Source organism: Rhodococcus sp. LW-XY12, from assembly GCF_019317345.1.
GTDB classification, from domain to species: Bacteria; Actinomycetota; Actinomycetes; order Mycobacteriales; family Mycobacteriaceae; genus Rhodococcus; species Rhodococcus pyridinivorans.
Genome location: NZ_CP079225.1, coordinates 1892786 through 1950456 on the forward strand (window position 1 = coordinate 1892786; position 57671 = coordinate 1950456).

54 protein-coding genes and 2 pseudogenes (2 of these 56 running past the window's edge) are annotated in these 57671 nt (G+C 69.0%); 36 read left to right on the top strand and 20 right to left on the bottom strand.

Going from position 1 to position 57671, the window contains the following annotated elements; translation table 11 throughout:
• The 7 genes from KXC42_RS08920 to proB all read left to right on the top strand — a co-directional run.
• Positions 1–14 carry the final stretch of a DUF4233 domain-containing protein gene (locus KXC42_RS08920; RefSeq protein WP_006551180.1) on the top strand. It extends 397 nt beyond the left edge of the window, so the window shows 14 of its 411 coding nt (coding positions 398–411); the start codon falls outside the window, past its left edge; its stop codon occupies positions 12–14.
• Between the two features lie 9 nt (positions 15–23).
• A complete protein-coding gene (gene ndk / locus KXC42_RS08925; RefSeq protein ID WP_006551181.1) occupies positions 24–443 on the top strand; it encodes a nucleoside-diphosphate kinase in 420 nt (139 codons plus the stop codon).
• Between the two features lie 445 nt (positions 444–888).
• Positions 889–4236: a translation initiation factor IF-2 N-terminal domain-containing protein gene (locus tag KXC42_RS08930; protein WP_373922186.1), complete on the top strand. Its 3348-nt coding sequence runs from the start codon at positions 889–891 to the stop codon at positions 4234–4236.
• Positions 4237–4470: 234 nt separating this feature from the next.
• Complete coding sequence (rplU, locus tag KXC42_RS08935) at positions 4471–4782, top strand: 50S ribosomal protein L21 (protein WP_006551183.1); 312 nt, start codon at positions 4471–4473, stop codon at positions 4780–4782.
• Between the two features lie 36 nt (positions 4783–4818).
• Complete coding sequence (rpmA, locus tag KXC42_RS08940; protein WP_006551184.1) at positions 4819–5082, top strand: 50S ribosomal protein L27; 264 nt, start codon at positions 4819–4821, stop codon at positions 5080–5082.
• A 140-nt stretch (positions 5083–5222) separates the two neighbouring features.
• Positions 5223–6680, top strand: coding sequence for a GTPase ObgE (obgE, locus tag KXC42_RS08945; protein ID WP_019289071.1), 1458 nt, complete (start codon positions 5223–5225; stop codon positions 6678–6680).
• Between the two features lie 51 nt (positions 6681–6731).
• Positions 6732–7835 carry a glutamate 5-kinase gene (gene proB / locus KXC42_RS08950; RefSeq protein WP_006551186.1) on the top strand — a complete coding sequence of 368 codons (1104 nt, stop codon included), beginning with the start codon at positions 6732–6734 and terminating at the stop codon, positions 7833–7835.
• Positions 7836–7840: 5 nt separating this feature from the next.
• Here the strand turns inward: proB and KXC42_RS08955 are convergent, their stop codons facing one another.
• Complete coding sequence (locus KXC42_RS08955) at positions 7841–8686, bottom strand: NAD-dependent protein deacetylase (protein ID WP_006551187.1); 846 nt, start codon at positions 8684–8686, stop codon at positions 7841–7843.
• A 5-nt stretch (positions 8687–8691) separates the two neighbouring features.
• Complete coding sequence (locus tag KXC42_RS08960; RefSeq protein WP_033096701.1) at positions 8692–10230, bottom strand: ATP-dependent DNA ligase; 1539 nt, start codon at positions 10228–10230, stop codon at positions 8692–8694.
• A gap of 134 nt (positions 10231–10364) precedes the next feature.
• On the opposite strand from KXC42_RS08960, the gene ligD reads away from it, so the two are divergent.
• Positions 10365–11312 carry a non-homologous end-joining DNA ligase gene (ligD, locus tag KXC42_RS08965; protein ID WP_219130219.1) on the top strand — a complete coding sequence of 316 codons (948 nt, stop codon included), beginning with the start codon at positions 10365–10367 and terminating at the stop codon, positions 11310–11312.
• Between the two features lie 38 nt (positions 11313–11350).
• Here ligD and KXC42_RS08970 read toward each other — a convergent pair whose 3' ends face one another.
• The 5 genes from KXC42_RS08970 to KXC42_RS08990 form a co-directional block, all read right to left on the bottom strand.
• Positions 11351–12286 carry a D-isomer specific 2-hydroxyacid dehydrogenase family protein gene (locus tag KXC42_RS08970; protein WP_024100603.1) on the bottom strand — a complete coding sequence of 312 codons (936 nt, stop codon included), beginning with the start codon at positions 12284–12286 and terminating at the stop codon, positions 11351–11353.
• Between the two features lie 49 nt (positions 12287–12335).
• Positions 12336–12734 (bottom strand): ectoine synthase, encoded by a 399-nt coding sequence (locus KXC42_RS08975; RefSeq protein ID WP_006551191.1) that lies wholly within the window; start codon positions 12732–12734, stop codon positions 12336–12338.
• Positions 12735–12792: 58 nt separating this feature from the next.
• Positions 12793–14082, bottom strand: a complete 1290-nt coding sequence (gene ectB, locus KXC42_RS08980; protein WP_060651094.1) for a diaminobutyrate--2-oxoglutarate transaminase — start codon at positions 14080–14082, stop codon at positions 12793–12795.
• 60 nt (positions 14083–14142) lie between these two features.
• On the bottom strand, positions 14143–14649 hold the full coding sequence (gene ectA, locus KXC42_RS08985; protein ID WP_006551193.1) for a diaminobutyrate acetyltransferase: 507 nt from the start codon (positions 14647–14649) through the stop codon (positions 14143–14145).
• 216 nt (positions 14650–14865) lie between these two features.
• Complete coding sequence (locus KXC42_RS08990) at positions 14866–16998, bottom strand: ATP-dependent DNA helicase RecQ (RefSeq protein ID WP_219130220.1); 2133 nt, start codon at positions 16996–16998, stop codon at positions 14866–14868.
• A 349-nt stretch (positions 16999–17347) separates the two neighbouring features.
• On the opposite strand from KXC42_RS08990, the gene KXC42_RS08995 reads away from it, so the two are divergent.
• Entirely contained in the window at positions 17348–18889 is a 1542-nt protein-coding gene (locus KXC42_RS08995) for an acetyl-CoA hydrolase/transferase family protein (protein WP_039587366.1), read from the top strand.
• A 75-nt stretch (positions 18890–18964) separates the two neighbouring features.
• Here KXC42_RS08995 and KXC42_RS09000 read toward each other — a convergent pair whose 3' ends face one another.
• Complete coding sequence (locus KXC42_RS09000) at positions 18965–19579, bottom strand: DUF3515 domain-containing protein (protein WP_219130221.1); 615 nt, start codon at positions 19577–19579, stop codon at positions 18965–18967.
• Between the two features lie 96 nt (positions 19580–19675).
• On the opposite strand from KXC42_RS09000, the gene KXC42_RS09005 reads away from it, so the two are divergent.
• The 3 genes from KXC42_RS09005 to KXC42_RS09015 are packed head-to-tail and all read left to right on the top strand — an operon-like array spanning position 19676 to position 21952.
• On the top strand, positions 19676–20647 hold the full coding sequence (locus KXC42_RS09005; protein WP_052227379.1) for a thiamine-phosphate kinase: 972 nt from the start codon (positions 19676–19678) through the stop codon (positions 20645–20647).
• Positions 20648–20692: 45 nt separating this feature from the next.
• A complete protein-coding gene (locus KXC42_RS09010; RefSeq protein ID WP_033096479.1) occupies positions 20693–21220 on the top strand; it encodes a gamma carbonic anhydrase family protein in 528 nt (175 codons plus the stop codon).
• 3 nt (positions 21221–21223) lie between these two features.
• Positions 21224–21952: a uracil-DNA glycosylase gene (locus tag KXC42_RS09015; RefSeq protein ID WP_219130222.1), complete on the top strand. Its 729-nt coding sequence runs from the start codon at positions 21224–21226 to the stop codon at positions 21950–21952.
• Between the two features lie 22 nt (positions 21953–21974).
• Here KXC42_RS09015 and KXC42_RS09020 read toward each other — a convergent pair whose 3' ends face one another.
• Positions 21975–22790, bottom strand: a complete 816-nt coding sequence (locus KXC42_RS09020; protein WP_219130223.1) for an enoyl-CoA hydratase/isomerase family protein — start codon at positions 22788–22790, stop codon at positions 21975–21977.
• 88 nt (positions 22791–22878) lie between these two features.
• Positions 22879–23070, bottom strand: coding sequence for a 50S ribosomal protein L28 (gene rpmB / locus KXC42_RS09025; protein WP_006551201.1), 192 nt, complete (start codon positions 23068–23070; stop codon positions 22879–22881).
• Positions 23071–23303: 233 nt separating this feature from the next.
• Between rpmB and KXC42_RS09030 the strand changes: the two genes are divergently transcribed.
• From KXC42_RS09030 to mutM, 10 genes are all read left to right on the top strand, one after another.
• Positions 23304–24992, top strand: a complete 1689-nt coding sequence (locus KXC42_RS09030; RefSeq protein WP_219130224.1) for a DAK2 domain-containing protein — start codon at positions 23304–23306, stop codon at positions 24990–24992.
• A 45-nt stretch (positions 24993–25037) separates the two neighbouring features.
• Complete coding sequence (gene recG, locus KXC42_RS09035) at positions 25038–27329, top strand: ATP-dependent DNA helicase RecG (RefSeq protein ID WP_219130225.1); 2292 nt, start codon at positions 25038–25040, stop codon at positions 27327–27329.
• A 182-nt stretch (positions 27330–27511) separates the two neighbouring features.
• Positions 27512–30913, top strand: a complete 3402-nt coding sequence (locus KXC42_RS09040; protein WP_006551203.1) for a pyruvate carboxylase — start codon at positions 27512–27514, stop codon at positions 30911–30913.
• Positions 30910–31476, top strand: a complete 567-nt coding sequence (gene rsmD, locus KXC42_RS09045) for a 16S rRNA (guanine(966)-N(2))-methyltransferase RsmD (protein ID WP_006551204.1) — start codon at positions 30910–30912, stop codon at positions 31474–31476. Before KXC42_RS09040 ends, rsmD begins: the two co-directional genes overlap by 4 nt.
• Positions 31473–31964: a pantetheine-phosphate adenylyltransferase gene (gene coaD / locus KXC42_RS09050; RefSeq protein WP_006551205.1), complete on the top strand. Its 492-nt coding sequence runs from the start codon at positions 31473–31475 to the stop codon at positions 31962–31964. Before rsmD ends, coaD begins: the two co-directional genes overlap by 4 nt.
• Before the next feature lie 138 nt (positions 31965–32102).
• Entirely contained in the window at positions 32103–32861 is a 759-nt protein-coding gene (locus KXC42_RS09055) for a DivIVA domain-containing protein (protein ID WP_006551206.1), read from the top strand.
• Positions 32862–32962: 101 nt separating this feature from the next.
• Positions 32963–33577 carry a DUF177 domain-containing protein gene (locus tag KXC42_RS09060; protein ID WP_006551207.1) on the top strand — a complete coding sequence of 205 codons (615 nt, stop codon included), beginning with the start codon at positions 32963–32965 and terminating at the stop codon, positions 33575–33577.
• A 2-nt stretch (positions 33578–33579) separates the two neighbouring features.
• Positions 33580–33762 (top strand): 50S ribosomal protein L32, encoded by a 183-nt coding sequence (gene rpmF / locus KXC42_RS09065; RefSeq protein WP_006551208.1) that lies wholly within the window; start codon positions 33580–33582, stop codon positions 33760–33762.
• A gap of 11 nt (positions 33763–33773) precedes the next feature.
• Entirely contained in the window at positions 33774–34577 is an 804-nt protein-coding gene (gene rnc / locus KXC42_RS09070) for a ribonuclease III (protein WP_006551209.1), read from the top strand.
• A 6-nt stretch (positions 34578–34583) separates the two neighbouring features.
• On the top strand, positions 34584–35447 hold the full coding sequence (mutM, locus tag KXC42_RS09075) for a bifunctional DNA-formamidopyrimidine glycosylase/DNA-(apurinic or apyrimidinic site) lyase (RefSeq protein WP_219130226.1): 864 nt from the start codon (positions 34584–34586) through the stop codon (positions 35445–35447).
• 37 nt (positions 35448–35484) lie between these two features.
• Here mutM and pcaG read toward each other — a convergent pair whose 3' ends face one another.
• Both pcaG and pcaH read right to left on the bottom strand, forming a co-directional pair.
• A complete protein-coding gene (gene pcaG, locus KXC42_RS09080; RefSeq protein ID WP_219130227.1) occupies positions 35485–36168 on the bottom strand; it encodes a protocatechuate 3,4-dioxygenase subunit alpha in 684 nt (227 codons plus the stop codon).
• A complete protein-coding gene (gene pcaH / locus KXC42_RS09085; protein ID WP_006551212.1) occupies positions 36165–36896 on the bottom strand; it encodes a protocatechuate 3,4-dioxygenase subunit beta in 732 nt (243 codons plus the stop codon). Before pcaH ends, pcaG begins: the two co-directional genes overlap by 4 nt.
• A 94-nt stretch (positions 36897–36990) precedes the next feature.
• On the opposite strand from pcaH, the gene KXC42_RS09090 reads away from it, so the two are divergent.
• From KXC42_RS09090 to KXC42_RS09140, 11 genes and pseudogenes are all read left to right on the top strand, one after another.
• Positions 36991–37962: a LysR substrate-binding domain-containing protein gene (locus KXC42_RS09090; RefSeq protein ID WP_219130228.1), complete on the top strand. Its 972-nt coding sequence runs from the start codon at positions 36991–36993 to the stop codon at positions 37960–37962.
• Positions 37955–38392, top strand: coding sequence for an OsmC family protein (locus KXC42_RS09095; protein ID WP_006551214.1), 438 nt, complete (start codon positions 37955–37957; stop codon positions 38390–38392). The genes KXC42_RS09090 and KXC42_RS09095 overlap by 8 nt, the downstream gene beginning before the upstream one ends.
• A 3-nt stretch (positions 38393–38395) precedes the next feature.
• A complete protein-coding gene (locus KXC42_RS09100) occupies positions 38396–38683 on the top strand; it encodes an acylphosphatase (RefSeq protein WP_006551215.1) in 288 nt (95 codons plus the stop codon).
• An 86-nt stretch (positions 38684–38769) separates the two neighbouring features.
• Entirely contained in the window at positions 38770–39744 is a 975-nt protein-coding gene (locus KXC42_RS09105; protein ID WP_219130229.1) for an SMP-30/gluconolactonase/LRE family protein, read from the top strand.
• Positions 39745–39780: 36 nt separating this feature from the next.
• Positions 39781–43407, top strand: coding sequence for a chromosome segregation protein SMC (gene smc / locus KXC42_RS09110; RefSeq protein ID WP_219130230.1), 3627 nt, complete (start codon positions 39781–39783; stop codon positions 43405–43407).
• Positions 43408–43419: 12 nt separating this feature from the next.
• Positions 43420–45027 (top strand): signal recognition particle-docking protein FtsY, encoded by a 1608-nt coding sequence (gene ftsY / locus KXC42_RS09115; RefSeq protein WP_219130231.1) that lies wholly within the window; start codon positions 43420–43422, stop codon positions 45025–45027.
• 221 nt (positions 45028–45248) lie between these two features.
• On the top strand, positions 45249–46556 hold the full coding sequence (locus KXC42_RS09120; RefSeq protein WP_006551219.1) for an ammonium transporter: 1308 nt from the start codon (positions 45249–45251) through the stop codon (positions 46554–46556).
• Positions 46557–46619: 63 nt separating this feature from the next.
• Positions 46620–46958, top strand: a complete 339-nt coding sequence (locus KXC42_RS09125; protein ID WP_006551220.1) for a P-II family nitrogen regulator — start codon at positions 46620–46622, stop codon at positions 46956–46958.
• The gene (locus tag KXC42_RS09130) at positions 46948–49461 is read left to right on the top strand and encodes a [protein-PII] uridylyltransferase (RefSeq protein ID WP_219130232.1); all 2514 of its coding nucleotides are present in this window, start codon (positions 46948–46950) and stop codon (positions 49459–49461) included. Before KXC42_RS09125 ends, KXC42_RS09130 begins: the two co-directional genes overlap by 11 nt.
• Before the next feature lie 128 nt (positions 49462–49589).
• Positions 49590–51158, top strand: a complete 1569-nt coding sequence (gene ffh, locus KXC42_RS09135; protein WP_024100624.1) for a signal recognition particle protein — start codon at positions 49590–49592, stop codon at positions 51156–51158.
• An 87-nt stretch (positions 51159–51245) separates the two neighbouring features.
• A pseudogene (locus tag KXC42_RS09140) lies at positions 51246–51536 on the top strand (amidohydrolase family protein); the annotation flags it as partial.
• Positions 51537–51871: 335 nt separating this feature from the next.
• On the opposite strand, the gene KXC42_RS09145 reads toward KXC42_RS09140, so the two are convergent.
• Entirely contained in the window at positions 51872–52162 is a 291-nt protein-coding gene (locus tag KXC42_RS09145) for a hypothetical protein (RefSeq protein WP_219130233.1), read from the bottom strand.
• A 196-nt stretch (positions 52163–52358) separates the two neighbouring features.
• On the opposite strand from KXC42_RS09145, the gene KXC42_RS09150 reads away from it, so the two are divergent.
• The gene (locus tag KXC42_RS09150) at positions 52359–52514 is read left to right on the top strand and encodes a hypothetical protein (RefSeq protein ID WP_024100467.1); all 156 of its coding nucleotides are present in this window, start codon (positions 52359–52361) and stop codon (positions 52512–52514) included.
• Between the two features lie 76 nt (positions 52515–52590).
• Here KXC42_RS09150 and KXC42_RS27600 read toward each other — a convergent pair whose 3' ends face one another.
• On the bottom strand, positions 52591–52824 hold the full coding sequence (locus KXC42_RS27600) for a hypothetical protein (RefSeq protein WP_052039964.1): 234 nt from the start codon (positions 52822–52824) through the stop codon (positions 52591–52593).
• 297 nt (positions 52825–53121) lie between these two features.
• Entirely contained in the window at positions 53122–53379 is a 258-nt protein-coding gene (locus KXC42_RS27605; RefSeq protein ID WP_264721985.1) for a hypothetical protein, read from the bottom strand.
• 248 nt (positions 53380–53627) lie between these two features.
• Between KXC42_RS27605 and KXC42_RS09160 the strand changes: the two genes are divergently transcribed.
• Positions 53628–53933, top strand: coding sequence for a hypothetical protein (locus KXC42_RS09160; protein ID WP_230826426.1), 306 nt, complete (start codon positions 53628–53630; stop codon positions 53931–53933).
• A 146-nt stretch (positions 53934–54079) separates the two neighbouring features.
• Here KXC42_RS09160 and KXC42_RS27145 read toward each other — a convergent pair whose 3' ends face one another.
• From KXC42_RS27145 to KXC42_RS09185, 5 genes and pseudogenes are all read right to left on the bottom strand, one after another.
• Complete coding sequence (locus tag KXC42_RS27145) at positions 54080–54382, bottom strand: hypothetical protein (RefSeq protein WP_247848868.1); 303 nt, start codon at positions 54380–54382, stop codon at positions 54080–54082.
• A pseudogene (locus tag KXC42_RS09170) lies at positions 54379–54948 on the bottom strand (MFS transporter); the annotation flags it as partial. The pseudogene KXC42_RS09170 and the gene KXC42_RS27145, both read right to left, overlap by 4 nt.
• A 30-nt stretch (positions 54949–54978) precedes the next feature.
• Positions 54979–56025, bottom strand: a complete 1047-nt coding sequence (locus KXC42_RS09175; RefSeq protein WP_219129769.1) for a DDE-type integrase/transposase/recombinase — start codon at positions 56023–56025, stop codon at positions 54979–54981.
• Complete coding sequence (locus KXC42_RS09180) at positions 55998–56453, bottom strand: hypothetical protein (RefSeq protein ID WP_039583527.1); 456 nt, start codon at positions 56451–56453, stop codon at positions 55998–56000. The genes KXC42_RS09175 and KXC42_RS09180 overlap by 28 nt, the downstream gene beginning before the upstream one ends.
• A complete protein-coding gene (locus KXC42_RS09185) occupies positions 56450–57328 on the bottom strand; it encodes an MFS transporter (protein WP_257606090.1) in 879 nt (292 codons plus the stop codon). Before KXC42_RS09185 ends, KXC42_RS09180 begins: the two co-directional genes overlap by 4 nt.
• An 85-nt stretch (positions 57329–57413) precedes the next feature.
• Here KXC42_RS09185 and istA point away from each other — a divergent pair, with 85 nt between their 5' ends.
• Positions 57414–57671, top strand: the 5' portion of a protein-coding gene (gene istA / locus KXC42_RS09190) for an IS21 family transposase (RefSeq protein ID WP_257605819.1). 1401 nt of this gene lie beyond the right edge of the window; only the first 258 of its 1659 coding nucleotides appear in the window; its start codon is at positions 57414–57416; its stop codon lies beyond the right edge, outside the window.

The following is a 57671-nucleotide window of genomic DNA, read 5'->3' on the forward strand; positions in this document are numbered from 1 at the left end:
GGGACGACCTCTAGGCTTGTCGCGTGACTGAGCGGACCCTGGTACTGATCAAGCCCGACGGCGTCGCACGCCGTCACGTCGGAGAGATCCTCTCGCGCATCGAGCGCAAGGGGCTGGACATCGTGGCTCTCGAGCTGCGCACTGCGACGGAGGAGGTCGCCGGAGCGCACTACGCCGAGCACGAGGGCAAACCCTTCTATCCCTCGCTGATCGAGTTCATTACCGGCGGCCCCCTCGTGGCCGCGGTCCTCGAAGGCCCGCGCGCGATCGCGGCGTTCCGTCAACTCGCCGGTGGCACCGATCCGGTCGAGAAGGCCGTGCCCGGCTCGATCCGCGGCGACCTCGGCCTGGACCCGGGCGAGAACCTGGTCCACGGCTCCGACTCGGTGGAGTCCGCCGAGCGCGAGATCGCTCTCTGGTTCCCCGCCCTGGCTGCGAAGTAACAGCCCCGCACGAGCGGCGCCTGGCGTGTCGCTCACGAAACCTCTCGGGGCGTCGCGCTTCGCGCCTCCCGACACCGCCGACGGCGCCCTCCGGGGCGCCGTTGGCGTATCCGTGCATCTCCGTGTGGGATACTGGCAGAGGTTGCTCCGCACACACCGCGTGCGGAGCGGCCGAACGACATCACGGATCGATGCCCGACATCGCTGTGGCCGAGGACGAAGGAGACACCTCGCTCGGCGGCACGCTGGATGTTCCGGCGCTCGACCCGCGATCAAGCCAGGCATTGCTCGGCCGTGCAGTGAAAACGGGCACCGGACGACCGCGCGATGCGAGACCGGAAGGACTCGCGCCCACCCGGCGCGAGTACACAAGCTGCGCCCCCGCGTGGCCGCTCACATCGCTGTTGTCGGTGGTGGACGCGCCCGGGGGCCTTAGGAGACCTACGTGGCCGATCAAGAGCCGCCGGAGAACAACTCGATCGAAGCGTCGGACGCAGGGGGACGGAACCTCCTCGGTCTGCCTGCCAAGATCCGCGTCCATGCCCTCGCCAAGCTGCTGGGGCTGACCAGTAAGCAGGTGATTGCGAAAGCCGCCGAGCGCGGCACCGAGCTGCGCAGTGCGCACTCGACCCTCCCACGCGACGTCGCGGAGGACCTGCACGCTGCGTTGAGCGACGACACGGGCACGGCCGAGCCCGCCGTGCAGGAAGCCGAGACGGCTCCCGAAGCTGCAGCCGAGACAGCTCCCGAAGCTGTGGCGGAGACGGCTCCCGAGGCCGAGACCGCCGCCCCCGAGCCTGCCGCGGAGACGACTCCCGAGCCTGCGGCCGAGGCTGCGGAGACCGCCGAGGCCGAGCCGGTCGAGAGCGACGAGCTGCGACCCGCCGAGAAGACCGCGGACGAGACCGCACCGCAGGCCGTCGAGATCCCCTCCGTCGGAGGACCCACCGGGTTGTTCACGTCGGTGGAGCAGAGCACGCCGCTGTTCGAGATGCCCGAGCCGTCCACCACGGCCGAGCCGATCGTCGCTGCACCGCTGTTCCTCCAGCCCGAGGTACCCTCGCCTGCCGAGGGAGAGGAGGAGACCCGCCCGCGTCGCCGGCGCGCACGCCGCGGAAAGGACACCGAGCAGGCACCGGCCGAGGACGAGCAGCAGACCGCCGAGCCGGCCGCCGAGTCCACCGAGGAAGCGCCGTCGCACCAGGCGGACGAAGACCAGGACGACCAGCCGCGTCGCCGCCGACGCGGACGTCGCGGTCGTGGACGTGGACGCGGGGACGGCACCGACACCGACCAGCAGGACGAGACGACCGCGACCGGCGAGGACTCCGAGTCCGCCGCCGCGGAGACGGAGAAGTCCGCCGAAGCGGAGTCCACCGCAGCGGAGACTCCCGCCGAGGAGACCGCCGGCACCGAGGAAGGCACCTCCGACGAGGCCGCCTCGGGTGACGAACAGAGCAGCGACGAGCACGACACCGACGACGAGCAGGGCGGGGGGACGTCCCGTCGCCGCCGCCGTCGCCGTCGTCGTCGCGGTTCCGACACCGACACCGCGAGCACCGACGACGACTCGGTTCCCACGGTCGTCCACGAGCGGGAGCCGCGTCCGAAGAGCCGCGCCAAGGACGAGGTCCAGGGCATCAGCGGTTCGACGCGTCTCGAGGCGAAGCGTCAGCGTCGTCGCGACGGTCGCGAGGCCGGTCGCCGCCGGCCCCCGATCCTCACCGAATCCGAGTTCCTCGCCCGCCGCGAGGCCGTCGACCGGGTCATGGTCGTCCGCGAACGCACGGGCGGTTCCCACGCGGGCATGACGCAGGTCGCGGTGCTCGAGGACGGCATCCTCGTCGAGCACTTCGTCACGACCTCCGGTTCGGCGTCGATGGTCGGCAACATCTACCTCGGTCGCGTGCAGAACGTCCTCCCGTCCATGGAGGCGGCGTTCATCGACATCGGCCGTGGCCGCAACGGCGTGCTCTACGCGGGTGAGGTGAACTGGGAGGCCGCCGGCCTCGGAGGCAACTCCCGCAAGATCGAGCAGGCCCTCAAGCCCGGCGACCAGGTGGTCGTGCAGGTCAGCAAGGACCCGGTCGGTCACAAGGGCGCGCGTCTGACCACCCAGATCAGCCTCGCCGGACGCTTCCTGGTCTACGTGCCGGGAGGTTCGTCCACGGGCATCAGCCGCAAGCTCCCCGACACCGAGCGCAAGCGTCTGAAGGACATCCTCCGCGAGATCGTCCCCTCAGAGGCGGGCGTGATCATCCGTACCGCCGCCGAGGGCGTGAGCGAGGAGGAACTCTCGCGCGACGTCACCCGCCTGCAGACGCAGTGGGAGTCGATCCGCGAGCAGTCCGAGAAGCTGCAGGCCGACGCCTCGGGCCAGCCGAAGACGCTCTACGAGGAGCCGGATCTGCTCGTGAAGGTCGTGCGAGACCTGTTCAACGAGGACTTCTCCAAGCTCGTCATCGAGGGCGACTCGGCGTGGAACACCGTCGAGAGCTACATCCGGACGGTCGCACCCGACCTGCTGCCGCGCGTCGAGCGCTACCGTTCGGAGAACTCGGTGGACGTCTTCGGTGCGCACCGCATCGACGAGCAGCTCGCGAAGGCTCTCGACCGCAAGGTGTGGCTGCCGTCCGGCGGCACGCTCGTCATCGACCGCACCGAGGCGATGACCGTCATCGATGTCAACACCGGCAAGTTCACCGGTTCCGGCGGCAACCTCGAGGAGACGGTCACCCGCAACAACCTCGAGGCGGCCGAGGAGATCGTCCGCCAGATGCGCCTGCGCGACATCGGCGGCATGATCGTCGTCGACTTCATCGACATGGTCCTCGAGTCGAACCGCGACCTCGTACTGCGTCGCCTGACCGAGGCCCTCGGCCGGGACCGCACCCGCCACCAGGTCTCGGAGGTCACCTCGCTCGGCCTGGTCCAGATGACGCGCAAGCGGCTCGGGACCGGTCTCGTCGAGGCGTTCTCCACCACCTGTGAGCACTGCAGCGGCCGCGGCCTCATCGTGCACTCGGAGCCGATCGAGTCGAAGTCCTCGGACGACTCCGGTCGTTCGTCCGGCGGTGGTTCGCGGCGTAAGCGTGGACGCGACAAGAGTTCGCAGGAGCCCGCCGCCGAGACGCACACGACGTCGTCGCCCGAAGAGGTCGTCAAGCGTGCCGCGCACCCCGTCGCGCTCGCGATGGCCGCGCACAACTCGACACCGGCCGCGGACGCTCCGGCCGCAGAGCCGGCAGCGACCGAGACCGCATCCGAGGCGGCGTCCGCACCTGCGGGCGACGTCGACCCGGTCAAGGTCACCGAGCCGCTGCGGGCCGTCGAGCCCGAGAAGGGCGCCGCACCGACGAAGGAGCCCGTCGCAGGGGAGGACGCCACCACGGTGACGACCGCCTCCGACGAGCCCGCCGAGATCGAGGCAGAGGTCGCAGCAGCCGAAGCCGCGGTCGCGGAGACCGCTGTTCCCGAGGCTGCCGTGTCCGAGACGGCCGTCTCCGGCGCAGGGGAGAGCACCGACGGAGCGGCTTCCGTCGAGGCCGCAGGACCGGCTCCGCGTCGCCGTCGGGCACGCAGGGTCGCCCGGGCGGCCGCAGCGCCCGCCGGGGACGGTGGGCCTACAGCCAAGGTGTTCGTCGTCCCCGCGACGACCGGGTCGTCCACGGGGGCCGAGTCGGACTCCCGGCCGAGCACACCGGTCGAGACGCCGGTGGAGATCGTGCGGCGACCGCGTTCGCGGCGTGCCGCAGGGCGCCCCGCCGGACCTCCGGTGGACGCCGAAGCGTGACCCTCCGCTTCCGGGCCGGTCACGACCGGCCCGGAAGCGGGCACTACCGTGCCACCCGGTTTGACCCTGGGAGTCACCTTCCCGTAATCTTGTTCAGTCGCTACTCGGCGATAGTGCCCAGCCGCGTCCGGATTCAGGATGCCGGCGGGACCCGAGTCAGCAACCACACCAGACCAGTCGCGTCCGCAGCACTGTGGCGCGAGCACGTTCGAAGAAGCAAGGGGTAGCCGTCCGATGGCAACGTACGCGATCGTCAAGACCGGCGGTAAGCAGTACAAGGTCGCTGAAGGCGACCTCGTCAAGGTCGAGAAGATCGAGGGTGAGCCCGGCGCTGCTGTCTCGCTTGCCCCGGTCCTCGTCGTCGACGGATCCGAACTGACCACCGACGCCGACAAGCTGGCCAAGGTCTCGGTCACCGGCGAGATCGTCGAGCACACCAAGGGCCCGAAGATCCGCATCCACAAGTTCAAGAACAAGACCGGGTACCACAAGCGCCAGGGCCACCGTCAGAAGCTGACGGTCGTCAAGGTCACCGGCATCAAGTAAACCGAGCTTCGAGCTTCAACCCCAGGAGGGTTCGTCATGGCACACAAGAAGGGCGCATCCAGCTCCCGTAACGGTCGCGATTCGAACGCACAGCGACTCGGCGTCAAGCGCTTCGGTGGCCAGGCCGTCAACGCCGGCGAGATCATCGTGCGCCAGCGCGGCACCCACTTCCACCCCGGCGTGAACGTGGGACGCGGCGGCGACGACACGCTGTTCGCCCTCGCGGCCGGTGCCGTCGAGTTCGGTACCAAGCGCGGTCGCAAGACCGTCAACATCGTTCCGGCTGCGGCAGACGCCTGATCTGCCGTCCGGTAACGGACACCGCGGGACCAGCTCCCGCGACATACTCCCAATAGGGGCGGGCCAGGGTCGCACACCCTGACCCGCCCTTGTTGCGTTGATCACCAGGTTTGTTTTTTAGGACGAGAGAAGGTCCACCCATGTCCCGCTTCATCGACCGGGTGGTGCTGCACGTCAGCGCCGGCAAGGGCGGCAACGGCTGCGCCTCCGTCCACCGCGAGAAGTTCAAGCCGCTCGGCGGCCCCGACGGCGGTAACGGAGGAAACGGCGGCGATGTCGTCCTCGAAGTCGACCGGAACGTCCACACCCTGCTCGACTTCCACTTCCACCAGCACGCCAAGGCGACCAACGGTGCCCAGGGCGCCGGCGGCCACCGCAACGGTGCCAACGGCGGCGACCTCGTCCTGAAGGTTCCCGACGGCACCGTCGTACTCGACCGCGACGGCCGCATCCTCGCCGACCTCGTGGGCACCGGCACGCGTTTCGTCGCCGCGCACGGCGGTCGCGGTGGTCTCGGCAATGCCGCACTCGCGTCGAAGGCACGCAAGGCCCCCGGCTTCGCGCTCCTCGGTGAGGAAGGCGAGGAACTCGACCTCGTCCTCGAACTGAAGTCCGTCGCCGACGTCGGCCTCGTGGGCTTCCCCTCGGCCGGCAAGTCGTCGCTCGTGTCGGTGCTGTCGGCCGCCAAGCCGAAGATCGCCGACTACCCGTTCACCACCCTCGTGCCGAATCTCGGTGTGGTGCAGTCGGGCGACACGACCTTCACCGTCGCCGACGTGCCCGGCCTGATCCCCGGCGCCAGTGAGGGTCGCGGCCTCGGCCTCGACTTCCTCCGTCATCTCGAGCGCTGCGCCGTGCTCGCGCACGTTGTCGACTGCGCGACCCTCGAACCCGGCCGCGACCCGATCTCCGACATCGACGCGCTCGAGGCCGAACTCGCCGCCTACCAGCCTGCGCTGTCGGGCGACAGCGGACTCGGCGACCTCGCCGAGCGCCCCCGCATCGTCATCCTCAACAAGGCCGACGTGCCCGACGCGAAAGAACTCGCCGAGTTCGTCACCCCCGAACTCGAGGCCCGTGGCTGGCCGGTCTTCACGATCTCGGCCGTGAGCCGCGACGGCCTGCGTCCGCTGACGTTCGCCCTCGCGAGGATGGTCGACGAGTACCGGGCGGCGCATCCGCCGGCCGCGCCCACCCGCCCGGTGATCCGTCCCGTCGCCCGCGACGAGGAGGCCTTCACCGTGGTCCGCGATCCCGAGGTGCCCGGCGGATTCATCGTGCGGGGCACCCGTCCCGAGCGGTGGGTGCGCCAGACGGCCTTCGACAACGACGAGGCCGTGGGTTACCTCGCCGACCGACTCGCCCGTCTCGGCGTCGAGGACAAGCTCGTCAAGCTCGGCGCGGAACCCGGATGCTGGGTCACCATCGGCGAGGTCGGCTTCGAGTGGGAACCGCAGACGCAGGCCGGCGTGGACGTCGTGCCCACCGGTCGCGGCACCGATGCCCGTCTCGACCAGGTCGACCGCGTCGGCGCTGCCGAGCGTCGCCACGCGAAGAAGGTGCGCCGCGGCCTGGCCACCGACGACGAGTTCGAGTAACCGTCCGCGCGCCCCCACCGTTCAGGAAACCCGAAGCGTACCGAGGAGAACATGAGCGACACCCGGGAGGTCGTCTCCCACGCCCGCAGCGTAGTGGTCAAGATCGGCTCGTCGGCGATCACGAGCCTGGTGGGTGGACTCGACCGTGGCCGGCTCGATCGTCTCGTCGATGCCATCGAGGCCCGCATCCGCACGGGTTCGAGTGTCATCGTGGTCTCCTCGGGTGCGGTCGGTGCCGGGCTCGCACCGCTCGGTCTCACGAGTCGGCCGCGTGATCTCGCGACGAAGCAGGCCGCGGCCAGCGTCGGGCAGCTCACCCTCGCCCACGCCTGGGGCACCTCCTTCGCCCGCTACGACCGCACGGTGGGCCAGGTGCTCCTCACCGCCGACGACATCGGCCGGCGCACTCAGCACCGCAACGCGCAACGCACCCTCGACCGGCTGCGTTCGCTCGGGGCGGTGCCGGTGGTCAACGAGAACGACACCGTCGCGACCGTCGAACTGCGCTTCGGCGACAACGACCGGCTCGCTGCACTCGTCGCGCATCTCATCGGCGCCGACGCGCTGATCCTGCTGTCCGACGTCGACGGCTTGTACGACGGGGATCCCCGCAAGGGCTCCGCGAACCTCATCCCCGAGGTCCGCACCCCCGAGGATCTCGACGGTGTGGTCGCTGGGTCGGGCGGCGCGCTGGGCACCGGTGGCATGGCGTCGAAACTGTCCGCGGCCCGTCTCGCGGCGGACTCCGGCGTGCCGGTGCTGCTCGCCGCGGCCTCCCAGGCCGATCGTGCGCTGGGCGCCGCCGACGTCGGCACGGCCTTCGCGGCCCGCCCACAGCGTCTGTCGGCGCGGCGTTTCTGGGTGCGGCACGCCGCCGACGTCCACGGTTCGCTGTATCTCGACGAGGGTGCCGTGCGGGCCGTGATGGAGCGGCGACGCTCGTTGCTCGCCGCCGGAATCACCGGCACCAGTGGCGGTTTCCACGCCGGCGACGTCGTCGGCATCGTCGCGCCCGACGGCCGCACGGTCGCGCGCGGGGTGGTGGCCTACGACGCGTCCGAACTCGATTTCATGATCGGCTTCTCGACCGGTCAGCTGCCGCCGGATCTCCAGCGACCCGTCGTGCACGCCGACGACCTCGTCCGGGTGGTCTGAGAACCTCACGAAGTCGGTGCGGTCACCGCGTCGGCCAGGAAGGCGAGGGTCTCCGAGGTACCCGCCTCGAGCTTGAGGGTCGCCAGCGCATCCCCGCGGGTGGGGCCACGATTGATCACCACCACCGGGATGTTCCGCTGCACGGCGCGACGTACGAACCGCAACCCCGACTGCACCGTCAGTGAACTCCCGGCGACCAGCAGGGCGTCGGCACCGTCCACCACCGAGAAGGCGAGATCGACGCGCGGGCGCGGCACCGTCTCCCCGAAGTACACGATGTCGGGTTTGAGCATCCCGTCGCAGCGCTCGCAGTCGACGACGACGAAGTCCTCGGTGTCGGTGACCACCGCGTCCGCATCGGGGGCGACCTCGAGACCGGTCGTCGCGCGCATCCGATCGTCGAATCCCGGATTGGCCGCGCACAGCCGTTCGTGCAGCGTGAACCGCGAGATGCGGTGTTCGCACGACAGGCATCGGACCTGCGCGTAGGTGCCGTGCAGGTCGATGACCTGCCGGCTGCCGGCCTTCGTGTGCAGCAGGTCGACGTTCTGGGTGATCACGCCGACGACGGAACCGGCGCGTTCGAGGGCCGCGAGCGCCCGGTGCCCGGGATTCGGGCGGGCGGCGTCCATGTGCTTCCAGCCGACGTGGTTGCGGGCCCAGTAGCGTTGCCGGAACTCCGCGTCGCCGACGAACTGCTGGTAGGTCATCGGGTTGCGGGGCGGCGAGTCCGGTCCGCGATAGTCGGGGATACCGGAGTCCGTCGACAGCCCGGCGCCGGTGAGAACAGCGATCCGACGGCCGTGCAGGAGAGTGGGCAGGTCGTCGGAACGGAGTGGAACGTCGATCACTCCTTCTACGGTAGGCGGCTTCCGGGAACCGGTGCCGCGGGCAGCAGCGCGCGGACCGCATCGATGGTGTCGGCGTCGGCGGCCGACTTGTCGGGCCGGTACCGCAGCACCCGTGCGAAGCGCAGCGCCACCCCGCCCGGATAGCGGCTGCTCGTCTGCACTCCGTCGAGTTCGATCTCGACGACGATCGCGGGTCGCAGGTGGACGGTGTGCTCGTCGCGGTGTGTCTCGTGGCGTGGGAATTCCTCTGTCTGCCACTGCAGCAGCGCGTCGCTGAGTCCCTTGAACGTCTTCCCGACCATGATCGGCGGACCACCGTCGGGGTCGCGGGCACCGAGGTGCAGGTTGGACAGGAAGCCGGTGCGGCGCCCGTAACCCCATTCGGCGGCGAGCACCACGAGATCCAGGGTGTGCTCGGGTTTGACCTTCTGCCAGGCTCGGCCCCGGCGGCCGGCGGTGTAGGTCGATGTGAGCGACTTCACCATGACGCCCTCGTGGCCGTTGCCGAGCGAGTCACCGAGGTGCGCCTCGGCGCTGTCGGCGTCCGGAGCGACGAGCGCGGGGATGCGGTGCTCACCCGCGACGCGGGCGAGATGGTCGCGACGCACCGACAGCGGCTCGTCGAGCAGGTCGGCGCCGTCGAGGTGCAGGCAGTCGAAGAAGTACGGGTGGAGAAGCAGTTCGCGTTCGGAGCGGGCACCGAACCGGCTCATGGTCTCCTGGAACGGTCGGGGACGGCCGGCATCGGTGAGCGCGAGTGTCTCGCCGTCGAGCACGACACTGCGGCACGGCAACGCCCGGACGAGTTCGACCAGTTCGGGGACCGATGCGGTGATGTCGCGCAGCGTGCGGGTGAAGATCCACACCGCGTCCTCGTGGCGGTGCACCTGGATGCGTGCACCGTCGAGTTTGTACTCCACGCTCACCGCCCCGTCGAACTCGATGAGTGCCGCCTCGAGCGACTCGGCGGGTGAGGCTAGCATCGGCCGGACCGGTCGGCCGAGCTCCAGGCCGAACTCCGCCAGCGCGTCGACACCACCCTCGAAGGCCGCCGCTGCGGCCTGCGCGAGTCGGCCCGACAACATCACCGCCCGACGGACCGGTTCGACGGGGAGACCGGCTGCCGCTGCGACCGCATCGGTCATCACCCCTTCGAGCGCGCCCTGCCGCAGCTCACCGCCGAGGAGCACGACGAGGAAACGCTGCTCGGCCTCGGTGGCCCGTCCGAACAGATCCAGGAGCAGTTGCTGCCGCGCGGCGGTGGATCCGGAACCGGAGATGCCGGCGAGGCGGTCGAGGAAGCCGGACACCTCGTCGACGTCGAGCACGGGATCGTCGGCGACCGGTGCGGAGAGGCCGGCGAGGGTGCGGAAACCGACACCCAGGCGACCCTGGGTCATCTCTCCGGACAACCATGAGACCACCGCTTCGACCTCGTGAGGTTCGGCGCGCCCGAGTAATTCCCGCAGCAGATCGATCTTGGTGCGTCGTGACCGTGTGGCGGCGACGGCGACGGAGGTGTCGACAACCGAGTGCAGCAACATCGCTTCGACGTTAGCGCCCGGACGTGCCACGCGGAGGAAATCGTGCGCCGGGGTGTATTTCCGCACGGGGTGGGAATCGAGAGGCCAGGATGGTGCACAGGACGCCTCCACGCAGGGAGGGACGGGAGACGCGGATGAGCAAGGACGCCGATGCAGTCGAACTCGACGTGGACGGTCGCACGGTGCGCATCTCGCACCCCGAGCGCGTGTACTTCCCCGAGATCGGGGCGACCAAGCTCGACCTCGCGAACTACTACCTGAGCGTGGGGGAGGGGATCGTCCGGGCACTCCGCGAACGGCCCTGCATGCTGCACCGGTTCCCCGACGGGCTCGAAGGGCGGAAGGTACACCAGAAGCGTTTGCCGCGCGGGGCTCCGGACTGGGTCGAGACCGTTCGGGTGCACTTCCCGCGCTACGACCGCGATGCCGACGAACTGTGCGTGACCCATCTCGCCGACGTCGTGTGGGCCGTGCAGATGTCCACCGTGGAGTTCCATCCGTGGAACTCGCGGCGCAGCGACGTGGAGCGACCCGACGAGTGGAGGATCGACCTCGATCCGATGCCCGACTGCGATTTCGACCGGGTCCGGCGTGTCGCGAAGGTGGCGCACGAGGTGCTCGACGAACTCGGTGCCGTGGGCTGGCCGAAGACCTCGGGCGGCGACGGCCTGCACGTCTACGTCCGGATCGCGCCGGAATGGGAGTTCGACGACGTCCGAAGGGCCGCATGGGCTTTCGCGCGGGAGGTGGAACGACGCGCGCCCGGCGACGTGACGACGGCATGGTGGCGCAAGGAACGCGACCCGTCGGCGGTCTTCGTCGACTACAACCAGAACTCGCGCGACCACACGATCGCCAGTGCCTATTCGGTCCGCGGTGTGTCGGAGGCGACGATCTCCACTCCGGTGCGGTGGGAGGAGATCGACGACCTCGAACCACGGGACTTCACGATCCGGACCGTGCCGAAGCGGTTCGAGGAACTCGGCGACCTGCACTCGGGTATCGACGACGCTGTCTTCTCCCTCGATCCGCTCCTGGAATGGGCGGAACGCGACGAGAAGCAGGAGAAGGAGTCGGAGTGAGCGCTGTGGCCCGGTAACGGTGGCCCGGTAGACGTGGCCTAGTAGCCGGCGCTGGGATCGACGACCCCGATCGGCACGAGGCCGGATGCGAAGCGTGTGACGTTCTCGATCACGTGCTCGAGATAGGCCGGGATGCGCAGTGGGGGTGGATTGGCGTCGTGGGGAGTGATCACGGCGTTGGGGAGCGTCCACAACGGATGATCCTCGGGGAGCGGTTCGGGATCGGTGACGTCGAGCCCTGCACCACCGATCGCGCCGGATCGGAGAGCGGCGACGAGGGCGTCGGTGTCGACGAGATCGCCCCGGGCGACGTTGACGACCCACGCCGTGGACTTCATCGCTGCGAGCTCGGTTGCGCCGACGAGCTGCTCGACGTCGAGAGTGGCCGTCGCGGAGATGACGAAATGATCTGCCAGAGGCCATATCTCGTCGATGCGTTCGACGGGGAACGTCTCGATGGCTCCCGGCACGGGACGACCGCTGCGGGTGACGGCGAGCGCGCGCGCCCCCAGCGCGGCCAGCATCGGGATCAGCGCCCGGCCGACACCCCCGGCGCCGATGATCCCGACCGTCGCGCCGCGGAGGGTGCCGACGACCGGCGCGAGACTCTCGGGTGTCCACGAGGTGGCCGCCAGATGGGCCGGCAGGGCCCGGACCCCGGCGAGCAGGAGCAGGAGCGCGTGCTCGGCGACGGTCGTGGAGTAGGCCGCGGCCGCCGACGTCCAGGTGACGCGAGGATGGGCCTTGACGACGCCCTGCGACAGCCAGTACTCGACACCGGCGGACGGTAGCTGCACCCAGCGGACGGAGGCGGGGAGGACCTCGGGGAAGTCCTGCGGCCCGGCCGTCCAGACGAGCGCGTCGGGGGTCTCCTCGAGTCCGCAGGGCACGCCGCCCCCGCCCGTGACCGCCCGTTCGAAACGGGGGTCGCGCTCGGGGCCGACAGCGATGCGGGGCGCACGCTCGGGAGTCATGGTCTCGACTCTAAGCGTCCGCCCCGCATCGGTCACGTGGTTACCGCGCTCAGGCGGGTTCGACGATCAACGGGTACACACCGTTCTCGTCGTGCACCTCACGGCCGGTGACCGGGGGATTGAAGACGCACAGCATGCGCATGCGCGTTTCGGGGAGCACGCGGTGACGCTCGTGTCCGTTGAGCAGGTACATCGTGCCCGGAGCGAGGTCGTACTCCACGTCGTTGTCGAGGTCCTGGAGCTTGCCGGTGCCCTCGACGAGCCACACGGCCTCGACGTGGTTGGCGTAGTGGAACTCGTTGACGGTGCCGGGTTCGATGGTGGTCTCGTGGAATGAGAAGCCCACCTTGTCGCCGGCGAGGACGATGCGCTTGCTGCGCCACTGGCCGTCCTCCGAGACGACGTCGCGCTCGGTGCCGGTGATCTCTTCTGTCGTACGAACGATCATGGGTGTCGAAAGTCCTTCTTCTGCAAGTCGGTTCGGAACGGGCGGAGCGGGGGACCGCTCAGGAACGGACCTTGGCGGTCGCTTCCGCCAGGATGTTCAGCCCGAACTCGAGTTCGTCGTCGGTGATGGTCAGCGGCGGCAGCAGCTTGACGACCTCGTCCGACGGACCGGAGGTCTCGGCGAGCAGACCCTCTTCGAAGGCCAGGGCGCAAACCTTGTCGGCGTCCTCCGGCTTGTCGAAGACCAGGCCCTGGACCAGGCCGCGGCCGCGGGTCGAGACGCCGTCGAACATGTCCGACAGGTTCATGAAGGTCTGGCGGATGCGCTCACCCTTGCGCAGGGTGTCGCGCTCGAGCTTGTCGTCGGCCCAGTAGTGCTCGAGGGCGGCAGCCGCCGTCACGAAAGCCGGGTTGTTGCCGCGGAAGGTGCCGTTGTGCTCGCCCGGGCCCCACACGTCGAGCTCACGCTTGAACAGGGTGAGCGCCAGCGGCATTCCGTATCCGCCGATCGACTTCGACAGGGTCACGATGTCGGGCGTGATGCCGGCGATCTCGAACGAGAAGAACGGGCCGGTGCGGCCGCAGCCCATCTGCACGTCGTCGACGATCAGCAGGATGTCGCGTTCCTTGCACAGGTCGGCCAGAGCGCGAAGCCACTCGGGGCGAGCAACATTCACGCCGCCTTCACCCTGCACGGTCTCGACGATGACCGCGGCCGGACGGTTCAGGCCGCTGCCCGCGTCGTCGAGGACGCGCGAGAACCACTGGAAGTCCTCGGTGACACCGTTGAAGTAGTTGTCGAACGGCATCGGCGTCGCGTGGACGAGAGGCACACCCGCGCCGGCGCGCTTCATCGAGTTGCCGGTCACCGACAGCGCACCCAGGGTCATGCCGTGGAAAGCGTTGGTGAAGTTGATGATCGACTCGCGACCGGTCACCTTACGGGCGAGCTTCAGAGCCGCCTCGACGGCGTTCGTGCCGGTCGGGCCGGGGAACTGGACCTTGTAGTCCAGGCCACGCGGCGCGAGCACGTGCGACTCGAAGGTCTCGAGCAGCTTGCGCTTGGCGACGGTGTACATGTCGAGGCCGTGGGTGACGCCGTCGCTCATGATGTAGTCGACCAGGGCCGACTTGAGCACCGGGTTGTTGTGGCCGTAGTTCAGGGCTCCGGCGCCGGCGAAGAAGTCGAGGTAGTCCTTGCCGTCCTCGCTGCGCAGCCAGGATCCCGATGCCTTGTCGAAAACGGCGGGCCAGCCGCGGCTGTAACTCCGAACCTCGGATTCGAGGTGCGAGAAAATCGAGGTATCGGGCTTACCGGTGGTCTCGGGCTTGTTTTCCAGGATGGTCATGTCGTGGTCCTCCTGTGATTATTCGAGAATTATGAGATGTCGCGCGCACATGCGCTGCGATCATTCGCCGATGGTGTAGAGATCCTCGGCCAGATGTGAATCGGGGAAATCGTCGGGCGCGAACAACTCGGTGCGAGTGATATGCGTTCCGCGGCGACGCGCGAGAGCGGTGAACATTGCGATCGACGCTTCGTTGTCGGGACTCACCGTCGTTTCCAGACGGGTCACGCCGAGCGGCTCGAGTCGGTCGAGCAGAGCGTCGAGCATACGGCCGGCCACTCCACGTCCACGCTGGTCTGCGTCGACTGCCACCTGCCAGACGAACAGGGTGTTCGGGGAGTCGGGACGGCGGTAGCCGGTCACGAATCCCACGGGGCGATCGGTGTCATCCGTTGCGACGACCGATGTGTCGGCGAAATCGCGACACCACAACACATATGCGTAACCGGAATTGACGTCGAGAACCTGCGAATCACGCGCGATCTGCCAGAGTCGTCTACCGTCGGCGATACGCGGACGCCGGAATTCGATTGCAGCCGGCTCACTACCGGACTCGGTTGCGGCCACCTCCGAAGGGGTGGTCGCGGTATTCGATTCAGCCGAGTCGGGGGTCGGGGTACTTCTTTCCTTGACGGGCCTCATATGTCCTTTCAACCTAACAACTTCCGGTGTCGAGATCACGCCCGTGTCCGGAATCGGGATCGGAACCCTGTGGTCCGTGCAGGTCGAGCGCATGTTGTGATGCCGGTCACAAACATGTTACGTCGGTCCTCCTCGTGGCGATTACTTCGGGCTCGCGAGTGCGTACGGCAACACCGCGTCGGCTCCCGCAGCGACGAGAGTTCTCGCCGCCATCGTGAACGTCCAGCCGGTGTCGGTCACCGCATCGACGAGAAGGATCGGACCATTCGACCCGAGGTTGTCGGGTCGCTCCCACGCATCGATCAGTGCGGCGACCCGATATGCCGAGTTCGCTGCCGTCGGCTCCGTATTCCCGCTTCGGCGTCGCAATACACCTAGATCTCGTAATCGTCCGATTTGTGCCAATCGGAACGCGAGTGACTCGACGAGCAGGGGATGCGTGGGGGAGTCCATGGCCATGACGGCGGTGGGCCGCTCCTCCCAGTCCCACGCGGCGAGCACCGCGATCGACGCGTCGACCACCGCCTTCGGCACCTCGCGGTCCGGCCCGTCGAGCAGTTCGCGCAGTCGCGGTCCCCATCCCAGATCCGACAGCCTGCCCAGTACGCGCCCCGGGCGCGGACCGTCCGTGATCCGGCCCGACAGCGCGATCCCGAGGGTCGACATCCCCGTGGGCCACTGCCGGCGCGGCGGCAGATCGACGCCGGGGCGTTCGAGGCGGGCGCGGGTCCGGGCGACCTCGTCGTCGCCGACGGACGTCTCCCACCGGGACCCGATGCAGTTGTCGCACCGGCCGCAGCCGGTGCCTGCAGCGTCGAGATCGGGGTCGTCGAGCTGCCGGCGGAGGAAGACCATGCGGCACTCGGTGGTGCGCTCGTATTCGAGCATCGCCTCCTGTTCCGCGGCGCGGGCCTCCTCGAGGCGCCCGTAGCGCTCCTCGTCGTACACCCAGGGCTGCCCGGTGGCGATCCAGCCGCCCTTGACCCTCTTCACCGCTCCGTCGACGTCGAGGACCTTGAGGACCATCTCCAGGCGGGAGCGCGTGAGGTCGACCCGCGGTTCGAGCGCGGGTGTCGATACAGGCCGTTCGGTATCGAGCGCTGCGATCACACGGCGTACGAGTGCCTCGTCCGGGAAGGCGACCGAGGCGAACCACTGCCAGATCCGGCGGTCCTCCGGGCCGGGCAGCAGAACCACCTCGGCGCGTTCGGTGGAGCGACCCGCACGCCCGACCTGCTGGTAGTAGGAGATCGGGGACGAGGGAGCGCCGAGGTGCACCACGAAGCCGAGGTCGGGTTTGTCGAAGCCCATGCCGAGCGCCGAGGTCGCGACGAGCGCCTTGACCTTGTTGTCGACCAGATCGGCCTCGAGCTGTTCGCGCTCGGTCGGTTCGGTCTGTCCGGTGTACGCGGCCACCGCGTAACCGTGGTCGGCGAGCAGCGCGGCGAGGTCGCGGGCGGCGGAGACCGTCAGCGCGTACACGATGCCCGAGCCCGGCAGATCCTTCAGATGCTGCGCGAGCCACGCCGCGCGTCGCGCCGGCTCGTCGATCCGCACCACCGACAGGTGCAGCGACGGACGGTCGAGGCCACCGCGCAGCACGAGCGTGCCACCGGAGGCGGCATCGTTGCTCCCGCCGACATCGCTGTTGCCGCCGACACCGAGCTGGGCGGCGATGTCGGCGACCACCCGGTCGTTGGCGGTCGCCGTCGTCGCCAGCACGGGGATGTCGTCGCCGAGTTCGGCGACGAGGGTGCGGATGCGGCGGTAGTCGGGCCGGAAGTCGTGACCCCAGTCCGACACGCAGTGCGCCTCGTCGACGACCACCAATCCGGCGTCGCGGGCGAGGGAGGGCAAGACCTGGTCGCGGAAGTCGGGGTTGTTGAGGCGTTCGGGGCTGACGAGGAGGACGTCGACCTCGCCCGCCGCGATCCGCTCGTGGATCGCCGCCCATTCGGTGACGTTGCCGGAGTTGATGGTCGCGGCGTGGACCCCGGCCCGCTCGGCGGCCGCGACCTGGTTGCGCATCAGGGCGAGCAGCGGCGAGACGATCACCGTGGGACCGCGGCCCTGCCGGCGCAGCAGTTTGGCGGAGATGAAGTAGACGGCCGACTTTCCCCAGCCTGTGCGCTGGACGACGAGGGCGCGGCGACGGTGTACCACGAGCGCCTCGATCGCGACCCATTGGTCGTCGCGGAGCCGGGCATCGGGGCCTGCCAGCTCGCGGAGGAGGTGCTCGGCGTCGTCGCGCAACAGGTCGGTGGAGTTCGTCATGCTGCAATCGTGCCCGACGACGTTCCGTCACGGCGGCGGTGAACGGTTCTCCGGGGGCGGCGAACGGTACTGATGCGGCGGCGAACGGGGATACCCTAGAGATGGCGGCGGAGCGGCTCTCACGAAAGGCGGTGGCACCCAGTGTCAATCCGCGTGGCGGAAATCATCGTGTAAAAGCTTGCGAAACAACAACTTCCGATGGCATCGATCTTGGAGTGCGACTCGTGGCACTCTGTGTCCGAATTGGTGACGGCGATCGCTGATCCGGACCGAGTGTGATGAGCGGATCATCCGCGTCGCTATGGTCGTCGTCATGTACGCAGCCCTTTCATCCCCCGCAGCGCCGTCTGTGGAGTCGGTCGTCGTGACCCCGGCCGAGGCTCGGGTACGTCATGAGACCTACCGCAAGAAGATCGTGTCGGCTCAGGACGCCGTCCAGTGGATTCGCCCCGGCGACACGGTCGCCATCAGCGGCTTCGCCAGCGCAGGCACCCCGAAGGCAGTGACCCCGGCCCTCGCCGAACACATCCGGCGCACGCGGGCGACCGGCGGCGACTTCCGGATCAACCTGCTCACCGGAGCGTCGGTGGCCTCCGACACCGAGCGCATGCTCGCCGACGTCGACGGAATCGCGCTGCGTATGCCGTACCAGGCAGAGCCCACCGCCCGAGGGCGGATCAACGAAGGCCGGATGGACTACGTCGACATACACCTGTCGCACGTCGCCCAGCAGGTCTGGGAGGGCTACTACGGACACATCGACGTCGCCGTCGTCGAGATCTCCGGCATCACGGAGACGGGCGAGCTGATCCCCGCCACGTCCATCGGAAACAACAAGACCTGGCTCGACGTCGCCGAGAAGGTGATCCTCGAGGTCAACTCGTGGATCCCCGCCGCCATGGACGGCGTGCACGACGTCTACTACGGCACCGCGCTTCCCCCGAACCGTCGTCCGATCGACCTCACCGACGTCGAGGACCGCATCGGCCAGCCCTACTTCCGGATCGATCCGGAACGCGTCGTCGCGGTCGTCGAGACCGACCGTTCCGACAGCGCCACCGCGCTCACGGCGCCCGACGCCACCAGCCGGGCCATCGCCGACCACGTCCTCGACTTCTTCGCGCACGAGGTCGCCGCGGGACGGCTGCCCGCCGACACGCTGCTTCCGCTGCAGTCGGGTGTCGGCAACGTCGCCAACGCCGTTCTCGCCGGTCTCGACAGCGGACCGTACCGGGGGCTGACCTGCTACTCGGAGGTCATCCAGGACGGCATGCTCGACCTCGTCAAACACGGCACCGTCCGGTTCGCCTCGGCGACTTCCCTCGCACTGTCCGAAGCGGGGCTGAACGACTTCGTCGAGAACATCGACTTCTACCGCGACCACATCATGTTGCGGCCGCAGGAGATCAGCAACCACCCCGAGATCGTCCGCCGACTCGGCATCATCGCCATGAACGGCATGCTCGAAGCCGACGTGTACGGCAACGTCAACTCCACCCACGTGATGGGCACCCGCATCATGAACGGCATCGGTGGCTCCGGCGACTTCGCGCGCAACGGCTACCTGTCGATGTTCCTGAGCCCGTCGACGGCCCGCGACGGCGCGATCTCGTCGATCGTCCCGATGGTGCCGCACGTCGACCACACCGAGCACGACGTGCAGGTCATCGTGACCGAACAGGGTCTCGCCGATCTGCGCGCACTGTCCCCCCGCCGTCGGTCGCGGGTCGTCGTGGAGCGCTGCGCGCATCCCGACTACCGCGCCGAACTGCTCGACTACATCGAGCGCGCAGAAGCCACCCCCGGAGCAGGTCACACCCCGCACCTGCTCGGTGAGGCGTTCTCCTTCCACGAGCGCTACCAGCGCACGGGGACCATGCACGCGTCCTGATCGACGCGGCGACGAACACGGTCGGCCCCGGCACCACATCACGGTGCCGGGGCCGACCTTTCTCGTTCGTCCGGCTCAGCGGATCGGCGCCGGATCGATCCCCTGCTGCGGGAGCGTCGCGGAGATCGTCGCCGTGATGTCCTGCAGCGGGGTCGGCCCGGATCCGTCGGGCACGGTCAAGGCCACGTAGACCGGACGGTCGACGGCGAACCACGTACTCGCCGGGATGCCCTGCTCGGCGCCCGACACCTCGAACCACTGCACGTCGTCGATCACCTGCAGCGCCGCCGCTCGGTCGAACTGGTCGGGCCGGTCGAGACCGCAACGCAGGACGACCTCCTCGCCGTCGTCCGACTGCCAGGCCGCAGCACCCACCGGTGCCGGATCGGCCAGTTCGGCGCGCGTGTAGTCGCCGAGCTCCTCCGGCAGCGCGTCGAGCAACTGCGAGCAGGATTCGGATTCCGCCTCCGGAGCGGGCACGGGACCGAGACCCACGGGTGTATTCACCGGTGACTGCGACACGATCACGGCCGCCACCACCACTCCGACCAGCAGGGCGACGGGCAGTGCGATCGCCGTGGCGATCAGAGCGGGACTGCGTCGCATCCCGTCCGATCCGGGTGCCTCGACGGGGGCGTCGTCGGAAGGTTCGCGATCGGAAGCAGAGGTGTCGTTCATCGTGTCCAGCATCCGGGCTCGGGGACAGGGGGCGGTAGCGTGATCGAACGTAGCAGGGCACGTGCCGGCTCTCTCCCACCGCCGACCGAGAAAGAGGCGACCGTCACCGTGACGAACCCGAGCGGACCCACCGTCGCCGACATCGGCGAATTCCCAGTGATCGAGCGCGCGGTGAGAGCACGGCGGCAACCCGACAGCACACTCGTCGGGCCGGGCCACGACGCAGCGGTCGTGACAGCATCCGACGGGCGCATCGCGATCTCGACCGACATGCTGGTCGAAGGACGTCACTTCCGGTTCGACTGGTCGAGCCCGGAAGAGGTCGGACGCAAGGCGGTCGCCCAGAACGGAGCCGATGTCGCCGCGGTCGGCGCCCGCCCCACGGCCTTCGTCGTCGGCCTCGGTTGTCCGCCCGAGACTCCCGTCGCCGTGCTCGACGGCATCTCGGCGGGCATCGGGGAGGCTGCGGAGGAGATCGGCGCCGGAGTCGTGGGAGGCGATCTCGTGCAAGCGGGTCAGGTGATTGTCTCGGTCACCGTGCTCGGTGAACTCGACGGACGGCCACCGCTGCTCCGCTCCACCGCCTGCCCCGGCGACGTCGTCGCCCTCGCCGGTCGCATCGGTCGTTCCGCGGCGGGTCTGGCCCTGCTGCTGGCCGGCAACCGGGACTTCCCCGAACTCGTCGCGGCGCATCGTGTGCCCACTCCGCCCTACGCCGCAGGTCCTGCAGCGGCCGCAGCAGGCGCCCACGCATGCACCGACATCTCCGACGGTCTCGTCGCCGATCTCGAGCACATCTGCACGGCTTCGGAGGTCGCGATCGACCTCGACTCCGGTGCGCTCGCTCCCGACACGCAACTCCGCGAGACCGGTCGGGTGCTGGCGGCCGACCCGTGGGAGTGGATCCTCACCGGCGGCGAGGACCATGCCCTCGCAGCGTGCTTCCCTCGCGAGGTCGCACTGCCGGACGGATGGCGGCCGATCGGCGTGGTCCTGGAAGGCTTCGGCGTCACCGTCGACGGGCAGCGCCGCGACGGATCCGGAGGCTGGGAGAGCTTTGCGGCGGGCGCTGGTCACTAGGGCGACCACTTCGGGTGGGGTTCGCTCGAGATAGGTTCTGCAGTCATGGCTGTCTACGCACTCGGCGAGCGTGTCCCCGATATCCATCCCGACGCGTGGGTTCACCCCGACGCGGTCGTGATCGGCAACGTCACCCTCGGTGCCGGTGCCTCCGTGTGGCCCTCGGCGGTGCTGCGCGGGGACTACGGCACGATCACCGTGGGGGAGAAGACCAACATCCAGGACGGCACGATCATCCACTGCACCGCGATCGAGGCCACCGTCATCGGCGCGCGGTGCGTCGTCGGGCACAACGCGCACATCGAGGGCTCCACGATCGGTGACGGCGCGCTGATCGGCTCGGGTTCGCTCGTCCTCAACGGATCGGTCATCGGCGCCGGAGCGCAGGTCGCCGCCGGCGCCCTGATCCCACCGCGCTTCGAACTTCCGCCCCGCCGCATGGCGATGGGCATCCCCGCGAAGGTCCGCGAGGGCTACGAGATCCCCGAGAACGAATTCGACCCCAACGCCGAGATGTATGCGGCGAACGCCGCCTACTACCGGACCGCTCTCCGCCGCATCGACCAGGAGTGACAGGTGGCCGACACCATCGACACACAGTCCGCGGACGGGGGAGCGGACGAGCCCCGTGCCGGTCGGCCCCTGTCCGAACTCGTCGACCCGGGCTGGGCGCGAGCACTCGAACCCGTCGCAGGTGACATCACCGCGATGGGGCAGTTCCTCCGCGCCGAACTCGCCGCGGGCCGCAGTTACCTGCCGTCCGGTCCGAACGTGCTGCGTGCCTTCACACAGCCGTTCGAGTCCGTCCGCGTCCTGATCGTCGGGCAGGATCCCTATCCCACTCCGGGTCACGCTGTGGGACTGAGCTTCTCGGTGGCTCCGGCCGTCCGGCCGATCCCGCGCAGTCTCGCCAACATCTACCGCGAGTACACCGACGATCTCGGTCTGCCGCAGCCCTCCACGGGCGACCTGTCGCCGTGGACCGAGCACGGTGTCCTGTTGCTCAACCGGGTCCTCACCGTCGCGCCGGGCCAGCCGGCCTCGCATCGCGGCAAGGGCTGGGAGGCCGTCACCGAGCAGGCGATCCGCGCGCTGGTCGCGCGCGGTACCCCGCTCGTCGCGATCCTGTGGGGCCGCGACGCGGCGACCCTCGAACCCATGCTCGGTGGTGTGCCCACCGTGAAGTCGGCGCACCCGTCCCCGCTGTCGGCCTCACGCGGATTCTTCGGGTCGCGTCCGTTCAGCCGCGCGAACGCCCTGCTCGTCGAACAGGGCGGCGAACCGGTGGACTGGCGACTGCCCTGACCACCGATCCGCCGCCCGGATGTCAGGCGCGGGCCGAATCCCAGTCCGGACGCCGCTTGGCGACGAAGGCGTCGACACCCTCGATACCTGTGGGCGTCGTCGCGGCCGCGGAGATCGAGGCGGCTTCGGCATCGAGGTGGTCGGACAGCGATCGTCCGGCCGAGCCCGCCACGAGCGAGCGGATGGCGGCGTAGGACTGCGTGGGGCCGTGCGCGAGGGTTCGTGCGAGTCGCAACCCTTCGCTTTGGATCTCGCCGTCGGCGACGAGCCGGCTGAGCAGACCCAGGCGCACGGCTTCGTCGGCGCCGATCACGGCGTCGGTCATGATGATCTCCCGTGCCCGCGACGGGCCGACGATCCGCGGCGGTGTCCACGACATGCCGCCGTCGGGGGAGAAGCCGATCGACGGGTACGCGGCGCGCATCTTCGTGCCGGGGCCGGCGAGCGCGATGTCGGCGAGCAGCGCCAGGCTCATGCCGGCGCCGGCGGCCCAGCCGTGCACGGCGGCGACGACCGGCACGGCCGCCTTCTCCAGTGCGCGCACGAAGTCATGGAAGAGGTTCGCGATCTCGAGCAGGTGGGCGCCACGGTCCTCGGCCGCGGCGAATCCGTGGACGTTGCCGCCCGCGCAGAAGTTCGCACCCTCACCGACGAGCAGCACGGCGCCGATCTCCGGGCCTGCCGCACGCAGGGCTGCGATGCCCTGCTCCATACCTGCGGGGGACAGGGAGGTGCCGTGCTCGGAGGTCGCCACGGCGATCCGCAGGACGCGGTCCTCCACGCTCACCAGTGAACGGAGAGAGTCGCTGTCGGGGAAGGAAACTTGGTTCTCGGTCATTCCCGCACGATATCGGGCCGCAGGATCGAACGGCGAAGGCCCCCTGCGCAATCAGCGCAGGGGGCCTTCGCGACGACTCGACCGGGAATCAGCCGCGGACGACCTTGCCGGCCTTGAGGCAGGAGGTGCACACGTTCATCTTGCGGGTGTTGCCCGGTGCAACCTGAGCGCGCACGCTCTGGATGTTCGGGTTCCAGCGACGGTTGGTACGCCGGTGCGAGTGCGAGACCGACTTCCCGAAGCCGGGGCCCTTGGCGCATACGTCGCAGACGGCAGCCATGTCGCGAACTCCTTGTGTCTAGTGGATAGATCTTCTGTCTGTTGTTTCGCCTTGCGAACACGGGGAACGAGCCGCCCGTGCGAGGCAACCCGGCAAGCTTAGCGAACTCGAGGGCGGTTGGCCAAACCGGACGGTGCGACGACTCGCGGCTAACCTGTTCGCCAGGGCTCGGCACCGTGCGCAACGGTACCGATCGCAGAGGTGGACGATGCTCGCAGGACGAGGCGAAGGGGGTGGAATCGTTGCTCGGAGCCGAGGACACGGTGGACGGGCGGGCGCTGCGCCGGTGGGTCGAGTTCGGTGTGGAAGCGCTCGAACAGCGCCGAGCGGAGATCAACTCGCTCAACGTCTTCCCGGTGCCCGACGGGGACACCGGAAACAATCTGCTGATCACCCTGCAGGCCGCGGCGGCCCGGATCGGCGGGCCCGTGGACGGCGCGCTCACCGCATCCGACGTCGCCGAAGGGCTCGCGCGTGGTGCCTTCGCCGGGGCGCGGGGCAATTCCGGGATCATCCTGGCACAGGCACTGCGCGGTCTCGCCGACGCGATCGCGGGACTGACGACGGTCGGCGCCCGGGACCTCGCCGCCGCCTTCTCCAACGCCGCGACGCTCGTGACCGGAGCGCTCAGCGCACCCGCGAAGGGCACCATCGTCAGCGTCCTCGAAGCTGCGGCCGAGGGCGCGACCCGCGTCGCCTCGGAGACGGATGCGACCGTGTGCGATGTCGCCGTCGCGAGTGCCGACGCCGCCGCCGACGCGCTGCAGCGCACCACCACCCAGCTCGACGTCCTCGCCGAGGCAGGGGTCGTCGACGCCGGCGGCCTCGGCCTGCTCGTGCTGCTCGACTGCCTGGTGGAGGTCACCACCGGAATACGGCCCGATCGCCGGATGGTGCTCGCCGGCACCTCGCGGCCTGTCGTCGAACCCGAGATCGTCGACGAACGTCACGACAGCGACCAGCAGGAGTACGAAGTGATGTATCTCGTCGGGAATTCCGACGACGCGCGCATGGATGCCTTGAGGTCCTCCCTCGACGCGCTCGGCGACTCGGTCGCGATCGTTTCCGGGGGATCGGGGTGCTGGTCCGTTCACGTGCACTGCTGCGAGCCCGGAGCTGCCGTGGAGGCCGGTCTCGCGGCGGGTTCGCTGAGCCGCATCGACATCACGTGCTTCGCGCTCGAGTCCGCGCGTCGCGGCTGCGGCGACGGTCCCGTGGCGCTGGGCACGGCTCCCGCCCGGGTCCGTGCCGAGTCGGCGGAGGAACAGTCCCGGGCGGTCCTCGCAGTGGTGGGCGGCGAGGGCGCGGCCGAACTGTTCGAGGCGGAGGGTGCCCGGGTGCTGCGGGCCGAGGAGATCTCAGCCCCGGACGAACTGCTCGAGGCGATCCGGGCACTGCCGAGCCGGGACGTCCTGGTGCTGCCCAACGGTGCGCTCTCCGCGCAGGACGTCGTCGCCGTGGGCGCCCGGGCGCGGCGGGACGACCGTGACGTGATGTTCCTGCCGTCCTCCTCCGTCGTCCAGGGGCTGGCCTCGTTGGCCGTGCACGATCCGATGCGCGCGACGGTCGACGACGCCTTCGCGATGTCGGAGGCGGCGTCGTGTGTGCGGTGGGGGTCGCTGCGGTACGCGAACGAACGTGCGCTGACCTGGGTCGGAACGTGCGAACCCGGCGACAGTCTCGGACTGGCCGGCCATGATGTCGTAGTGATCGAGCATGATCTGGTGACAGCGGGAGCGTCACTGCTCGACAGGATTCTCGCCGCGGGCGGTGAGCTCGTGACGATGCTGGTCGGTGCCGACGCCCCCGACGGACTCGTCGAGCAGCTGGTCGCTCATCTCGATCACCGTCACCCGGAGATCGACGTGGCGGTCTACCAGGGCGGTCAGCGCAGCGACCTGCTGCAGCTCGGCGTCGAGTAGCCGGTGCGCCGCGAGGCCACCGCAGGAGTAGCGGAAGGGACGGCAGTGGCGACACTCGCGGACCGGCTCGATCATGTCCTCGGCCGCAAGACGGCGGACGCCTTGCACGACGCGTTCGGGATGACCACCGTCGAGGATCTGCTGAGGCACTATCCGCACCGCTACGCCACCCAGGGCGCCGAGCTCGGCGAGAGTCAGCCCACCGAGGGCCAGCACATCACGATCATCGCGCGGGTCGAGTCGGCGCAGGAGGTGCCGATGAAGTCCCGCGCCGGCAAACGCCTCGCGGTGCGGCTGCGCTCCGATCGTCACAGCATCGACGTCACCTTCTTCAACCCGCACCGGGTCAAGCACAACATCAAGCCCGGCGTGCGTGCGATGTTCTCCGGCACCGTGAAGTACTTCCGCGACAAGTGGAGCCTGACCCACCCGAGCTATCTCGTGTTGCCCGAACCGCGCGACGCCGAGGACCTGGTCTCGGCGACACCGGCGCGGGTGCGGGGCGCCGGAGCCCTGGCGGGTCTCGCACGCACCGCGCAGGACGGCTCGGGGGTCGACATGTCGGTCTTCGACCGTGCGCTGATCCCGATGTACCGCGCGACCCGCGAGGTCGAGTCGTGGACCGTCATGCGGTGTGTGCGGCAGGTGCTCGACCAGCTCGACCACGTCGACGACCCGCTGCCCGAGTGGGTGCGCGACGAGCACGGCTTCGTGGGGCTCGACGAAGCGTTGCGCTCGATCCACCTGCCCGACACGAAGCAGGAGATCGACCGGGCACGCGACCGTCTGCGGTTCGACGAGGCCGCCGCGGTGCAGCTCGTGCTCGCCGGACGCCGGCACGACGTCGAGGTGCGGTCGGCGCCGTCCTGCCCGCGCCGCGAGGGCGGGATCGCCGACGAGTTCGACCGGCGGCTGCCCTTCGAACTGACGGCCGGGCAGCTCTCGGTGGCCGACGAGATCGCGGCCGATCTCGCACGCGAACACCCCATGAACCGGCTGCTCCAGGGCGAGGTCGGTTCCGGCAAGACCATCGTGGCGCTACGGGCGATGCTGCAGGTGATCGACTCCGGTCGGCAGTGCGCGTTGCTCGCACCCACCGAGGTGCTCGCGGCGCAGCACGCGCGCTCGCTCACGAAGATGCTGGGCGATCTCGCCGCGGCGGGCGAACTCGGCGCTCACGAACTCGCGACCCGCGTGACCCTGCTGACCGGCTCGATGGGGGTCGCACGCAAGCGGGCCGCGCTCAACGAGGCGGTGACGGGCGATGCCGGCATCGTCATCGGCACGCACGCGCTGATCGAGGACACGGTGCAGTTCTTCGACCTCGGCCTGGTGGTGATCGACGAGCAGCACCGCTTCGGTGTCGAACAGCGCGACGCACTGCGCTCGCGGGGTCGCGACGGCGCGTCCCCGCACGTGCTGGTGATGACCGCAACACCCATCCCGCGCACCATCGCGATGACGGTGCTCGGCGACCTCGAGGTCTCGACCCTGCGCGAACTCCCCAGAGGACGGTCGCCGATCGTCAGCCGCGTGGTGCCGGCGAAGGTGCATCCGAAGTGGGTCGACCGCGCGTGGGAACGCATCCGCGAGGAGGTCGCCGAGGGGCGGCAGGCCTACGTGGTGTGTTCCCGCATCGGCGACGGCGATTCCGACGACGACGCGCTCTTCGATCCGGACGGGCCCCAGCCGTCGGGATCGGGGAAGGGTAAGCAGGCCCCGCCCGAAACCGTCTCTGTGCTCGAGCAGTTCGAGTTCCTCACTTCCGGTCCGCTGCGGGATCTGAGGGTGGGGCTGCTGCACGGTCGCCTCCCCGGCGACGAGAAGGACGCGGTGATGCAGGCCTTCAACGCCGCGGAGCTCGACGTGCTCGTGTGCACGACCGTCGTCGAGGTCGGTGTCGACGTGCCGAACGCGACCGTGATGGTGATCGTCGATGCCGACCGGTTCGGTGTCAGCCAGTTGCACCAGCTGCGGGGTCGCGTCGGTCGTGGCGGCCATCAGGGCCTGTGCCTGCTCGTGACCGACGCGAAGCCCGCGACCCCGACGATGATGCGGCTCGAGGCCGTCGCCGGCACCACCGACGGTTTCGAACTCGCCCAGCTCGACCTGCAGTTGCGCCGGGAGGGCGACGTCCTCGGCGTCGCCCAGTCCGGCACCGTGTCGACGCTGCGGTTACTCTCGCTCGTCGACGACGCCGACGTCATCGAGGCGGCTCGCGACTTCTCCCGGACGGTGACGGAGAAGGATCCTGGCCTCGAACACCACCCGGGGCTCGCAAGCATGGTGCGGGCCGCGCTCGACGCCGAGCGCGTGGCCTATCTCGACAAGTCCTGAGTTACGTTCCGTACACCGTGCCGCAGAACCCGCGGTGAGGTTTCGGTGGCCGTGCCCGGCATGTTGACGCCGTGTTACGACGGGGCCGACTGCATCGTTCCAGTCGTGCCATCCGGGCGCCTTGTCCCACGATGTGGAACGCGCGTCGAAGGCGGCATGTTACGTCGCGGTACCGTCGACCAATGTTCTCGAAAGTGCTTGTCGCCAACCGTGGCGAGATCGCGATCCGCGCATTCCGTGCCGCCTACGAACTGGGCGCCGGGACGGTCGCGGTGTTCCCGTACGAAGACCGGAACTCCCTGCACCGGTTGAAGGCCGACGAGGCCTATCAGATCGGTGAGGAGGGGCACCCGGTCCGCGCATATCTGTCGGTCGAGAAGATCGTCGAAGCGGCCGTGTCGGCCGGTGCCGACGCGATCTACCCCGGCTACGGCTTCCTCTCCGAGAATCCGGACCTCGCCGCGGCGTGCGCCGAAGCGGGCATCACCTTCGTCGGTCCGTCGGCGGAGATCCTCGAACTGACGGGCAACAAGGCCCGCGCGATCGCCTCGGCGAAGGCCGCCGGCCTCCCGGTGCTGGCGTCGTCGGAGCCGTCGTCGGACGTCGACGAGCTGGTCGCCGCCTCGGAAACGATGAACTTCCCGGTCTTCGTCAAGGCTGTCGCCGGCGGTGGCGGACGCGGCATGCGCCGGGTCGCCGAGCCCTCCCAACTGCGCGAGGCCATCGAAGCCGCCTCCCGCGAGGCCGACGCGGCCTTCGGTGATCCCACCGTCTTCCTGGAGCAGGCCGTGGTCAACCCGCGGCACATCGAGGTGCAGATCCTCGCCGACAAGCACGGCAACGTCATCCACCTGTACGAGCGCGACTGCTCGGTGCAGCGCCGCCACCAGAAGGTCATCGAGCTCGCCCCCGCCCCGAATCTCGATCCCGAGCTTCGCGACCGCATCTGCGCCGACGCCGTCGCCTTCGCCAAGGAGATCGGCTACCAGTGCGCGGGCACCGTCGAGTTCCTCGTCGACGAACGCGGCAACCACGTGTTCATCGAGATGAACCCGCGTATCCAGGTCGAGCACACGGTCACCGAGGAGATCACCGACGTCGACCTTGTGCAGTCCCAGCTGCGTATCGCCGCAGGCGAGTCGCTCGAGGAACTGGGCCTGTCGCAGGAGGGCATCACCATCCGCGGCGCGGCGCTGCAGTGCCGCATCACCACCGAGGACCCGGCCAACGGGTTCCGTCCGGACACCGGCCGCATCACCGGCTACCGCACTCCGGGCGGTGCCGGTATCCGTCTCGACGGCGGCACCTCGGTCGGCGCGGAGATCTCCGCCCACTTCGACTCGATGCTCGTCAAGCTCACCTGCCGCGGCCGCAACTTCGAGACCGCCGTCGCCCGCGCGCGCCGCGCGGTCGCCGAGTTCCGTATCCGCGGTGTCGCCACGAACATCCCGTTCCTGCAGGCGGTGCTCGACGACGAGGACTTCCGCGGCGGCAACGTCAACACCTCGTTCATCGAGGAGCGCCCGCACCTGCTGACTCTGCGCTCGTCCGCCGACCGCGGCACCAAGATCCTGCGGTACCTCGCCGACGTGACGGTGAACAAGCCGCACGGCGAGCGCACCACGACGGTCTACCCGCACGACAAGCTGCCCGCGATCGACCTGAACGCCGAGCCGCCGGCCGGTTCGCGTCAGCGTCTGCTCGAGCTCGGACCCGAGGGCTTCGCCCGTGCGCTGCGTGACCAGAAGGCGATCGGCGTCACCGACACCACCTTCCGCGACGCCCACCAGTCGCTGCTCGCGACCCGCGTGCGCAGCAAGGACCTGCTGACGGTGGCCGGGCACGTGGCCCGGATGACGCCGCAACTGCTGTCGATCGAGGCGTGGGGCGGCGCGACCTACGACGTCGCACTGCGCTTCCTGCACGAGGATCCGTGGGAGCGGCTCGCGGCGCTGCGCGAGGCGATCCCGAACATCAACCTGCAGATGTTGCTGCGCGGACGCAACACCGTCGGCTACACCCCCTACCCGGAGGCCGTCACCCGCGCCTTCGTGCAGGAGGCCACCGACACCGGCATCGACATCTTCCGTATCTTCGACGCGCTGAACAACGTCGACCAGATGCGTCCGGCAATCGACGCGGTGCGCGAGACCGGCACCACCCTCGCCGAGGTCGCGATGTCCTACACCGGCGACCTGTCGAACCCGAACGAGTCGATCTACACGCTCGACTACTACCTGCGTCTGGCCGAGGAGATCGTCGAGGCCGGTGCGCACGTCCTGGCCATCAAGGACATGGCGGGTCTGCTGCGCGCCCCGGCCGCCGCGACGCTCGTGTCGGCGCTGCGGAGCAACTTCGATCTGCCGGTGCACGTGCACACGCACGACACCCCGGGCGGTCAGCTCGCCACCTACCTTGCGGCCTGGCACGCCGGTGCCGACGCCGTCGACGGTGCGTCCGCGGCGCTGGCAGGTACGACGAGCCAGCCCGCCCTGTCGGCGATCGTCGCCGCCGCGGCGAACAGCGAGTTCGACACCGGTCTCGACCTGCAGGCCGTGTGCGATCTCGAGCCGTACTGGGAGGCGCTGCGCAAGGTGTACGCACCGTTCGAGTCGGGGCTGCCCGCACCGACCGGCCGCGTCTACACCCACGAGATCCCCGGCGGTCAGCTGTCGAACCTGCGCCAGCAGGCCATCGCGCTGGGCCTCGGCGACCGATTCGAAGAAGTCGAGGCCGCCTACGCCGGCGCCGACCGCCTCCTGGGCCGCCTGATCAAGGTCACGCCGTCGAGCAAGGTCGTCGGCGACCTCGCGCTGCACCTCGTGGGCGCGGGCGTCTCGGTCGACGACTTCGCCGCCGAGCCCGGCAAGTACGACATCCCCGATTCGGTGATCGGCTTCCTGCGCGGCGATCTCGGGACCCCGGCCGGCGGCTGGCCGGAGCCCTTCCGCAGCAAGGCGCTGTCGGGCCGCGCCGAGCCCAAGCCGATCACCCCGCTCGCGCCGGAGGAGGAGAAGGCCCTCGGCGGTTCGTCCGACGAGCGTCGCCGCATGCTCAACCGCCTGCTCTTCCCGGGCCCCGCGAAGGAGTTCGAGCAGCACCGCGAGACCTACGGCGACACCACCGAGCTGTCGGCCAACCAGTTCTTCTACGGTCTGCGGCACGGCGACGAGCACCGGGTGCGCCTGGACAAGGGTGTCGAACTGCTCATCGGCCTCGAGGCGATCTCCGATGCCGACGAGAAGGGTTACCGCACGGTCATGTGCATCCTCAACGGGCAGCTGCGCCCGGTGTCGGTGCGCGACCGCTCGGTGGCCGCGGAGACCCCTGCCGCCGAGAAGGCCGACCGCAACCATCCCGGTCACGTCGCGGCGCCGTTCGCCGGCATGGTCACCCTCGTCGTGTCCGAGGGCGACAGCGTCTCGGCGGGCGACACCGTCGCCACGATCGAGGCCATGAAGATGGAGGCCGCGATCACCGCGCCGCGCGGCGGCCGCATCACGCGCGTCGCGATCGGGCCGGTGCAACAGGTCGAAGGTGGCGACTTGCTCGTCGAGGTGTCCACGGGAGACAGCGCCGAGTGACACGGATCGTCGCCGGCCGGGCAGGGGGGCGGCGCCTGAAGGTGCCGCCCCGCGGAACCCGGCCCACCTCCGAACGGGTGCGCGAAGCCCTGTTCAGTTCGCTCGACGCACGCATGGACATCGACGGGGCCGCCGTCCTCGACCTCTACGCGGGGTCGGGGGCGCTCGGCCTCGAGGCGCTGTCCCGCGGCGCCGAGCACGCGATGCTCGTCGAGTCCGACGCGAAGGCGGCGGGCGTGATCCGCGAGAACATCGCGACGGTCGGACTGTCCGGTGCGGTGCTGCGCACCGCACCGGTATCCGCGGTGCTTGCGGGCACCCCCGACCGCGTCTACGACCTCGTCCTGGCCGACCCGCCCTACGCCGTGACCGAGGAGGCCGTCACCGGCGTGCTCGGGACGCTGGTGTCCGGAGGTTGGGTCGAGGACGGCTCGATCGTCGTGGTCGAACGGTCGTCGCGATCACCGGAAACGGTGTGGCCGCAGGGATTCGAGGTCGGCAGGTCGAAGCGCTACGGCGAGACGAGAGTGGAAATCGCCACCTGCTACGGTGCTGGGTCATGAGCCGCGCGGTCTGCCCAGGATCCTTCGACCCGGTCACCAACGGACACCTCGACGTCATCGGCAGGGTCTCGGCCCAGTTCGACGAGGTCGTCGTGACCGTCACGATCAATCCCAACAAGCAGGGGATGTTCACGATCGACGAACGCCTCGAGATGCTCACCGAGGCCACGTCGCACCTGCCGAACGTCACGGTCGACGCCTGGCAGGGCCTGCTCGTCGACTACGCCCGCGAGCGGGGGATCACCGCGATCGTCAAGGGCCTGCGCGGCGCCAACGATTTCGACTACGAGCTGCAGATGGCGCAGATGAACCACAAGCTCACCGGCGTCGACACGCTGTTCGTCGCCACCAACCCGGTCTACAGCTACCTTTCGAGCTCGCTCGTCAAGGAGGTCGCGACCTACGGTGGCGACGTCTCCGAGATGCTGCCGGGCTCCGTGCACGATCGTCTGCTCACGCGCCTGGCCGAGCGGGCCGCCGCGAAATAGACCGGACCCTCCGCACGGCCTGTGACGGCCGTATCCCGACACACCGAGCGCAGGGCACACGAGCGTGCCCTGCGCTGCGGCAGACTGGACGGCGGCGCGGCCGCACCGGTCGTGTCGAGCGAGTGATTGGGGTTGGGCGTGTACCGGGTATTCGAGGCACTCGACGAGCTGGTCGCAATCGTCGAAGAGGCACGTAGCGTTCCGATGACGGCGAGCTGCGTGGTACCGCGCGGCGATGTCCTCGAATTGCTCGACGATGTGCGCGATGCGCTGCCGCCCGAACTCGACGACGCGCAGGACGTCCTCGATCACCGTGACAAGCTGATCAACGACGCGCGGGCTCAGGCCGACAAGACGGTCGGGGACGCCGACGAGGAGGCACGCACCCTCCTCGAGGACGCGCGCGCCGACGCCGACCGCATGCTCGCGGACGCGAAGGCCCAAGCGGACCGGATGGTCAAGGAGGCCCGCGCCCACGCCGAGGAACTGGTGCGCGATGCGCAGGCCGAGGCCGACGATCTCGTCGCCGAGGGCAACAAGCAGTACGAGAGCGTGACCGGGCGTGCCCGCGTCGAGGCCGACCGTCTGGTCGAGTCCGGGCAGGCGTCCTACGAGCGTTCCGTGGCCGAGGGCGAGGCCGAGAAGGCACGTCTGGTGTCGCAGACCGAGGTCGTGCAGGCCGCACACGCCGAGTCGGCGCGTGTCATCGATTCGGCCCACGCCGAGTCCGACCGTCTCCGGACGGAGTGCGACGAGTACATCGACGGCAAGCTGGGAGAGTTCGAGGAACTGCTCGGCACCACGCTGCGGTCCGTCGGCCGCGGCCGGCAGCAGCTGCGGCTGTCGGGTGCTCCCGACTTCGCGGAGGCCGACCACCGGGCGAGCCGTCGCCGCTGACCCGCCGGATTTTCGCTCCTGCCGCCCATCGCGTATCATGGAGCGGTTGCCCTATCACGACCGAGTCGTGTCCTGCGTCGTCCGAAGAAGGTGAGTTCCCCGTGTCCACCCGTGATTCCAGCACGTCCCGTTCCGGCCGGGACTCGGGGCTGGTGTTCGACACGCTCTCCCTGGGCCGCCGGCCCGGTTCGATGCGTACGGTCGAGCGGAAGGTGCCGTCACCCTCGCGCATCGGGCTCGATCTGATCGCGATCGAGGAAGGCTCCGAGATCGATCTCGATCTCCGCCTGGAGTCGGTGTCCGAGGGCGTCCTGGTCACCGGTAGTGTTCGTGTCGACGCCCTCGGCGAGTGCTCTCGATGCCTCGAGTCGTTCACCGAGCCGGTGGACGTGTACCTCACCGAGCTGTTCGCCTACCCGAACAGCGTCACTGAGCAGACCACCGAGGACGACGAGGTGTACCGCGTCGAGAACGATCTGATCGATCTCGAACCGGTCCTCGTGAACGCGGTTGGTCTGGAACTTCCGCTGCAGCCGTTGTGTAGTGACGACTGTGCGGGATTGTGCCCCGAATGCGGCATTCGCCTGGCGATTGCAGAATCCGGGCACCGTCATGAGACAATGGATCCTCGCTGGGCTGGGTTGGCAGCCAAGTTCGGCGCGGGCTCCGAAGAACCCAGCAGTCAAATCGACAGCTCGAACAACGAGGAGAAGTAGACGTGGCCGTCCCCAAGCGCAGAATGTCGCGTTCCAACACCCGGTCGCGGCGCAGCCAGTGGAACACCACTGCGCCGACGCTCGTCACCTGCCCGAACCGGGGTTGCGGAGAGAAGAAGCTGCCCCACGTGGCGTGCCCGTCGTGCGGCACCTACAACGGCCGTCAGGTGACCGCGCCCGTCTAATCGGTATTCACGTGACGAGCAAGTCCTCCGAAACAGCTACCGAGGGCGGCGAAGAGAGCCACGAGTCTCTCCTCGCCGCCCTCGGCGTGCCTCTGGACGCAGAACTCCTGTCCTTGGCGCTCACCCACCGCTCGTACGCCTACGAGAACGGCGGATTGCCCACCAACGAACGTCTCGAGTTCCTCGGCGATGCCGTCCTCGGGCTCGCGGTGACCGAAAAGCTCTACCTCACCCACCCGGACAAGTCCGAGGGCGAACTCGCCAAGATCCGCGCGAGCGTTGTCAACATGCACGCGCTCGCCGAGGTGGCGCGCGGCCTCGGAGAAGGCGGGCTCGGAGTGCATCTCCTGCTCGGCAAGGGCGAGGAACTGACGGGCGGACGCGACAAGGCCAGCATCCTGGCCGACGGAATGGAATCGCTCCTCGGCGCCGTCCATCTCGCGCACGGCATCGACGTCGCGCGCGAAGTGGTTCTGCGCCTGTTCGCCGCACTGCTCGAACGCGGCCCGCGCCTCGGTGCCGGTCTGGACTGGAAGACGAGTCTGCAGGAACTCACCGCCGAGCGCGGTCTCGGTGTTCCCGCCTACGAGATCACCGCCACCGGTCCGGATCACGACAAGGAATTCACCGCCACCGCCCTCATCGGTGGCAATCCCTACGGCACCGGTGTCGGACGCACCAAGAAGGAAGCCGAGCAGAAGGCCGCGTCGGCCGCATGGAACGCGCTGACCGAGGGCACTGCTGCCGAGACCGGTGATGCCGGGGCTTCCGACCAGCAGTCCGGATCCGCCGACACGCCCACCGAGGACAACTGACCGCAGGTGCCCGAACTTCCCGAGGTCGAGGTGGTCCGTCGCGGACTCGACGCGCACGTCGTCGGCGCGACTGTGGACTCGGTGCAGGTGCTGCATCCGCGTGCCGTCCGACGGCACGAGCCCGGTCCGCGCGATCTCGCACTGCAGGTGACCGGTCAGAAGGTCGCTTCGGTCGAGCGCCGCGGCAAGTACATGTGGCTCGTGCTCGAACCGGCCGATCTGGCTCTCGTGGTGCATCTGGGGATGAGCGGGCAGATGCTCGTGCAGCCTCCGACCGTGCCGGACGAGAAGCATCTGCGTATCCGCGCCGTCCTCGACAACGGTGCCGATCTGCGTTTCGTCGACCAGCGCACCTTCGGAGGCTGGGCCCTGGCCCCGCTCGTGGGGGTGGACGGTGATCGTCTGCCGCTGCCGGTCGCGCACATCGCCCGCGACCCGATGGATCCCCGGTTCGACCCGGATGCGGTCGTGGCCGTGCTGCGCACCAAGCACACGGAGATCAAGCGTGCGCTGCTCGACCAAACCGTCGTCTCCGGAATCGGCAACATCTACGCCGACGAAGCGCTGTGGCGCGCAAGGATTCACGGCAACCGGCCCACCGACGCGCTGTCGCGTCCGAAGCTCCGGTCGGCTCTCGATGCGGCCACCGAGGTGATGGCGGAGGCCCTCGGGCAGGGTGGTACGTCGTTCGACGCCCTGTATGTCAACGTCAACGGGGAGTCCGGCTACTTCGAGCGTTCCCTGAACGTCTACGGACGCGAGAACGAGCCGTGCCGACGCTGCGGCGCGCCGATCCGCCGCGAGAAGTTCATGAACCGCTCGTCGTACAGCTGCCCGAAGTGTCAGCCACGACCGCGAACGACCCGGTAGCGCACGCGCATACCGGGCCGTTCGGAAAGGTGGTGGTTCAGATGTCGAAGAAGACCGTCTCGGCGCCACCGTCCGGAGTGTCCTGCAGCCGGATGTCGATCGTGTAGACGGTGCGTCCGTCGCGCTCGGAACGCGACGCGATCAGGGTGTTGCGCCGCACCTCCCATTCGATGCCCTTCAGGACGGGATCCTCGGCGTTGAGCCCGGCCTCGTCCTCGAAGTAGACCCGCGTGTGCAGCCCGAGGTTGATTCCGCGCGCGAAGATCACCAGCAGGATGTGGGGTGCCGAGACGGAGCCGTCGGGGTTGGTGACGGCCCCGGGCTTGATCGTCTCGATCGTGAACACGCCCGTCTCGAAGTCGCCGCCGGTGCGTCCCCAGCCGCGGAAGTTCGGATCGAGATCCTTGTCCTGTGCGTCGTCCGGATGTGTGTACCGGCCGTGCGCGTTCGCCTGCCAGCTCTCGAGCAGGGCGTCGCGCACCGGGGTGCCGGTGCCGTCGATGACGCGGCCCTCCAACACGATTCGCTCGCCCTCGGTCTCGTCGGTGACGAGGACGTTGCCGAAGTTGTTGTCGAAGATGTCGAAGCCGGCCTGCTGCGGCGCGAGCCCGATGTGGACGTACGGGCCGCCGGTCTGCGAGGGCGTTTCCGGGAAACGCGTGACCATCGCGCGGGGGAGCAGCGGGGACACGGGCCGGTAGGGATCGGTGGGCAGGCTCATCGCGGGGCTCCCGGGAGGTCGGTGTTCTCGAAGAAGGTGGCGCGGCGACCGCGCAGGGTGATGTCCCAGCGGTAGGCGCGGGCGTCGAACGGCGCGTTGGAGGCGGGGTCCTCCTGGGCGATCAGGCTGCGGAGCTGATCCACGGTCGGGATCGTCCGCGCGATCGGGCACTTCTCGATGAGCGGGTCGCCCTCGAAGTACAGCTGGGTGATCAGGCGCTGGGCCCACCCACGGCCGAGGATCGACACGTGGATGTGCGCCGGGCGCCAGGCGTTGCGGCTGTTGCCCCACGGATATGCGCCGGGTTTGATCGTCCGGAACTGGTAGTAGCCGTTCGCGTCCGTGAGCATCCGCCCGCAACCGCCGAAGTTCGGATCGATGGGAGCGAGATAGGTGTCCTTCTTGTGGCGGTACCGGCCACCGGCGTTGGCCTGCCACACCTCGACGAGTGCGCCCTCGACCGGATTGCCGAACTCGTCCTTGACGAAGCCGTGGACGATGATGCGCTCACCGATCGGCAGGCCGTCCTTCGAGAAGTTCAGGATCAGGTCGTTGTCGAGGGCGCCGAGCTCGTCGCTGCGGAAGACAGGTCCGGTGATCTCCGACAGGGTCGGCTTCGGCGTGATGAGCGCGTTGCGCGGTGCGCGCAGCACCGACGTGCGGTAGCCGGGGGTGAGCGCGGGTGGGTGCAGTGTGTGGTCGCGCTCGACGTATTCGCCGGTGGACATGCGATCTCCGATCTCTGAGCTGTGGACACAACCATAAGGTGAATAAAAACTCATGTAAATTGACAAAACGGCAGTTGATTCATAACTTTCAGTAATGCAATCCGCGTTCGGTCCGTCCTCGTCCGTCCCGGAGCAGGTGCGACGCATCCGCCTCCGGCACCTGAGATGTTTCGTCACCGTCGCGCGCGAGGGTCAGGTCGGTCGGGCCGCCGAACTGTTGCAGCTGAGTCAGCCGGCCGTCACGAAGACACTCAACGAGCTCGAGGTGCTCGCCGGAGCGAAACTCCTCGACCGCGGCCGACACGGTGCGCGCCTCACCGCTGCGGGTCACCGCTTCCTGCGATACGCGCAGGACGTCACCACCTCACTGGACGCAGCTCTGGCCGCACTGGCGGGAGCGGCCGAACCCGCCCGCGAGCCGCTGCGGATCGGGGCCCTACCCACCGTGGCCGGGTACGTACTCCCCGAAGCTCTGGCGGAGCTGCGCCGCGTGCGCGCCGATCTGGACATCCGGATCCGCACCGACCCCAATGCCGTCCTGCTGTCGGCGCTCGCCGCCGGCGCCCTCGACGTCGTCCTCGGGCGCATGGCCGAACCGTCCCGGATGGTGGGGCTGTCGTTCGAGCTCCTGTACGCCGAGACGCTGATCCTCGTCGTCCGGCCCGGCCACCCCCTCGCCGGGCGTTCCGTCTCCGTCGCCGACACGCTCGAACACCCCCTGGTGGTCGCGACCAGCGGAACCGTACCGCGCCACGCGACCGAGGCATTGTTCGAACGTCACGGCCTGCGACTGCCGGTCGGGCTGATCGAGACACTCGACCTCGCCGTGGCACGCGGGGTGGTGCGGCGCAGCGACGCCGTGTGGATCACCACCGAACGCGCGGCCCGGGACGACCTCGCCGACGGCGTGGTCCGGCGCCTGGACCTACCCACCGCGGGCACCGTCGAACCGGTCGGAGTGCTGCGACGCAGTGCCGACGCGTCGTCCGCCGAGGTCGAGGACTTCGTGACCATCCTGCGCGACATCCCGGTCGACGGGACATGGCAGGATTTCCTCCATGGCTGACCAGACTTCCGACCTTCCCACCACCGAGCTGTGGGTCGAGCGCACCGGCACGCGCCGTTACACCGGACGCAGCTCCCGCGGCGCCGAGGTGCTCATCGGCTCGGAGAGCGTCGAGGGCGTCTTCACCCCGGGCGAGCTGCTCAAGATCGCGCTCGCCGCGTGCTCCGGCATGGCTTCGGACTTCCCGCTGTCCCGCAGGCTCGGCGACGACTACGACGCGACGATCCGCGTCTCCGGTGCCGCCGACCGCGAGAACGAGGTCTACCCGCACCTCGAGGAGGAGATGGTCCTCGACCTGTCGGAGCTCGACGCAGACGCACGGGACCGCCTCATCGCCCTCGTCGAACGCTCCGTCGACAAGGTGTGCACGGTGGGCCGCACGCTCGAGGCGGGCACCGAGGTCTCGCTGACGATCACCCCTGAGGACTGATCGATGAGCGCCCCCGCAGACGTCGAACGGCTCACGGCGTGGGTGCACGGCCGCGTCCAGGGGGTCGGTTTCCGCTGGTTCACGCGTGCCCGCGCACTCGAACTCGGTCTCGTCGGGCACGCGACGAATCATCCCGACGGTCGCGTCATGGTCGTGGCCGAGGGCCCCCGGCCGGCACTCGAACAGCTCCTCGCGTGGCTGCGGTCCGGCGACACCCCCGGTGAGGTGCGGCTCGTCGTCGACTCGTGGGATCCCGCGCGCGGCGACCTCGACGGTTTCGTCGAACGTTGACGTCCGTCCTGTTTGTCCGTTCGGCTTGGTATCCTGCCGCGATCGGGTGCACGCGGCCGGGGGTCGCGGTCGGCGAGGGGAGACATATGGGCAGGCATGTACGTTCGACGATGGTGGCGGCAGCAGCCGCCGCTGTGGCAGTGGCACCCCTGGCCGCAGCACCGGCGGCGGCCGGTCCCGCTGCCACAGCACCGGCGGCGGCCGGTCCCGCTGCCACAGCACCGGCGGCGGCCGGTCCCGCTGCCTGCGCACCGCGGTCCGTCACGACGGTCGCGTCGGGGCTCGGTGTCCTCGAGAACCTTGCGTTCGACGAGCGGGGCAGTCTGCTCGTCTCGGACACCTCCTTCGTCGGCCCCGGAGCGCTGCGCCGGATCACTCCCGACGGCAGCGTGACCACCGTGCTGTCCGAGGTGACCGGTCCGGGCGGCATCGTCGTCGACGTTCCCACCGTGTACCTGAACGTGGGCAACACGACCGTCTCGGGGCTGGCCGGGATCGCCGACGGCACGATCGACACGCTCGACCTCGACACGGGTGAACGCGGCACCCACGGCACCGGGCTGGTCATGCCCAACGGCCTCGGCCGGCTGTCGGACGGATCGATGCTCACCTCACGCGATCTCGGCGAGGTCGGACTCACCCTCGTGCCCGCCGGCGGTGGCGAGGCCCGCGTCGTCCGTACCGATCTCGGATCCGTCAACGGCATCGCCGTCGACGGCGACACCGTCTACACCGTGACGACCTTCGAGAACGTCAACCGGCTCCACATCCTCGACGCACGCGACCTCGAAGGACCCGTGCGCAGCATCGACCTGCCCGGGCCGGGGCTGCTCTCTATGCCCGACGACCTCACGATCGGTCCCGACGGCGCGCTGTACATCGCGCTCAACCTCGCCGGCGCGGTCCTGCGGGTCGATCCGGCGACCGGGCACAGCTGCCGCATCGCCGAGGGCATCCCGCTGATGTCCTCGCTCGCCTTCGGTTCGGGACCGGGCTGGGACCCGAACGTCCTGTACACGACCGGTTTCGACGGGACGGTCCGCGCGGTGCACCCGGCCTAGGAAAGCGGTCACAACCCGCCGGTAGAGTTCTCACCCATGTACCTCAAGAGTCTGACGTTGAAGGGCTTCAAGTCCTTCGCCTCGTCGACGACTCTCCGTTTCGAACCGGGTATCACCTGTGTGGTGGGCCCCAACGGGTCCGGCAAGTCGAACGTCGTCGACGCACTCACCTGGGTGATGGGGGAGCAGGGCGCCAAGGCCCTGCGCGGCGGCAAGATGCAGGACGTCATCTTCGCCGGAACCGCCGGCCGCCCGCCGCTCGGACGCGCCGAGGTCACGCTCACCATCGACAACTCCGACGGTGCGCTGCCCATCGAGTACTCCGAGGTCTCCGTCACTCGCCGCATGTTCCGCGACGGCGCGGGCGAATACGAGATCAACGGCAGTTCCTGCCGTCTCATGGACGTACAGGAACTGTTGTCCGACTCCGGTATCGGCCGCGAGATGCACGTCATCGTCGGTCAGGGCCGCCTCGCCGCGATCCTCGAATCCCGCCCGGAGGACCGACGCGCCTTCATCGAGGAGGCCGCCGGCGTCCTCAAGCACCGCAAGCGCAAGGAAAAGGCGCTGCGCAAGCTCGACTCGATGCAGGCCAACCTCGCGCGCCTCACCGACCTCACCGCCGAGCTGCGCCGCCAGCTCAAACCGCTCGGCCGGCAGGCCGAGGTCGCGCGTCGCGCCCAGACCATCCAGGCCGACCTGCGCGACGCGCGGTTACGTCTGGCCGCCGACGACCTCGTCACGCGCCGCGCCGAACTCGCCGGGCACGACGAGCAGGAAAAGATGGTCCGGGAGCGGCTCGACACCGTGCTCGCGGCCTTCGACGACGCTAACGCCGAACTCGCCCGCCACGAACAGGCCCTCGCGCAGCTCACTCCCGGTGCCGAAGCGGCGTCGCAGACCTGGTTCCGCCTGTCCGCCCTCGCCGAGCGCGTCTCGGCGACCGTGCGGGTCGCGCAGGAACGCGCCCGGCACCTGCACGCCGAACCCGAGGACCGTTCCGGTCAGGATCCCGACGAGATGGAAGCCCGTGCCGACCGGATCGCCGCCGAGGAAGCGGAACTGGTCGAGGCCGTCGAGATCGCGCACGGAGCCCTCGAGGCGGCCCGCGAGCAGCTCGCCGCGCAGGAGGAGGCCGCAGCGGCCGCCGAACGCGCACATCTGGCCGCGGTGCGTGCCGTCGCCGACCGGCGCGAGGGCCTCGCGCGTCTCGCAGGCCAGGTCGAGACGATGCGCACCCGCGCCGAATCGATCGACGCGGAGATCGCACGCCTGACCGTCGCCATCGAGGAGGCCCGGCTCCGCGGCGTCGCCGCACAGGCCGAGTTCGAGACCGCTCAGGCACGCATCGACGATCTCGACGCCGGTGAGATCGACGCCGACGCGCAGCACGAACGAGCGCTGGAAGCACAGCGGCTCGCCGACGAGCGGGTCACCGAACTCCAGGAGGCAGAACGCGCCGCGGGCAAGGTGGTCGCCTCGCTCGGCGCCCGTATCGAAGCCCTGTCGATGGGACTCGAACGCACCGACGGCGCGGCCTGGCTGATGGACACGCGTTCCGGCGACGGACTCGTGGGGCGCCTCGCCGACCGGCTCCGGGTGTCCTCGGGATACGAGGCCGCCGTCGCAGCTGCCTTCGGCGCCGCGGCCGACGCCCTCGAGGTGGAGTCGGCCGACGCCGCGATCTCGGCGGTCGCAGCGCTCGCCGAAGCCGACCAGGGCCGGGTGGCATTCGTCCTGCCCGGCACTTCCGGTCCCACCGACACCGGCGACCTGCCGTCCGGTGCCCGATGGCTCCGCGAGGTCGTCGAGTGCCCCGCAGACCTGCGCGGCGGCGTCGACGGCCTGCTGGCCCGCACCGTCGTGGTCGACGACCTGCCCACTGCCCTCGGGGTCTGCGCTGCCCGGCCCGATCTGCGCGCCGTGACGCGCGGAGGAGACCTCGCCGGCGCGGGCTGGGTGGTCGGCGGCTCGCACCGCGCCCCGAGCACCCTCGAGATCCAGGCGGCGATCGACACCTCCCGTGCCGGCCTCGAACAGGCCGAACGTCGCTCCGAGGAACTGGCCGCAGCCCTCGCGGGCGCACTCGCGGAACAGGCCGAACGCGCCGAACACGTCGAACAGACCCTTGCCGCGCTCAACGAGTCCGACGCGGCGATGTCGGCCGTCTACGAACAACTCGGTCGGCTCGGCCAGGCGGCACGCACCGCTCACGCCGAATCCGGACGCCTCGCAGCTCAACGCACGGAGGCAGAGAAGGAACGCGACGCGGCACGGGAGAAGCTGGTCGAGCTCGAGGAGCGACTGCGCCTGGCCGAGGACGACTCGGCCGGAACTAGCGACGGTGCGGGCACCGATCACACCGCCGCCGAGCGGGAGATGGCCGCGACCGCGCTCGCCGAGGTCCGGGCCGTCGAGGTCGAGGCGCGACTCGCGGCACGCACGGCCGAGGAACGTGCCGAAGCGCTTCGGGGCAAAGCGGATTCGCTCCGCCGCGCCGCGCAAGCCGAGCGCGAGGCCCGCGCTCGTGCCGAACGTGCCCGCGTCGCGCGTCGTCAGGCGGCGGCCGTCGCCGCGGCGGTGGCCGAATCAGGGCAGCGACTCGCCGAACAACTCGAGGTGGCCGTGACGACGGCACTCGCACAGCGCGACGACCTGAACCGGCGCCGCGCCGAATGCGCCGAGCAACTCGAACGGGCCCGCGAACTCGTCCGCGAACTGTCCGTGCAGCGCGACCAGCTCACCGACGCGGTGCATCGCGACGAAGTGGCCCGGGCGCAGGCCTCGCTCCGGATCGAGCAACTCGAACAGACCATCCTCGAGCAGCACGGCATCGCCCTCGACGACCTCGTGGCCGAGTACGGCCCCGACGTGCCGCTGCCGCCGACGCCGCTGGAGATGGCCGAGTACGAGCAGGCCCGCGAACGCGGCGAACAGGTCGTCGCTCCCCAACCGATGCCCTACGACCGGGTCACCCAGGAGCGGCGGGCCAAGCGCGCCGAGAAGGATCTCGCGACGCTCGGACGCGTCAACCCGCTCGCACTGGAGGAGTTCGCGGCGCTCGAGGAGCGGTACAACTTCCTGTCTACCCAGCTCGAGGACGTCAAGAGCGCCCGCAAGGACCTGCTCGCTGTCGTCGAGGAGGTCGACGCGCGAATCCTGCAGGTGTTCACGGAGGCGTACGCCGACGTCGAGCGCGAGTTCGAACAGGTCTTCGCGAAGTTGTTCCCCGGCGGTGAGGGGCGGCTCGTGCTCACCGACCCGAGCGACATGCTCACCACCGGCATCGAGGTCGAGGCCCGCCCGCCGGGCAAGAAGGTCAAGCGCCTGTCGCTGTTGTCGGGCGGCGAGAAGTCCCTGACCGCGGTGGCGATGCTGGTCGCGATCTTCCGGGCCCGTCCGTCGCCCTTCTACGTGATGGACGAGGTCGAGGCCGCGCTCGACGACACCAACCTGCGACGGTTGATCGGGCTGTTCGAGCAGCTGCGCGAGAAGTCCCAACTCATCGTCATCACCCACCAGAAGCCGACGATGGAGGTCGCCGATGCGCTGTACGGCGTGAGCATGCGGGGCGACGGCATCACCCGGGTCATCTCGCAGCGACTGCGCGGACGCGAGATCGCGACACCGGTCCCCGAACCGGAGGAAGAGCTCCAGGCCTGACAGTATGGGTGCGTGAGTACCGGAGCCTGGATAGTCATCGCCGCCGCGCTGGCGGTCGTTCTCGTCGCGCTCGTCGTCGGTCTGACCCTCTACCGGCGGCGGCAGGTGTCGCTGAAGGCGCCCGAGACCCCGCAGCTCGATTCCGCCGAGACAAAGGACCGCTCGGGCGGTTACAAGGCGCAGAGCGGATTCAGTTTCTCGCAGGGCACGGCCGCGCCACCGGCGCCGGCCCCCCGACCTGCGCCGAAACCGGCACCGAAGCCTGCGGTGAAGCCGGAGCCGGCGCCCCGCACGGTGCCGTTGCCGGAGGAGATCACCGAAGCTCCGCCGAGCGCACCCGCACCCGCCGAGCCGAAGGCGGAACCTGCGCCTGCGCCGAAGGCGGAACCTGCGCCTGCGCCGAAGGCGGAACCGAAGCCCGAGCCGAAGGTCGAACCGAAGCCTGAGCCGAAGGTCGAGCCCAAGCCCGAGCCGGAGCCTGCGGAGCCGAAGCCTGCCGAACCGGAGCCGGTCGAGCCCGAGGTCGCCCCGGAGCCGGAGCGTCCCGCTCCCGAGCCCGTCGAGCCCGAGGTCGAGCCCGCCCCGGCGACAGAGACCGTTGCCGAACCCGAGGTCACCGAACCCGAGGTCGTCGAACCGGAAATCGTCGAACCGGCCGGACCGGCCGCTGTTCCTCCGGCAGCCCCGATCGAGGAGATCGAACCCACCGCAGGTCGCCTCGTCCGCCTGCGCGGCCGTCTGGCCCGCTCGCAGTCAGCGGTCGGCAAGAGCCTGCTCGGCCTGCTCGGTGGTGGCGATCTCGACGAGGACTCCTGGGAGGAGATCGAGGACACGCTGCTCGTGGCCGACCTCGGTGCCGCGACGACCACCAAGATCGTCGACCGTCTGCGTGAGGAGATGGTCGTGAACAACGTGCGCAGCGAGGCCGACGCCCGCGCCGTGCTGCGCAGCGTGCTTGTCGATGAGCTCCGCCCCGAGCTCGACCGCTCCATCCGGGCCCTCCCGCACGAGGACCATCCCGCGGTGCTGCTCGTCGTCGGTGTCAACGGCACCGGAAAGACCACGACGACCGGCAAGCTCGCCCGCGTGCTCGTCGCGGACGGACGCCGGGTGCTGCTCGGTGCCGCCGACACCTTCCGTGCCGCGGCCGCCGACCAGCTGCAGACCTGGGCCGAACGCGTCGGCGCCGAGGTCGTCCGCGGCAAGGAGGCCGCCGATCCGGCCGCGGTGGCGTTCGATGCCGTCGCGAGGGGCATCGACAACGGTGTCGACGCGGTCCTCGTCGACACCGCCGGCCGCCTGCACACCAAGACCGGCCTGATGGACGAGCTCGGCAAGGTCAAGCGCGTCGTGGAGAAGAAGGCCGCCGTCGACGAGGTTCTGCTCGTCCTCGACGCGACGATCGGCCAGAACGGTCTGATGCAGGCCCGCGTGTTCGCCGAGGTCGTCGACATCACCGGTGTGGTGCTCACCAAGCTCGACGGAACCGCCAAGGGCGGCATCGTCTTCCAGGTGCAGCACGAACTCGGCGTCCCGGTGAAGCTGGTGGGTCTCGGTGAGGGCGCCGACGATCTCGCCCCCTTCGAACCGGAAGCCTTCGTGGACGCCCTGTTGGGCTGATCCGCACCGCGTCCGTTGTTCCGGCCGCTGTCCGCTCATGCGGGCAGCGGCCGGTTCCGTCGGTGGGGATGCGGTGTCCGAAAAGTGTGAAACAAGGATGAAACAAGGTCGGTTCCTGCGTTCACGCCCACGAAACAGCGCGGCGCCTCCACGGAAACATCCGGGCAGCAAGCTTTCCCTCGACAACGCGCCGCTCGGCGCGGCCTACAGGGAGGTTGCAAGTGGAGGAAGTGGTGAACACCGGCGACGCAGCGTGGATGCTGATAGCAGCGTCGCTCGTGCTTCTGATGACCCCGGGCCTGGCGTTCTTCTACGGCGGGATGTCCCGTTCCAAGTCCGTGCTCAACATGATGATGATGTCCTTCGGCGCGATGGCCGTGATCGGGGTCATCTACGTCCTGTGGGGCTGGTCGATGTCCTACGGCAACGAGAGCGTACTCGGGATCTTCGCGAACCCCTTCGAGCAGTTCGGTCTGCAGGGAGCCATGTACGGCGAGGATGGTGAGTTCCTTGCAAGTGGTTCGGGCAACTACCCGCAGATCATCGACATCGGTTTCCAGGTGACCTTCGCGATCATCACCACCGCCCTGATCAGCGGTGCGCTGGCCGAGCGCGTGAAGTTCGGTACGTGGATGGCGTTCGCGGCCATCTGGGTCACCTGCGCCTACTTCCCGCTCGCCCACATGGTGTGGGGTGGCGGCCTGCTCTCGGGCTCCGAGGACAGCATCGCAGCGGCCATGTTCGGCACCGTCGAGGACGGCGGAGAAGTCAGCGCTGCGGTGGAGCCGATCGACTTCGCCGGTGGCACGGTCGTGCACATCAACGCCGGTATCGCCGCTCTCGTCCTGGCCGTCGTCATCGGCAAGCGTGCCGGCTTCGGTCGCACCGCCTTCCGTCCGCACAACCTGCCGTTCGTCATGCTCGGTGCCGCGCTGCTGTGGTTCGGATGGTTCGGCTTCAACGCCGGTTCGGCCTTCGCCGCCGACGGTACTGCCGGCCTGGCCTGGGTCAACACCACCACCGCCACTGCCGCCGCCATCCTCGGCTGGCTCCTCACCGAGCGCATCCGTGACGGCAAGGCCACCAGTCTCGGTGCCGCGTCCGGTACCGTCGCCGGCCTGGTCGCCATCACCCCCGCTGCCGGCTCGCTGAGCCCGGTCGGATCGATCGCCCTCGGCGTCATCGCCGGTGTCCTGTCCGCCCTCGCGGTGGGTCTGAAGTACAAGTTCGGTTACGACGACTCGCTCGACGTCGTGGGTGTCCACCTCGTGTCCGGCCTGTGGGGCACGGTCGCCATCGGCTTCCTCGGCACCGAGACCGGATTGTTCTACGGTGGCGATTACAAGCAGCTCGTCATCCAGATCGTCATCGCAGTCGTCGCCCTGGTGTTCACCGCCGTCGTCACCGCAGTGATCGCCTTCGCACTCAAGCCCATGGGCTGGCGTGTGAGCGACGAGGAAGAGGCCCGCGGTATCGACGAAGCCGAACATGCGGAATCCGCATACGACTTCGCGCCGGCTCTCAAGTGATAAGAAGACCACGACAGTGAGCAGGGATGACAGCGGCCAGCGGGCTCTGGGAAGGATGAGGATATGAAGCTGATCACGGCGATCATCAAGCCGTTCACGCTCGAGGACGTCAAGGCAGGCCTGGAGCAGGCCGGTGTGCTGGGAATGACAGTCAGCGAGGTGCAGGGGTACGGCCGTCAGAAGGGCCACACCGAGGTCTACCGCGGAGCCGAGTACTCCGTCGACTTCGTGCCGAAGGTCCGTGTCGAGGTCGTCATCGACGACTCCGCTGTCGACAAGGTCGTCGAGACCATCGTCGAGGCCTCCCGTACCGGCAAGATCGGCGACGGCAAGGTGTGGGTCACGCCCGTGGAAGCCGTTGTCCGGGTCCGCACCGGAGAACGAGGTTCGGATGCGCTCTGACCCCCAGGGGTCCGGCACTCGAGGCCCTGATCGCGCTGCTTCGGCAGCGGGATCGGGGCCTTCGGTGTCCTCGGCCCGCACAACCGCACCGGCGGGCGCCGCCGATCTGGCGGCCGCCCGCGACACCCTGCTCTCCGGCGGCCCCCGCAGCCGCCGCCTCGACACCGTGGCCCTGCGCCACGCCCTCGTGGACCTGCACGAATTCTGGTTGACGACGAAGAGCTCCGAACTCGGCATCAAGCGCGAGGGAGGCTTCGCCATCGTCGCCGTCGGGGGTCTCGGACGCCGCGAGATGCTCCCGTACTCCGATCTCGATCTCATCCTCCTCCACGACGACATGGCGCCGTCCGTCGTGTCGAAGGTCGCCGACGAGCTCTGGTACCCGCTGTGGGACGCGCACATCAAGCTCGACCACAGTGTCCGGACGGTGCCCCAGGCCCTCCAGGTGTTCTCGTCCGATCTGACGGCCGCGTTGGGAATGCTCGAGGCGCGGCACATCGCGGGCGACGCCCAGCTGAGCAATCTGCTCATCGGTGGTGTGCGACGGCAGTGGCGCACCGGCATCCGGTCCCGCTTCGACGAACTCATCGAGACGACCGAGGTGCGATGGCAGCGCAGCGGGCAGATCGCCCACCGGGCCGAACCCGACCTCAAGAGCGGTCGCGGCGGGTTGCGGGACGTGCAGTTGCTCAATGCCCTGTCCGTTGCGCAGCTCACCGACGGCATGCCAGGACTCGGACCCGACGTCCCGGGCGGCGGGCTCGCGGCCGCCCACCGGCGACTGCTCGATGTACGCACCGAGCTGCACCGCGTCGCCGGCCGCTCCCGCGACCAGCTGCGCGCGCAGGACGCCGACGAGATCGCCGCGGCGCTGCGGATCGGCGACCGTTTCGATCTTGCGCGGGTGCTCACCGAATCGGCCCGCACGATCAGCTATTCCGTCGACGTCGGTCTGCGCACCGCGGCCAATTCGCTGCCGCGCAAGGGTCTGTCGCGTCTGCGCCGCGGACCGGTGCGGCGTCCGCTCGACGAAGGGGTCGTCGAGCACGGGGGAGAGGTCGCCCTCGCACGCGACGCGCATCCGCGTCGCGATCCGGGCCTGATCACGCGGGTCGCGGCGGCCGCTGCGCAGGCCGGACTGCCCGTCTCGGCGGCCACGCTCACCCGACTCGCCGATCACGCACCGGAGCTGCGCGAACCCTGGCCCCGGGAAGCCCTCGACGACTTCCTGGTGCTGCTCGGCTCGGGACGTCGCGCGGTCGACGTCATCGAGTCGCTGGACCGCACCGGACTGTGGGGGAGGTTGCTCCCCGAATGGGGTGCGGTGCGCGACCTGCCGCCCCGCGACGCCGTCCACACGTGGACCGTCGACAGGCACCTCGTCGAGACCGCCGTGTACGCGAGCGAACTGACGACGCGGGTCTCCCGTCCGGACCTGCTCGTCCTCGGCGCGTTGCTGCACGACATCGGGAAGGGACGCGGCGGCGACCACAGCGTGGTCGGTGCCGAACTGGCCCTGCAGATCGGGCGGCGGATGGGCCTGTGGCCTTCGGATCTGGCGCTGCTCACCTCGATGGTGCGGCACCATCTGCTCCTGCCGCACACCGCGACCCGCCGCGACCTCGACGATCCGGAGACCGTGGCCGCGGTCGTCGGCGCCCTCGACGGGGATCCGGTGCTGCTCGACCTGCTCCACGCCTTGGCCGAGGCGGATTCGCAGGCCACCGGCCCGGGGGTGTGGGGGGACTGGAAGGCGTCGCTGATCCGGGAGCTCGTGCGCCGCTGCCGCATGATGATGGCGGGGGACGAGCTGCCGGCACCGGATCCGATCGATCCCGCCCTCGCGAACCTCGCCGAGGACGGGGCCCTGCACGTCGCGCTCGAACCACGCGAGGACGGCCGCAGCTTCTCCGCGACCTTCGTCGCGCCCGACGAGCGGGGCGTGCTCTCCGACGAGGCCGGTGTGCTCTCCCTGCACGGTCTGCGGGTGCTGTCGGCCTCGATCGGCAGTCACGCCGGCAGCACGGTCAACAGCTTCGTCGTGGCTCCGAGATTCGGTTCACCGCCCGAAGCGGCCCTGCTCCGGCAGGAACTCGTGCGGGCGCGCTCCGGCGATCTCGACCTCCTCGGTGCCCTCGAGGCCAAGGACCGCGCCGAACGGGAGAGCCGGCTTCCCGAGCGAACGGCCCGGGCGGTTCCGGTCAGCGCCGCTCTCGCGCCGCCGCGGATCATCTGGTTCGAAGGATCCGAATCGGACCAGGTCGTGCTCGAGATCCGGTCGGAGGACCGGATCGGTCTGCTGTGCCGTCTCGCGGACGTCTTCGAGCGTGTCGGAGCCGACGTGCGGTGGGCGCGGGTGAGCACGCTGGGTTCGACGGTGATCGACTCGTTCTGCGTCGATCTCGCTGGTGCCCACACCCGTGTCTCCCGGGAACATCTCGAGAAGGAACTGTTGTCGGTCCTGCCTGCTCCCGAGCCGCCCGCACCCGTCGACAGAGCGTGACCGACGGATCGTGACAGCGCGGGTGGCCCGCGCTGTGGTGTGGCCACCCGCGATCGCGAGGGATCGGGAGCGGTTACCCTGGTTCGCAGCAATGTCCGCATCTTCGTCAGAGCTCAGGAGCGCATTCGGTGTTCGAATCCCTTTCCGACAGGTTGACAGGGGTCCTGAAGGACCTGCGCGGCAAGGGGCGGCTGTCCGACGCGGACATCGACGCGACCTGCCGTGAGATCCGCCTCGCCCTGCTCGAGGCCGACGTCGCGCTGCCCGTCGTGCGCGAGTTCATCAAGAAGATCAAGGTGCGCGCCAAGGGCGCCGAGGTGCATGGCGCGCTCAACCCGGCCCAGCAGGTCGTCAAGATCGTCAACGAGGAACTCGTCGGGATCCTCGGCGGCGAGACCCGTCGTCTGCAGTTCGCGAAGAACCCGCCGACGGTCATCATGCTCGCCGGTCTGCAGGGTGCCGGTAAGACCACGCTCGCGGGTAAGCTCGCGAAGTGGCTCAAGGCGCAGGGGCACACCCCGATGCTGGTCGCCTGCGACCTCCAGCGCCCCGGCGCTGTGACCCAGCTGCAGGTGGTCGGTGAGCGTGCCGGCGTGTCGGTCTTCGCGCCCCATCCCGGCACCTCCATCGGCGGAGGCGAGAACGAACTCGGAGTCACCGCCGCCGACCCGATCGCCGTGGCCGAGCAGGGCATCGCCGAGGCGCGCAACAAGCAGTACGACGTGGTCATCGTCGACACCGCCGGTCGCCTCGGTATCGACCAGGAACTCATGGCGCAGGCCGCGGGCATCCGCGACGCAGTGCAGCCCGACGAGGTGTTGTTCGTCCTCGACGCGATGATCGGTCAGGACGCCGTGAGCACAGCCGAGGCGTTCCGCGAGGGCGTCGGCTTCACCGGCGTGGTGCTCACCAAGCTCGACGGCGACGCTCGCGGAGGTGCCGCGCTCAGCGTCCGCGAGCTCACCGGCCAGCCGATCATGTTCGCCTCCACCGGTGAGAAGCTCGAGGACTTCGACGTCTTCCACCCCGAGCGCATGGCCAGCCGCATCCTCGGCATGGGCGACGTGCTCACCCTGATCGAGCAGGCCGAGCAGGTCTTCGACGCCGAGCAGGCCGAGGCCACCGCCAACAAGATCGGTTCCGGCGAGCTCACCCTCGAGGACTTCCTCGAGCAGATGATGGCCGTGCGGAAGATGGGCCCCATCGCCAATCTCCTGGGCATGCTGCCCGGAGCCGGGCAGATGAAGGACGCCCTCGCCAACGTCGACGAGAAGCAGCTCGACCGCATCCAGGCGATCATCCGCGGCATGACGCCGGAGGAGCGCGCCAACCCGAAGATCATCAACGGCTCGCGGCGATTGCGCATCGCCAACGGTTCCGGTGTGAAGGTCTCCGACGTCAACCAGCTCGTCGACCGGTTCTTCGAGGCCCGGAAGATGATGACGGCCATGGCCGGCCAGATGGGCATGCCGGGCGCACGCAAGAATCAGCGCAAGAAGGGCAAGAAGGGGAAGAAGGGCGGTCGCGGACCGACGCCGCCGAAGGTGCGGGGCGGTATGCCCGGCGGCTTCCCCGGTCTCCCGGGCGGCATGCCCGCCGGGATGCCCGACCTGTCGAAGATGCCGAAGGGCCTCGACGAGCTTCCTCCGGGACTCGAGAACTTCGACCTGTCGAAGCTGAAGTTCCCCAAGAACTGAGCCGGTCCGGGGATGACCGTGACCGAGGGTGATGCGCGTTCCTTCGTCGTGTGAGGCCGGTCGTCGGCCGACGGCGAACCCGCCGAACTGTTCGTCGGGGCCGACGGAGCGTTCACGGCCGAGCCCGGCCGCGACGCCGAGGTGCTCTGCGCCGACGGCTGGATCCTGCCGGGCCTCGTCGACGCGCACTGCCACGTCGGCCTCCGGTTCGGTGGGGGAGCGGAGGCCGAGGAGGGTCTGCTCGCGCAGGCCGTCACCGAACGCGACGCGGGTGTCCTGCTGCTCCGCGACGCCGGGTCGCCTGTCGACACCCGGGCCCTCGATCAGCGGACGGACCTGTCCCGGATCATCCGGGCCGGCCGGCACATCGCCCTGCCCAGCGCTCGCTGATGTAGCCCGCTAAAGTGGCCGATCCCTCGATGATGGGAAGGACGGAAGTACATCCCTGACCGCGGGAAGCCCGTGTATGGGTCCGCACACGTGTTCTGCGGATGGGCGGTCATGTCCCGCACTCGGCAACTGGGGCCTTTCGTGACTTCACAATGGTGGTTTCGCCTCGCTGGTGATGAAGCACCGGCGCTGTGGGAATGGCGCTCGATGGGTGCCCCGGATCCGAGATCGCTGGTGTCGGTGCGGCGGCCGCGGTCGTCGGTGCGGCACTCTTCAACACCGACCGACGCACCGGCGAGTACCCGTTGATCGACTGGGGGTGGTCACGCGCCGACGTGATCGACTACACCCGCTCGATCCTCGGCACCAGCGTCGGCAAGAGCGCGTGCACATTCTGTCCGTTCAGCTCTGCCAACAAGAGCAGTCGCGCCGAGAACTTCGCTCGTTATGCCGAAGCACCCGAAGTCGGCGCGAGAACCCTGTTGATGGAACACCTCGCACTCGCGCTCAATCCAGCGCAGGGCCTCGTCGGCGGCCGCCGCCTGATCGAGATGCTCCGCGAGCACCAGCTCGACAACGTCCTGGATGCCGTCGAGGCAATCCTCGAGAGCCACGAGCACGCTATCTACGAGATTCGCCGCATTCTGCGGCCCCGCAAGACCGACCCGACCGAACTCGGCGATGCCGCCCGCTCGGTCCGCATCCGCGGCCGCGGCTCCCGGGCCAGCATGCACAACATCCTCGGTCGCCTCGCGGCCGACGGAGCCGCACAGAACAAGGTTCGCCCGGACATCGGGGACGATGGAAATCGTGCGTGTCTACCAGCACGAACGTGGCCCGGTGTTCCCGACCGTCGAGCGGTACTTCGTCGTCGCCCCGGCCCTGGCGTTACCGAAAGAGCACGCCAACGTCGACCAGTGGTGGACACAAGCCTTCGCCGCCGAGGCGATGCAGCCGGCAGTGTAAGGCGCAGGGGACGTGCCATTTACGCATGTCAGTGGGGGTGTACCGGGTGGGCCGCCGGTCAACGGTCCAAAGATGGTCACATCTTCCACAGAGCCAGCACCGCGGCGCGCAGGCTCGCAGAGATGATGCGGTGGTCGCGGTGCAGGCGCGGGTTCGAGTGACCGCGGTCGGTGAGGATGCGCGTGGCGTCGGATATGGCGATGGGGTCGAGGTCGGCGCGGGCGTGGCGGGTGTGGGGGATGCGGTGGGGGCCGGTTGCGACGACGGCCGGTGGGTCCAGCCGGGTGTCGTCGTTGCTGATCCGGATCACGACGTCGCCGGGCTGGAGACGGGTGCGGCGGTCGGGACCGGGGTTGTCCTCGCGGACCCAGTGGGTGCGATAGCCCGGGTCCGATCCCGGCCAGGGGTACGACGCGGCCGATCTGCCAGATGGCGGTGGCGCTGTCGAGGAACACCTCGTCGACGACGGTGTCCTCGAGACGGTCGAGGAAGGCATGTGCTGCTGCGATGGCGCCGGGATCGTCGGCGATCAGCGCGGTATTGTCGGCGACGGTGGAGGCGTGCGAGGCGCTGGCCGGGCCGACGATCACCTTCTCTGCGGTGACGATCAGGCCGGTGTGCAGGTTCGCAGTCGACAGCACCTGCACGCCGGCGTCGAGGAAGTGGGCGAGGGTGGTGGGGAGGTGGCGTGTGCGCGCACGGCGGCGCGGGCGGTGTCGACGATCAACTGGCCCTCGCTGCGCAGCGGCAGCAGGTCTGGCGCGGTGTGGTCGAGGTAGGCGATGGCGACGCGCCGGGGTCCGGGCCGGCGCAGGGCCGCGGTGATGGCAGGCCAGGGGTGAGGTGCGTGCAGGGTCGTGCCCATGCTTCGGCACGGTAGCGAACAACGACGTCGTGCACGATGCAGACATGGACCGAGAGAGGCGCTGTCGGCGGCGGTGCGGATCGGGTATCGACCCGCCCTCGTCTCGACAGGACTGTGGAGGCGACACTGTGCACCTGCAAGTGCAGACCGGAGACGGCCCGGCTCCGGTCGAGTCCGTGGAGCGAGGAGCGGGGATGTACGGAATGCGGACGAGCCGGGAGCACTTCTCTATACCCGGATCGAATCCGGTGGCAAACTCGGTCGATGTGCACGCTCTCGCCGAGACCGCGCGCCGCATAGGCGGTGTCGGTCAGGGTCCGGCGCCGGTGATCGCCGAACTCGTCACTGGCGACTGGCAGCCAGTGTACTTCGCCGAGGCGGACCGGTTGCGGGAGATCACCCGCGCCCAAGGCCGCAAGTATGAAGGGGTGCGCGCCGGTCGGCTGCGGTGGTCCTCGACCGTGCGCGCTGTTCCCCCGGTGACGGAAACCGCCGTACCGCCCCGTGATCTCGATGTCCCTGCTGCGTCCCGAGCCCATCCGGAACCGTGGTGATGCCCACCGACGATGTGACGCCGCTCCGGCCGCGTACCGCCACCGGAATGATGATCGCCGGGCACCCGATCGAACAGTGCTCCGCCGGTTTCGCGATTTTCAGAGGTACCGTGACTACTCCGACCGATAGTCCGCTTGCTCCTGGGTTATCCCGAGAATGACAGCTCCGGTACGGCTGCGGGGACGGTGGGAGGAGCCGGGAAGGAACCGGACGTACGTTCCTGCGGGATGACACCGATTTCCTTCAAGGATTTCGCCCCGAAGAACGTAGTACCATTCCTCCCGGTGTGACGGCCGACCTCGGGCCAACAACTGCCGGGGGCGAATTCGATCAGCCAACTCGACGCGAAATCCGAACGATGAATGCGCCGCCGCGTAATGCCGTCGGTGACCGGTTCGGCCTCGATGTCGAACACGGACAGCACGTGGCAGAGCAACTCGTTGGTCATCGTGGCATCACCTTTGCTGCGGACACGTCCTCCGACACCCTGACGGCGTGAGCCCGCCGGTGAGGTCGGACCACGCGGAGAACTGCACAGGCGAAGGCAGCAAAAGCGACAGCACAGACGACAATCATCCCGTCGCGATAGTCGGCGGGTGTGGCTACGACACCGACCGAAGTTTCCTGCGGGAGCCGGAGTGTCACGACCGCCAGCACAAGCGCTGAGCCCAACTGATAGCCGGTCTGGGCAACCGCGGCAGCCACGCCCTGGTCCCGATCGGGAACTCCGGAGGTGGCTTGCACATAAGCGCCGGTAAAACTCATCGGGAAAGCGAAACCGACAAGCACCACAGTGGGAAGGACGAGATCCCAGAACGAACCCCCACCGCCGATTCGCAGGAACAACAGGTACGCGACTGCATAGATGCCGAAACCGGTAGCGATGACGAGGCGGGTTCCCACAGCGCTGATCAATACGCCGACCTTAGGTCCGATGATTGCCACCAGGACACTCAACGGGAGGAACCCAAGCGCCATCTGCAGCGGTGACCAGTGCAAGTTCTGCTGCAGATATAGCGCACTGAGGAACTGAAACGGAAGTTGTCAACCTGTCTGAGACAGATGGGTGATGTTGATTCCGGTCGGTCGAGGTAGTGGTGGTGCCAGCGGCCGGCGCTGGAACCGCTGCGGGTGCCGGGCATGGATCCGGTCGAGTCGGTCCTGCCGGCGTCGGTGTTCCTCGACGGCGGTGCCGAGGAACACCGACGCGGGGGTGTGTCGACCCAACCCACTGTGGCGGTGTTCGAGGGCGTATCGGGTCATGAATTCCTCGGTCCACCGCCGGGCATGGTCGATGCTGTCGAACCGGTGCGGACACGACAGGTCGTACTTGATGGTTTTGAACAACGACTCGGAAAACGGATTGTCGTCACTGACCCGCGGCCGTGAGTACGAGGGCAGGACCTGCTGCTCGTCGAGCGCATCGAGCAGTGCGGTCGAGCGCATCGAGGCCCCGTTGTCGGCGTGCAGCACCGTCGGTGCCCCGAACGCGGTGAACGCTTCGGTGAACATTTCCACCGCCGCAGCGGCGGTCTCGGCGTACTCGATGCGCCAGGCCACCGGGAACCGCGAATACACATCGATCACCAGATACAGCAGATACCGGTCCTGGGTGCGTGGCCCCTTGAGCACAGTGATGTCCCACGACCACAATGTGCCCACCGCCGGAGCCGGAACGACCGGTTTGCGGCGGCTGATCCCCGATCCCGGGCCGCCGCTGCGGCTGCGGCGTCGGTCCCCGACCAGGTTCTGCGAGTGCGCCACTCGATAGAAACTCGACTGGGAACACTCCACCAGCCCTTCATCGAAGGACCGCCAATACAGTTGGCACACAGACAGATGGGTGTTCCCCTCGGCGAGGATCACCTCGACGATGGTGTCCTTCTCGGCCGGTGACAACGCGGCCGGCTGGTGCCGGTCCCGCTGCCGGATCGGATCGGACACCGGCCGATAGTGCCGATACCCGCGCACCTCCCGGTAGTAGCGGGCCCGGGGGATCCCCAGCAATGCGCAGCCACGCACGATCGGCACGCCGGCTGCGGCCAACGCGGTGACGGTGTCGGTCAGGACAGTCCTCGGCGTTCGAGCCATTGCGCGTACTCGCGGGCACTCATCAACGACGGCGGGATCTGCGGGTCCTCGTCGGTCGAGCTCTTGGTGATCCCTTGCAAGAGCTCGAATGCTTTTCCCAGGATTTCCACGGCGGCGTCGCCCTGGGCGACCTTCTCGCGGAGGCGTTCGTTCTCTTTGCGGAGTTTGGCCAGCTCCGCACGGTCTCGACTGTCCACTCGGTCCCTCGACTTGTCTGCTGCGGTCACCATCGACGCTTCCAAGTCTCCCGAATCCCGGGCGTGGATCCAACGTGCGATGGTGGCGTAGTCGAGGTTGGTCTCGCGCAGTAGGCGGGTCTTGGCACCGACTTCGATGCATTGGTCCCACTGCCGTAGGAACTCGATCTTGTAGGCGATGGAGAACGCGCGTTTGCCGGTGCGGGTCCGCCCAACAGGGATGTCGATCATTGGTGTGCTCCGATCCCCGCGCTGATTGCCAGGTGTCTCACGAACATCCTGACAACCAGCGGAAAGCTTGTGTAGGTTCCCATGATTGCAGCGCTGAACAGAGCGGCGGAGAGCAAGTCCCCCCCGCGGAACAGGTGCCGGGGGAACAGAGGTGCGACGCTACGCCGTTCCGTGTATGCGAACCCTGCGGCGAGAACGAGCACACCGGTTGCCGGGGCGAGTGTCGACGTCGAGGTCCAGCCTGCTTGTGGCGCTTCAACCACGGTGTAGACAAGCAGCAGCATCGTCGCAGTAAGAGCGAGCGATCCGGGCAGGTTCAATGTTCTCCGCTCGGTGCGGATTGGTCGATCAGGGGGGACGAAGGTCACTGCGCCGGCCCAGACTACAGCGGCCATGACCACTGACAGCGCGAATACCCAGCGCCACCCGACACTGCTAAGCAGGCCGCCACCGAGAAGGCCGGCCGAGAAGCCGACGGCTCCGCAGGCCGTGTAGATGCCGACGGCACGATTTCGGGCTGGTCCTTCAGGGAAAGTCGTGGTGATGATCGCGAGCCCGGCTGGTGCGGTCAGCGCTGCGCCCACACCCATACCGAACCGGGCAACGATGATCAACTCGACGGTGGTAGCGAACGTTCCGAGCAGAGATCCAGCAAGCAGGATCGCCACGCCGACGAGCAGGACCACACGGCGGCCGATCGCATCGGCGAGCCTGCCGGCGAACAGCAGCAGACCGCCGAAGCTGAGAACGTAGGCGCTGACGGTCCACTGCACGGCGCTGGCTGATGTCGCAAACTCGGATTGTATCGACGGTACTGTTAGGGACGTGCTTCGGATAGCAGGGTTCTGATGATCGGGTAGCGCGAGTATGAGCATCGGATAGCGGTGCCGGTCCTCGTGTGCTCGTGTCGGTTCTACGCGTGGCAACCAGGCTGCGCGTGGATCCGAACAGGAGGCACGGGTGACTGATTACCGATTGGTGATGTCGCTACTGCTGCAGGACAGGTCCTACCGGGACATCGAGGCGATCGCGGGTTGCTCGCATCGCACGGTCGCGAAGGCGAAGAAGGTCTGCCACGAGCACGGGTTGACCGCCACGAGCCAGGTCGAGGCGCTCAGCGTCGAGGAGATCGACGTCTTGTTCGCCGATGGGCGCAAGACGCCGTCGAAGGAGTTCGTCGCCTTCGACGTGGCGGCTGCCGTGAAGAAGCGCACGGGC

Excerpts from the sequence above, each read along its gene's own strand:
- KXC42_RS09040 (WP_006551203.1), top strand. The coding sequence starts at position 27,512 with ATGTTCTCGAAAGTGCTTGTCGCCAACCGTGGCGAGATCGCGATCCGC.
- KXC42_RS09175 (WP_219129769.1), bottom strand. The coding sequence starts at position 56,025 with ATGGCTCGAACGCCGAGGACTGTCCTGACCGACACCGTCACCGCGTTG.
- KXC42_RS09130 (WP_219130232.1), top strand. The coding sequence starts at position 46,948 with ATGCGCTCTGACCCCCAGGGGTCCGGCACTCGAGGCCCTGATCGCGCT.
- KXC42_RS09020 (WP_219130223.1), bottom strand. The coding sequence starts at position 22,790 with ATGACCGAGAACCAAGTTTCCTTCCCCGACAGCGACTCTCTCCGTTCA.
- pcaH (WP_006551212.1), bottom strand. The coding sequence starts at position 36,896 with ATGTCCACCGGCGAATACGTCGAGCGCGACCACACACTGCACCCACCC.
- KXC42_RS09185 (WP_257606090.1), bottom strand. The coding sequence starts at position 57,328 with ATGCTCATACTCGCGCTACCCGATCATCAGAACCCTGCTATCCGAAGC.
- KXC42_RS27145 (WP_247848868.1), bottom strand. The coding sequence starts at position 54,382 with ATGACCAACGAGTTGCTCTGCCACGTGCTGTCCGTGTTCGACATCGAG.
- KXC42_RS09100 (WP_006551215.1), top strand. The coding sequence starts at position 38,396 with ATGAGCGCCCCCGCAGACGTCGAACGGCTCACGGCGTGGGTGCACGGC.
- ectB (WP_060651094.1), bottom strand. The coding sequence starts at position 14,082 with ATGACCATCCTGGAAAACAAGCCCGAGACCACCGGTAAGCCCGATACC.
- rpmA (WP_006551184.1), top strand. The coding sequence starts at position 4,819 with ATGGCACACAAGAAGGGCGCATCCAGCTCCCGTAACGGTCGCGATTCG.
- KXC42_RS09000 (WP_219130221.1), bottom strand. The coding sequence starts at position 19,579 with ATGCTGGACACGATGAACGACACCTCTGCTTCCGATCGCGAACCTTCC.
- KXC42_RS09125 (WP_006551220.1), top strand. The coding sequence starts at position 46,620 with ATGAAGCTGATCACGGCGATCATCAAGCCGTTCACGCTCGAGGACGTC.
- KXC42_RS27605 (WP_264721985.1), bottom strand. The coding sequence starts at position 53,379 with ATGGGCACGACCCTGCACGCACCTCACCCCTGGCCTGCCATCACCGCG.
- KXC42_RS08990 (WP_219130220.1), bottom strand. The coding sequence starts at position 16,998 with ATGACGAACTCCACCGACCTGTTGCGCGACGACGCCGAGCACCTCCTC.
- KXC42_RS08975 (WP_006551191.1), bottom strand. The coding sequence starts at position 12,734 with ATGATCGTTCGTACGACAGAAGAGATCACCGGCACCGAGCGCGACGTC.
- pcaG (WP_219130227.1), bottom strand. The coding sequence starts at position 36,168 with ATGAGCCTGCCCACCGATCCCTACCGGCCCGTGTCCCCGCTGCTCCCC.
- KXC42_RS09010 (WP_033096479.1), top strand. The coding sequence starts at position 20,693 with ATGGCTGTCTACGCACTCGGCGAGCGTGTCCCCGATATCCATCCCGAC.
- rplU (WP_006551183.1), top strand. The coding sequence starts at position 4,471 with ATGGCAACGTACGCGATCGTCAAGACCGGCGGTAAGCAGTACAAGGTC.
- KXC42_RS09090 (WP_219130228.1), top strand. The coding sequence starts at position 36,991 with ATGCAATCCGCGTTCGGTCCGTCCTCGTCCGTCCCGGAGCAGGTGCGA.
- KXC42_RS09095 (WP_006551214.1), top strand. The coding sequence starts at position 37,955 with ATGGCTGACCAGACTTCCGACCTTCCCACCACCGAGCTGTGGGTCGAG.
- proB (WP_006551186.1), top strand. The coding sequence starts at position 6,732 with ATGAGCGACACCCGGGAGGTCGTCTCCCACGCCCGCAGCGTAGTGGTC.
- KXC42_RS09105 (WP_219130229.1), top strand. The coding sequence starts at position 38,770 with ATGGGCAGGCATGTACGTTCGACGATGGTGGCGGCAGCAGCCGCCGCT.
- KXC42_RS08970 (WP_024100603.1), bottom strand. The coding sequence starts at position 12,286 with ATGACTCCCGAGCGTGCGCCCCGCATCGCTGTCGGCCCCGAGCGCGAC.
- ligD (WP_219130219.1), top strand. The coding sequence starts at position 10,365 with ATGAGCAAGGACGCCGATGCAGTCGAACTCGACGTGGACGGTCGCACG.
- smc (WP_219130230.1), top strand. The coding sequence starts at position 39,781 with ATGTACCTCAAGAGTCTGACGTTGAAGGGCTTCAAGTCCTTCGCCTCG.
- obgE (WP_019289071.1), top strand. The coding sequence starts at position 5,223 with ATGTCCCGCTTCATCGACCGGGTGGTGCTGCACGTCAGCGCCGGCAAG.
- KXC42_RS08960 (WP_033096701.1), bottom strand. The coding sequence starts at position 10,230 with ATGTTGCTGCACTCGGTTGTCGACACCTCCGTCGCCGTCGCCGCCACA.
- rpmB (WP_006551201.1), bottom strand. The coding sequence starts at position 23,070 with ATGGCTGCCGTCTGCGACGTATGCGCCAAGGGCCCCGGCTTCGGGAAG.
- coaD (WP_006551205.1), top strand. The coding sequence starts at position 31,473 with ATGAGCCGCGCGGTCTGCCCAGGATCCTTCGACCCGGTCACCAACGGA.
- KXC42_RS09180 (WP_039583527.1), bottom strand. The coding sequence starts at position 56,453 with ATGATCGACATCCCTGTTGGGCGGACCCGCACCGGCAAACGCGCGTTC.